At 51.4% G+C, this 46259-nt stretch carries 47 protein-coding genes, 1 tRNA gene, 2 rRNA genes and 1 pseudogene (1 of these 51 only partly in view); 20 read left to right on the top strand and 31 right to left on the bottom strand.

Annotation, left to right across the window (positions count from 1 at the left end; genetic code table 11):
- The 4 genes in view from BM091_RS11290 to fabD are tightly spaced (at most 10 nt apart) and all read right to left on the bottom strand, a layout consistent with a single transcriptional unit that may run on beyond the window.
- On the bottom strand, nt 1-217 hold the 5' end (the start) of the coding sequence (locus tag BM091_RS11290; protein WP_093395872.1) for an ABC transporter ATP-binding protein. 575 nt of this gene lie to the left of the window's left edge; only the first 217 of its 792 coding nucleotides appear in the window; its start codon is at nt 215-217; its stop codon lies off the left edge, out of view.
- A complete protein-coding gene (radC, locus tag BM091_RS11295; RefSeq protein WP_093395873.1) occupies nt 214-921 on the bottom strand; it encodes a RadC family protein in 708 nt (235 codons plus the stop codon). Before radC ends, BM091_RS11290 begins: the two co-directional genes overlap by 4 nt.
- The gene (locus BM091_RS11300; protein WP_093395875.1) at nt 918-1535 is read right to left on the bottom strand and encodes an MlaC/ttg2D family ABC transporter substrate-binding protein; all 618 of its coding nucleotides are present in this window, start codon (nt 1533-1535) and stop codon (nt 918-920) included. Before BM091_RS11300 ends, radC begins: the two co-directional genes overlap by 4 nt.
- 10 nt (nt 1536-1545) lie before the next feature.
- The gene (gene fabD, locus BM091_RS11305) at nt 1546-2475 is read right to left on the bottom strand and encodes an ACP S-malonyltransferase (protein ID WP_093395876.1); all 930 of its coding nucleotides are present in this window, start codon (nt 2473-2475) and stop codon (nt 1546-1548) included.
- A gap of 801 nt (nt 2476-3276) precedes the next feature.
- Here fabD and BM091_RS11310 point away from each other — a divergent pair.
- The 7 genes from BM091_RS11310 to BM091_RS11335 all read left to right on the top strand — a co-directional run bounded on the left by BM091_RS11310 (nt 3277) and on the right by BM091_RS11335 (nt 7588).
- Nucleotides 3277-3792 carry a nucleotidyltransferase domain-containing protein gene (locus BM091_RS11310; RefSeq protein WP_093395878.1) on the top strand — a complete coding sequence of 172 codons (516 nt, stop codon included), beginning with the start codon at nt 3277-3279 and terminating at the stop codon, nt 3790-3792.
- Complete coding sequence (locus tag BM091_RS11315) at nt 3789-4097, top strand: HEPN domain-containing protein (protein WP_218148889.1); 309 nt, start codon at nt 3789-3791, stop codon at nt 4095-4097. The genes BM091_RS11310 and BM091_RS11315 overlap by 4 nt, the downstream gene beginning before the upstream one ends.
- Before the next feature lie 115 nt (nt 4098-4212).
- Nucleotides 4213-4971 carry a ThiF family adenylyltransferase gene (locus BM091_RS11320; RefSeq protein ID WP_093395879.1) on the top strand — a complete coding sequence of 253 codons (759 nt, stop codon included), beginning with the start codon at nt 4213-4215 and terminating at the stop codon, nt 4969-4971.
- A 49-nt stretch (nt 4972-5020) separates the two neighbouring features.
- Nucleotides 5021-5512 (top strand): hypothetical protein, encoded by a 492-nt coding sequence (locus tag BM091_RS11325; RefSeq protein ID WP_093395881.1) that lies wholly within the window; start codon nt 5021-5023, stop codon nt 5510-5512.
- Between the two features lie 80 nt (nt 5513-5592).
- Complete coding sequence (locus BM091_RS13980; protein ID WP_177193631.1) at nt 5593-6585, top strand: hypothetical protein; 993 nt, start codon at nt 5593-5595, stop codon at nt 6583-6585.
- 22 nt (nt 6586-6607) lie between these two features.
- Nucleotides 6608-7330: an MBL fold metallo-hydrolase gene (locus BM091_RS11330; protein WP_177193632.1), complete on the top strand. Its 723-nt coding sequence runs from the start codon at nt 6608-6610 to the stop codon at nt 7328-7330.
- 15 nt (nt 7331-7345) lie between these two features.
- A complete protein-coding gene (locus tag BM091_RS11335) occupies nt 7346-7588 on the top strand; it encodes a hypothetical protein (protein ID WP_093395884.1) in 243 nt (80 codons plus the stop codon).
- A gap of 191 nt (nt 7589-7779) precedes the next feature.
- Here the strand turns inward: BM091_RS11335 and BM091_RS13985 are convergent, their stop codons facing one another.
- Nucleotides 7780-7953 (bottom strand): hypothetical protein, encoded by a 174-nt coding sequence (locus tag BM091_RS13985; RefSeq protein WP_177193633.1) that lies wholly within the window; start codon nt 7951-7953, stop codon nt 7780-7782.
- A gap of 223 nt (nt 7954-8176) precedes the next feature.
- Here BM091_RS13985 and BM091_RS11345 point away from each other — a divergent pair, with 223 nt between their 5' ends.
- Together BM091_RS11345 and BM091_RS11350 are read left to right on the top strand one after the other, a co-directional pair.
- Nucleotides 8177-9061, top strand: a complete 885-nt coding sequence (locus BM091_RS11345; RefSeq protein WP_093395887.1) for a hypothetical protein — start codon at nt 8177-8179, stop codon at nt 9059-9061.
- 117 nt (nt 9062-9178) lie between these two features.
- Complete coding sequence (locus BM091_RS11350; protein WP_143083142.1) at nt 9179-9379, top strand: hypothetical protein; 201 nt, start codon at nt 9179-9181, stop codon at nt 9377-9379.
- Nucleotides 9380-10319: 940 nt separating this feature from the next.
- On the opposite strand, the gene BM091_RS11355 is transcribed toward BM091_RS11350, so the two are convergent.
- The 6 genes and pseudogenes from BM091_RS11355 to BM091_RS14150 all read right to left on the bottom strand — a co-directional run bounded on the left by BM091_RS11355 (nt 10320) and on the right by BM091_RS14150 (nt 18457).
- Nucleotides 10320-13436 (bottom strand): efflux RND transporter permease subunit, encoded by a 3117-nt coding sequence (locus BM091_RS11355; protein ID WP_093395890.1) that lies wholly within the window; start codon nt 13434-13436, stop codon nt 10320-10322.
- Nucleotides 13433-14638: an efflux RND transporter periplasmic adaptor subunit gene (locus BM091_RS11360; RefSeq protein WP_093395892.1), complete on the bottom strand. Its 1206-nt coding sequence runs from the start codon at nt 14636-14638 to the stop codon at nt 13433-13435. The genes BM091_RS11355 and BM091_RS11360 overlap by 4 nt, the downstream gene beginning before the upstream one ends.
- 48 nt (nt 14639-14686) lie before the next feature.
- The gene (locus BM091_RS11365) at nt 14687-16045 is read right to left on the bottom strand and encodes a TolC family protein (protein ID WP_177193634.1); all 1359 of its coding nucleotides are present in this window, start codon (nt 16043-16045) and stop codon (nt 14687-14689) included.
- Between the two features lie 367 nt (nt 16046-16412).
- Complete coding sequence (locus BM091_RS11370) at nt 16413-17117, bottom strand: cytochrome c biogenesis CcdA family protein (protein WP_093395895.1); 705 nt, start codon at nt 17115-17117, stop codon at nt 16413-16415.
- Between the two features lie 19 nt (nt 17118-17136).
- Entirely contained in the window at nt 17137-17517 is a 381-nt protein-coding gene (locus tag BM091_RS11375; protein ID WP_093395896.1) for a thioredoxin family protein, read from the bottom strand.
- A gap of 166 nt (nt 17518-17683) precedes the next feature.
- Nucleotides 17684-18457: pseudogene (locus BM091_RS14150) on the bottom strand (IS5 family transposase).
- Between the two features lie 93 nt (nt 18458-18550).
- On the opposite strand from BM091_RS14150, the gene BM091_RS11385 reads away from it, so the two are divergent.
- On the top strand, nt 18551-18886 hold the full coding sequence (locus BM091_RS11385; RefSeq protein ID WP_143083143.1) for a hypothetical protein: 336 nt from the start codon (nt 18551-18553) through the stop codon (nt 18884-18886).
- A 186-nt stretch (nt 18887-19072) separates the two neighbouring features.
- Here BM091_RS11385 and BM091_RS11390 read toward each other — a convergent pair.
- The 15 genes from BM091_RS11390 to ftsH form a co-directional block, all read right to left on the bottom strand.
- Nucleotides 19073-19148: transfer RNA gene (locus BM091_RS11390), tRNA-Lys, on the bottom strand.
- A gap of 52 nt (nt 19149-19200) precedes the next feature.
- Nucleotides 19201-19803: a helix-turn-helix domain-containing protein gene (locus BM091_RS11395; protein WP_093395899.1), complete on the bottom strand. Its 603-nt coding sequence runs from the start codon at nt 19801-19803 to the stop codon at nt 19201-19203.
- Between the two features lie 131 nt (nt 19804-19934).
- The gene (gene mdh, locus BM091_RS11400) at nt 19935-20864 is read right to left on the bottom strand and encodes a malate dehydrogenase (RefSeq protein ID WP_218148892.1); all 930 of its coding nucleotides are present in this window, start codon (nt 20862-20864) and stop codon (nt 19935-19937) included.
- Nucleotides 20865-20887: 23 nt separating this feature from the next.
- On the bottom strand, nt 20888-22879 hold the full coding sequence (locus BM091_RS11405) for a pyruvate carboxylase subunit B (RefSeq protein WP_093395903.1): 1992 nt from the start codon (nt 22877-22879) through the stop codon (nt 20888-20890).
- Nucleotides 22880-22918: 39 nt separating this feature from the next.
- Nucleotides 22919-23134, bottom strand: a complete 216-nt coding sequence (locus BM091_RS11410) for a hypothetical protein (protein WP_093395904.1) — start codon at nt 23132-23134, stop codon at nt 22919-22921.
- Between the two features lie 12 nt (nt 23135-23146).
- The gene (locus BM091_RS11415) at nt 23147-23701 is read right to left on the bottom strand and encodes an HD domain-containing protein (protein WP_093395906.1); all 555 of its coding nucleotides are present in this window, start codon (nt 23699-23701) and stop codon (nt 23147-23149) included.
- 15 nt (nt 23702-23716) lie between these two features.
- On the bottom strand, nt 23717-24046 hold the full coding sequence (locus tag BM091_RS11420) for a Rho termination protein (RefSeq protein ID WP_093395907.1): 330 nt from the start codon (nt 24044-24046) through the stop codon (nt 23717-23719).
- A gap of 45 nt (nt 24047-24091) precedes the next feature.
- A complete protein-coding gene (locus BM091_RS11425) occupies nt 24092-24853 on the bottom strand; it encodes a slipin family protein (protein ID WP_093395909.1) in 762 nt (253 codons plus the stop codon).
- 51 nt (nt 24854-24904) lie between these two features.
- Nucleotides 24905-26203, bottom strand: coding sequence for an NfeD family protein (locus BM091_RS11430; RefSeq protein WP_093395910.1), 1299 nt, complete (start codon nt 26201-26203; stop codon nt 24905-24907).
- Nucleotides 26200-26928 carry a uracil-DNA glycosylase gene (locus BM091_RS11435; RefSeq protein WP_245735358.1) on the bottom strand — a complete coding sequence of 243 codons (729 nt, stop codon included), beginning with the start codon at nt 26926-26928 and terminating at the stop codon, nt 26200-26202. The genes BM091_RS11430 and BM091_RS11435 overlap by 4 nt, the downstream gene beginning before the upstream one ends.
- Nucleotides 26915-28135: a bifunctional phosphopantothenoylcysteine decarboxylase/phosphopantothenate--cysteine ligase CoaBC gene (gene coaBC / locus BM091_RS11440; RefSeq protein ID WP_093395912.1), complete on the bottom strand. Its 1221-nt coding sequence runs from the start codon at nt 28133-28135 to the stop codon at nt 26915-26917. Before coaBC ends, BM091_RS11435 begins: the two co-directional genes overlap by 14 nt.
- 26 nt (nt 28136-28161) lie before the next feature.
- Nucleotides 28162-28641, bottom strand: coding sequence for a hypothetical protein (locus BM091_RS11445; RefSeq protein ID WP_093395913.1), 480 nt, complete (start codon nt 28639-28641; stop codon nt 28162-28164).
- Between the two features lie 16 nt (nt 28642-28657).
- A complete protein-coding gene (locus tag BM091_RS11450; protein WP_093395915.1) occupies nt 28658-29287 on the bottom strand; it encodes an MBL fold metallo-hydrolase in 630 nt (209 codons plus the stop codon).
- A gap of 14 nt (nt 29288-29301) precedes the next feature.
- Nucleotides 29302-29814, bottom strand: coding sequence for a nitroreductase family protein (locus BM091_RS11455; RefSeq protein ID WP_093395916.1), 513 nt, complete (start codon nt 29812-29814; stop codon nt 29302-29304).
- The gene (ftsH, locus tag BM091_RS11460) at nt 29814-31649 is read right to left on the bottom strand and encodes an ATP-dependent zinc metalloprotease FtsH (protein WP_143083144.1); all 1836 of its coding nucleotides are present in this window, start codon (nt 31647-31649) and stop codon (nt 29814-29816) included. The genes BM091_RS11455 and ftsH overlap by 1 nt, the downstream gene beginning before the upstream one ends.
- Nucleotides 31650-31840: 191 nt before the next feature.
- On the opposite strand from ftsH, the gene BM091_RS11465 reads away from it, so the two are divergent.
- The 6 genes from BM091_RS11465 to BM091_RS11490 all read left to right on the top strand — a co-directional run bounded on the left by BM091_RS11465 (nt 31841) and on the right by BM091_RS11490 (nt 38404).
- Nucleotides 31841-32590, top strand: a complete 750-nt coding sequence (locus tag BM091_RS11465; protein ID WP_093395919.1) for an MlaA family lipoprotein — start codon at nt 31841-31843, stop codon at nt 32588-32590.
- Between the two features lie 17 nt (nt 32591-32607).
- Nucleotides 32608-33669, top strand: coding sequence for a nicotinate-nucleotide--dimethylbenzimidazole phosphoribosyltransferase (gene cobT / locus BM091_RS11470; RefSeq protein WP_093395920.1), 1062 nt, complete (start codon nt 32608-32610; stop codon nt 33667-33669).
- A gap of 339 nt (nt 33670-34008) precedes the next feature.
- The gene (locus tag BM091_RS11475) at nt 34009-35295 is read left to right on the top strand and encodes a hypothetical protein (RefSeq protein ID WP_093395922.1); all 1287 of its coding nucleotides are present in this window, start codon (nt 34009-34011) and stop codon (nt 35293-35295) included.
- Nucleotides 35296-35314: 19 nt separating this feature from the next.
- The gene (locus BM091_RS11480) at nt 35315-37078 is read left to right on the top strand and encodes an AMP-binding protein (RefSeq protein WP_093395923.1); all 1764 of its coding nucleotides are present in this window, start codon (nt 35315-35317) and stop codon (nt 37076-37078) included.
- A gap of 151 nt (nt 37079-37229) precedes the next feature.
- Nucleotides 37230-37835, top strand: a complete 606-nt coding sequence (locus BM091_RS11485; protein ID WP_093395925.1) for a tetratricopeptide repeat protein — start codon at nt 37230-37232, stop codon at nt 37833-37835.
- Nucleotides 37836-37939: 104 nt separating this feature from the next.
- Nucleotides 37940-38404 (top strand): cytochrome c3 family protein, encoded by a 465-nt coding sequence (locus BM091_RS11490; protein ID WP_093395926.1) that lies wholly within the window; start codon nt 37940-37942, stop codon nt 38402-38404.
- 177 nt (nt 38405-38581) lie between these two features.
- Here BM091_RS11490 and BM091_RS11495 read toward each other — a convergent pair whose 3' ends face one another.
- Nucleotides 38582-39502, bottom strand: coding sequence for a CheR family methyltransferase (locus tag BM091_RS11495; RefSeq protein WP_093395928.1), 921 nt, complete (start codon nt 39500-39502; stop codon nt 38582-38584).
- 134 nt (nt 39503-39636) lie between these two features.
- Here BM091_RS11495 and BM091_RS11500 point away from each other — a divergent pair, with 134 nt between their 5' ends.
- From BM091_RS11500 to BM091_RS11515, 4 genes are read left to right on the top strand one after another with little or no spacing between them, the layout of a single operon-like run.
- The gene (locus BM091_RS11500; RefSeq protein WP_093395929.1) at nt 39637-40401 is read left to right on the top strand and encodes a hypothetical protein; all 765 of its coding nucleotides are present in this window, start codon (nt 39637-39639) and stop codon (nt 40399-40401) included.
- Nucleotides 40388-40840, top strand: coding sequence for a hypothetical protein (locus BM091_RS11505; RefSeq protein WP_093395931.1), 453 nt, complete (start codon nt 40388-40390; stop codon nt 40838-40840). The genes BM091_RS11500 and BM091_RS11505 overlap by 14 nt, the downstream gene beginning before the upstream one ends.
- A gap of 9 nt (nt 40841-40849) precedes the next feature.
- Nucleotides 40850-42583, top strand: coding sequence for a peptidoglycan D,D-transpeptidase FtsI family protein (locus BM091_RS11510; protein WP_093395932.1), 1734 nt, complete (start codon nt 40850-40852; stop codon nt 42581-42583).
- The gene (locus tag BM091_RS11515; RefSeq protein WP_093395934.1) at nt 42567-44219 is read left to right on the top strand and encodes a UDP-N-acetylmuramoyl-L-alanyl-D-glutamate--2,6-diaminopimelate ligase; all 1653 of its coding nucleotides are present in this window, start codon (nt 42567-42569) and stop codon (nt 44217-44219) included. Before BM091_RS11510 ends, BM091_RS11515 begins: the two co-directional genes overlap by 17 nt.
- Here BM091_RS11515 and BM091_RS11520 read toward each other — a convergent pair.
- The 4 genes from BM091_RS11520 to BM091_RS11535 form a co-directional block, all read right to left on the bottom strand.
- Nucleotides 44107-45249, bottom strand: coding sequence for an AI-2E family transporter (locus BM091_RS11520; RefSeq protein WP_093395935.1), 1143 nt, complete (start codon nt 45247-45249; stop codon nt 44107-44109). The two genes, BM091_RS11515 and BM091_RS11520, sit on opposite strands and share 113 nt — an antisense overlap.
- 12 nt (nt 45250-45261) lie before the next feature.
- Nucleotides 45262-45831 carry a tetratricopeptide repeat protein gene (locus BM091_RS11525; RefSeq protein WP_093395937.1) on the bottom strand — a complete coding sequence of 190 codons (570 nt, stop codon included), beginning with the start codon at nt 45829-45831 and terminating at the stop codon, nt 45262-45264.
- Nucleotides 45832-45881: 50 nt separating this feature from the next.
- A 5S ribosomal RNA gene (gene rrf / locus BM091_RS11530) occupies nt 45882-45998 on the bottom strand.
- 69 nt (nt 45999-46067) lie between these two features.
- A 23S ribosomal RNA gene (locus BM091_RS11535) occupies nt 46068-46259 on the bottom strand; the annotation flags it as partial.

A 46259-nucleotide genomic window follows, 5' to 3' on the forward strand; every position in this document is an offset into this window, starting at 1 on the left:
GGCGAAGATCCACCGTGCCAAAGCGTTTCCCAAGGACTTCCACGGTTCCTGATGTAGGCCAAATGTAACCGGAGATAAGCTTGAGAAGTGTTGTTTTACCCGAGCCGTTCGGGCCCAAAATAACCCACCTATCACCCTGCTGAACTTCCCATGTGATGTGAGACAGAATCTTCTGCCCCGACCTTACAAAACATACATCCCGAAGAATCACGCTCACTTTTTTAGCATCCCCCTTTCGGCAAAAGAAAAGTATCCCGAATGAGTGATAATTAAGTGGTCCAGGAGTGCAATGTCCAGATTATGGAGCACATCAAAAAGCACCTTCGTAAGGTTTATGTCAGCCTGAGAAGGTTCAACCACGCCTCCGGGATGATTGTGCGCAAGGATTATTCCCGTTGCCTTGTGTTTTATGGCCGACTCCACAACCATTCTGGGAATGACGCTGACTCTGTTGACACTACCCTTCTGAACCAGCTCGATCGCAATGACCTCGTTACGGCTGTTCAGAGCCACAATCCAGAAGGACTCGTAGGGTCTGTCAACCCGGGGTCTCAGGAATTCTACCGCTTCCTGAACCGATGTAAGCCTGGGGCGCTCCCCTTTTTTGCTTTCTCCATAACGGGAGATAACCTCGGGTATCAGGGATAGAAACAGGGCCGCTTCGGGCCCAATTCCCTCAACAGACTGTAATAACTCCCTTGGAGCATCGAAAACCGCCGACAGACTACCGAACTCCCGGATAAGGCGCTTCGCCGTGCCCTTAACGTCTTTCCGGGGTATTACGTAAGTGAGCAACAGTTCCAGAACTTCATAATCCTGAAAACCGTCAAGACCCGATTTTTTAAAGCGCTCACGCAACCGCCTGCGATGACCCGCTACATCATTCGGATCAACGTTTAGGTTTCTTTCACTTCCCTTCATCCTTTATTTACTTTCTGTCGAAGCCTTTGCAACAATTGCTCGCTACTTTCTCTGACGAGAATATCGTTAAACTGGCTCCGATAATTCTGGATTAAGCTGACACCCTCAACTACAACATCATAAACCTTCCAGCCCTCAGGTTTCTTTTTAAGCCGGTATTCAACCACTACATCAGTATCCTTGTAACCTCTTACTACAGTCTTAACCAATGCATAAGGCTCCCTGATAACCTCGCCTTCGTATATGACCTCCTCGTTCCCGCCGCACGTGTAGGTCTCATATCTGTCTATGTAAGTCTCGAAAAGAAGCTCCCGAAAGAGATCTCTAAACTCCGAACGCTGTTCCGGAGTGAAAGATCTGACATGCCTTCCGAGAACCCTGATGGACATTTCATCAAAGTCGAAGTACTCGTCCACTATCTTCTCCAGCTCTGCGCGATACTCTGCGACTGTTAGAGTTTCACCGGGCTTGCAGGTGTTCAATATATTAAGAACTCTCTGAGTCCCGGACTTAATTACATCCATGGGGCCGGTTTCTCCGTGAACAGATGAAACTGCCGAAAACAGACCGATTAAAATCAGTGCCCCAAAGGTTCTTATTCTGTTGTAGAGCATAATGCACTCCTTAGCTTCGGTTATTGTTCCTTTGCAAAAACCTGAGCAAAGTTTCACTATCTTCAACACCTGCCACCACACAGGATTTATCTATTTTCTTCGCAATTCCCCCGAGAACCTGCTTTGGACCTACTTCAACGAAATGACTGTAACCATTACCTATAAACCATTCCATGCTTTGCCGCCACATAACGGAAGAGCTTATCTGCTTCCCGAGTTTATATCGCGCATCCTCACCATTACTGACAGGACGTCCGTCCAGATTTGCCACTATAGGTATGCGGGGATCTCTAAAATCGCACTTGTTCAAAAAATCCAGAAATTTTTCCTGAGCACCTTTCATGTACTTACTGTGCCAGGGGCCACTCACGTTAAGACGAATGCACCGCCTGACCTTGAGTTCCTTACACAGGCGTTCGGCGGCCTTTATCTCATCATAAGAGCCCGTGAGAATTATCTGGTCATAGGAATTAATGTTAGCAATCTCGGCACCTGACTCTATACATATTCTGGCAACCGTATCATCATCGGCGCCTATTACCGCCAGCATACCACCGGGGTTTTTCTGTGCTGCCTCATCCATGTATTCACCGCGAGCCTTAACCAGCTTAAGAACGTCATGCAGGGATAGCACACCGGCAGCGTACAATGCACTGTATTCCCCGAGGCTGTGTCCTGCCGCGGCTACCGGATATATACCGTGCATCTCAAGAACTCTGTAACAGGCTATATTAACAACGGTGATGGCCGGCTGGACATTTCTCGTTTTAACAAGCTCCTCCTCCGGGCCATCAAAACATAGCTTTACCAAATCCATTTTCAAAAGATCGCCGGCCTCCTCAAATAAACTTCGAATTTCTCTGTACTCTTCATAAAATATTTTTCCCATGCCAACATACTGAGATCCCTGACCCGGAAACAGAAACACCCACTTCATCATTTAAGAATCCTCCCTGCCATAACGAACCTGAATGTTGATGGCTGCATTTATCATGAGATATACCGTTGTCAAGAGCAAAGCCGAGCCTGTTCGAAAAAACGGATTTCAGGGGTGGCGGTAGTTGTATTTCAGGCGCAGTTGAGACGAGCATAACGGATTTGGTATCTTTGCAAGGGTAAGAAACATAAAGAAGAAAAGGAGGAAGAGGAGGAAGCAGAAGTTGAACAGGATTGCTTTCCCTATTACGTGCCCTGCTGCCCTTTCATAGGACCTGGCATTTTCTCTATTGCCATAACTGTTCTTTATTTGTGCCACGAGATGAGAGATGTGCCCATGTGAGATGTGAGATGTAAGATGTGAGATGTAAGATGTGAGCGTTTGGTAACACCTTTGGTGGTTCGGAACCACATCTCGCACCTCACGTCTCACGTCTCACATCTCATATCTTCAAGTTGTTCGATGCGATACCTCTTGACCCCTTTCTAAATAAGTTTAAGAATATCATCCCGATTAAAAGTCATGGGCTTTCCTCCTTTTTTCCTTAAGGGTTAACACTATTTACGGGAGGCAAGCCTCTTTTCCCCCTCATGTCAACCGGACACAATTAACGAAGCATTACCCAAGAAGCTGGTGCTCACTTGTCCTAAACTCACGGGGTTGAAATTGAGATACCTGCTCAACTTTGGGGGCGGTGTTGATGAAAGAAGGGATTTTTCGCATTATCCAGGGCTAACTGGATAATCGCACGGAGCCACGGGGAACAGGGAATAATAAATGTGAGATGAATGACGGAGGAACTCAATGTCTGCAACACAGGATGTTCGACAACTCAATGCCCATCTCCTGGCATTGGCACGGCAATATGCTGAGCAAATCCATGATACCCTAGGTGAGAACCTGGTCTCGGTGGTGCTCTTCGGATCGGTGGTTCGTGGTGAGACCGGTCCCTATTCTGACATCGACCTCTTCATTGTGCTGGAGGACGCGCCCCATGGCATGATCCGTCGCCGCGCCTTGCTGGAACCCGCGCGCGAGGCTCTCACCCCTGTGCTGGAGGAACTCTGGGATCAGGATATCTACACCGACTTTGTGGAGATTATCCGCACGCGCCATGAAGCTCAACATTTCCATCCCGTTTATCTGGACATGACCCAGGAATCTGTCCTGCTCTACGACAAAGAAGGCTTCATGGCAGGTGTACTGGAGCAACTCCGGAAGCGCCTTCAGTCTCTCGGCGCCCGGCGCAAACGTGTCGGCAGGGTGCATTATTGGGACCTCAAACCTGACCTTCAACCGGGCGAGGTAATTGAGCTATGAACAACCACGAAATGGCCCAAGCCATGTTGAAACGGGCCGCAGCCATCATGGAAGAAGCGCATTTTCTTTACGAAAGGGCTTATTGGAATCTGGTAGTCCGCCGTTGCCAGGAAACGGTGGAATCGGCCTTGAAGGCTGCGCTTATATGGGCTGGCATAGAAGTCCCGCGCAGTCATGATGTCGGTCCATGGCTTCGCCGAGAAGTCCATCGGTTTCCGGAGTTTTTTTCAAAAGGAGATACCAAGGTTGGCTTCCATTTCACGAGCCTTACGAGCAGAACAAGAGTTGAGTTTTTACGGAGATGAGGCCTCCGGCGTTTCCGCCGAGGAACTCTACTCCCAACAGGACGCGAAAATCAAACTGAAAGAAGCCGGAGAAGTGCTTTCGACCTGTCAGAGCCTGATTGTAGAAGGATGACAGGTGTCCCTATCCCCTCACTCGGTCTGGAGCACCGACCACCTGGACTCGAACGACCCGCTTCAGCAACGTTGGAACATCCGCCAGGTGCCGTTTCACGACCGCCCGGAGGATATCCACACCCTGGACCTCAAAGAAGTGGCCGGGTTGCCGGACGAAAAGGTACTACCCGTCCCGGTGTATAGGCTGTGGAACACGTTTTCGACCAGGAAAAGTTATCTCACGACTGTAGGCTACCCAATGAGTAACCTGCAAGACCTGAAAAAGCGGGAACTTGTCCTTATTGATCCGGACGTTATTGAGCCCCACAATCTCAACCGGATGCCCTACACGGTTGCTCAGGTAGGGATGCTCAAGGTTGAAGCCTTAGCAGAGCTTGTTGCCGAGCGGCGCCCGGCGTGCGTGCTGCATCTTTTTCCGTACATCTACCAGGAGGTGGAAGGACTGCTGCCGCCGAGGATCGATTGGTTTGTGGACTGCACCGATAACCTGCTGGTAAAAGAACGCGCGACAAAGGAGAAACTGTGGTGGTATCTGAAGCTCGGCTACGACGGCTTTTACATCACCTGGGACCGCACGGGCGAACTGCCCTGGGAGGACGGGGAAGTCCGGGGCTATGGCACGGTGCCGAGCTTTGTCGGCACGCCACAGTTCTTGGCCGCCCTGGCGGTGATCGTGATTACTGCGCGCCTTGACCTCGGCACCTACCTATATTCCGGTGACCTGCGGGAGGCGATCCGCCGTGTTTTTCAGCAGGCATAGACCAAGACCAGGCACGATGTGTAGCTCAGGCTAAGGAGGAGAGGACGAGATGATACCCTGCCCCTGGCCACAAAACCCTCTCAGAAAGCTACCCGCGCAGGTGGTAAGTGGAGATTTGCGGCTCACAGTCAATTCAGAGGCATCGGTATCCATCTCTCATCTCGGCACGGAGATGTCGGTTCCAGTCCGCTGTCGGCTGTGCCCTTTCCTCTTTGAGAGTGAGTGTTCCTACCCCCATTCGCCCGTCCTGCCTTCCGGTCGCACCCCAAAGCTTGCATCCTGGGCGTTGGGCGTTGGAGAGGGCCCCGAAGCGGCGGTCGAGGCCGCTTTTGGCAAACTACAGGCCTGGCTCGGGAAAGCCACTCCCGCTTACGTGATACTCGTTATGCTTTGCCCATGCCGGATCACCATCGCCGAGATAGAAGAAGCGCTGGAGAAGCTCGAGAACAGTCTGCCGGAGGAGACCAATCTCTGCTGGCACCTTGAACGGGCTGAAGGTGCGGCAAGCCTGGCCCTCCTCTGTGCCTGGACGGTGGGCTAACCGGGAGAGCAGTCTTTTGTCCATCGTCAGCGGCAAAAGATTGTGAGGTTCGTAGTAAATAAAAGGAGGAAAGGAAGACAATGGCTGCGGCGTATCCCCGGGCTACGAGTTATGCCCTGCAGTACCTTGAAGACTTAAAACACTTGATCAAAGCGGGAACGCCCCGCTTTGTCCAGGATTTTCTGAACCTCGCCCGCACGGCAGGACTGGAAGTCCGAACGATAGTGGTAGAAACCGCCGTTAATGAAGCAAAGATGCAGGAGATACTGGCTACTTGCCTTCAGTCCCACGCCTGCGGCTTACAGCGTGCCTTCGCCCGCGAGATGGAGCGGCTGTCCCGTCGGTCTGAAGAGGTGTCGCCGGAGAGCTGGGATCGGATTTTAACCCTGCTGCGCACCTGTCTTGCCGCCGGTTTTACAGTCACAGGGGTAGAGGGCGACCGGCTGGTATTGGGCAACTGCGACCGCCGTCGAATAAACACTTTCTGGAAGGAAGGGCGCCTTTACCGCTATGGCGACCGGCGCAGGGCGCTTCTCGTGCGGAAGATCCTTCTGGTGGTAGGCTCTCCGGTAAGAGGAGGCTTCACCGATTGGGAGTGCCTGGTTGACTGCGACCGTCACCCGAATGTGGGAAAAGACGGAAGGCTTTGCGCCGGGGAGCTACGGGGCCGTGACCTCCTGGCGGAAGACACGGTTAGGGCCATCGTAACTGCGGTGGAGGTACCGAGCCTGGACTCGGCCTACTGGCGACCGGGGGACGGTGAGCTTGAGCCGGCCTCTGACCCTGACGTGGTGGAGCCGCCCAATTGCCCGCGCTGCGGCCGTCCCGCCGAGATGGCTCTCGAGGAACGGCGCGTGGATGTGGAGACTTTCCGCACGGCCCATGGCCGCTCTGTAGCGGTGAAAATATGGCGCTGTGCCGGGTGCGGCTGGGCCGAACTCACGCCAGAATCGCAGAGGCTGCTCGAGGCCGAGCGCAGGGCCCTGCTTGAGGGCTACATCCCCCATAGTCATTGTGAGTGCTGCGGCTGTTGCACCGATACCTGTTACTGTTCCTGCTGCTGCAGCCCCTGAACACTTTCGGGAGGAAGTGCAATTGCCTTTAGAATACCCGAGGGTGAAGGTAATAAAGATCGGCACCCTGCGCCTGGAGCCTCACGAGCGGCCCGGGCCCACCCTTTTCGGTCTAAAGGGGGAGCTGGGCATAGGCGGCGGGTCTACCGTCACGCTGGTGGAAAGCGACCGGGTGGTTCTGGTGGATACAGGCTTTGACTTCGAGGAATGTGGAGACGAGACCAATCGGAAGCGAAACGCTGAGATACTGGAGTTCGCCCTGCGGTCTTCTGGTGTTGCGCCGGAAACGGTGGACGCAGTTTTTATCACCCACTGGCATCGCGACCACTTCGGCAACCTGAGCCTCTTCCCCCGGGCCGAGCACCTGGTTTCTGTTCCTCTTTGGGAAAAACTGGGACGGCCGGGATTTAGGCCGGTAAAAGACGGCGAAGAGATTGCAGACGGCGTTAAGGTTATTTACACCCCCGGCCACACCGACCATCACGCTTCGGTGCTCGTCGCCGGACGTCTGGCCGGGCTGCGGGCCCGTATTGCCGTGGCAGGTGATGCGGTCATCTCTTACAGTTACTTCGCCCAGGGAAAGATATGGCGCCATAACGCAGACTTTTACGATCACCGTCAAGCTCTGGAGAGCCAAACCAGGTTAGCCGAGCTCTCCGATATTATCATACCGGGTCACGGCGTCCCGTTTGCGACTGCTCCCCGGCCGAAGAAGCCTTTAGTCCTGAAACATCCATCCTGTTAAGGAGGACATTGTGCAATGATCAAAAAAGTCTTTTTAAAGTATCTTGACCGGGCCTTGGCCGCCCTTGTCTGCCTGCCGCCGGAAGTAGCGGAAGCGGTGGGCTTCAAGTTCAAAGGCTTAGGATGGCTTTTCGAGCTGGTGCGTCCCCTTCCCTATACCTTGCATGCCCCTCTTGCGGCTGCCAGAAGAAGCAAGAAAGACCTGACTACGTATTACGCAGGAGACATTTTATTCGCTCAAGTTTTCCATTTTTTGTAAACGCCTACTGGAAGTTCTAGGGTTTTCAAAGGTTTATTGTTCCACATAGTGTAACTGTATATTTAAATCCGTTTTATTCTTGACACATATGGAGGTGATCTGTGAAATGTAATTGTTATGGAGACAAAAGGAACCGGAACAATAATAGCAAGAAAACGGGGCAACAGGAAATATTACTATTACTCCCGGTCTTACCGTGTAAAGGTCGATCCCAATGCTACGGGAAAGACCAGTGAAAAAATCAGGAATTCCCGCACCCATCGCACCAGGTGCGGTTGGTGTTTGGACAGCGCCAGTCGTCGTCTCCGCAGAAAATCAGCATAACCATTAAGCTTCCGCTCAAGTTCTCTCTCGACTCGATTCATAATTACAATCCTAATTATACACAATCTCCATAACATCAAAATATCCATGCTATGGTAATCGGCAACCTGATGCCGGTCAGGTGATTTTTCCTTGGATTTTCCCTTGACAATGGGCGAGCAGCAGTTAAGACAATAAAAGTTAGTTCCGTGGAGTTGTAAGGAGTCGTCGCCGAATAAACGGAGATTGTGTAGAATAAGAGGTTAGCCTAATGGAGAAAATTTGATGAAATTATGGCGTGTTCATTTACGTCCAGATGCAGATGGAGTTGATCCGGTTGACGTTTGTATTCAGCAAGAAGTAATTGGTATTGGATGGCGTGTATCGAAAAGACCTTCCAACAGAGATGAATACTGGGCTCTAGGTGAAAAAGAATATGGGGATATAGGATGGTCTCGCGCAGCTAATGCTATAGGTTGGAGGATGGAGATTGGTGATCTCGTATGGGTAAGAGATTTCTTTGGAATATATTATGTTGGTAAAATAACAGGTGAATGGGAGTACGGTGATAATCCAGACAACCTGAAAGCTGATATTATTAACATTCGACCTTGTAAGCTTTATCGGGTGGGAACTAATGTAGCTGTCAAAATCATAAACTCTTTCAGACCATCTGCGACAGTCCAACGAATTCATGACGAAACAGCCGAGCTATTTTCGGTTTTTGTCTATAATAAAGTAGCAAACGATAGTCTTCCTCTTCCTCCAATTAAAAAAATTGATATTTACAGCCTGTTATCTGATGTTGATCTGGAAGATATTGTGAGTCTTTATCTCCAGAAAGAAAAAGGCTTGCTATTTATACCCAGTTCCCGATCAAGAAGAAACGACACAATTTCGTACGAATATCAACTTGTTGATCCTCAAAATGCACAGCCAGTATTCGTCCAGGTAAAAAGTGGTGACATTGTCCTTAATCCAAGCAAGTATTATAAATTTCCACACAAGTTTTACCTATTTAGCCCTGCTGGTTATACAGAGACATCTCAACGAGAGCATATTATTTGCATTGACAAAAAGGACATTGATATATTTTTGGAGTCAACGCGTAATCTTTTACCACTGAATATTTCTGCCTGGTTTGATTTGAGAGATATGCTAGAAAAATAAATATGAGAAAGGGCTAACAAAGCACTGCACTGGATGGCTATTCCGCTGCGCTCCATAGCGGCAGGTGAAATTCGTCGTTAGCCCGCCATCCACCAAAGTGAGTGTGGGTAACAAATCATGAAGGAGGTTGAAATGGCAGAACCCACAGATGGCTGTGTCAAGCCGGCGCGCGGGCCAATCGTACCGGCCATTGAATCCTCGGTTTCCTCCGAGGACAGTATACCTGCAAAGGAGGTCAAGATGATAGCACGAGTTGGTCAAGAGGCCATTGATTTTGAGGCCAATGCCTACATTGAAGCTCAAGTTTTCCATAATTAACAATTCAAGCATCTAAATGCCAGTAATTGTTATCAAAAATGTGTAATGGTATGCAAAAAACAAGAAGATTCCTTTTATATTCCTGGATTGATAAGTATGCTACAAAGCCAGGGTTTCAGCTAACATATTGAAATCACACGCTTTCTTCAATGGCATTACACCATATCTATAATAATTTCCAGTGGTTATGTCATTGTATGGAAAACTTCAGTTCTTATTGCCCTTAAAGTAACCTCTGTCCGCTCTTCGTGATCAGGCATCACTAACCGGGCGAAGGGGTCATCTCTTCTTAATGGCTTCCCGCCTGGCGCTTAAAATAAAATTCAGTCCTTTCTAAACACATTCTTTTCACGGAGATTTTTGGCAATCTACTCATACAGCAATCGGCATTGCTTCGAATTTCTCTTGAAGCCTGATGAAGCATTATACCAGGCCAGCCGGCCCTGTCGCAGCACTTACGATTCTTTCCTCTTCCCGGCGTCTTCGTCCGGCCGTCTCGCTCATACCACGAATAAAAATGCTTACACAATATTTTTCACAGGTGCCTGAGTCGCATGGCGTCCCCTCCTGCACGGGGAGGGGCATGTTCGGAAAGACGCTTCCCGGACGGGGACAAATCCTGCTCCCGCAGTCTACAGGAAATATGAAACATGGGGATCTTTCTTTTCGTTCCCGAGCCGTTGGGGCGAAGAATCCTTCGCCCCCACAATGCAGTGCCTCCGGGGAAACGTTTCATCCTCTATCGTCACGGATGATCTCCTTGCTCATAGCGCAGCCCTTAGGGCTGCGGAGAAATCCCCGGTCGTCGGATAGGCCTCGAAGACGCCCTGCCACTTCAAGGGGTTACGATGGCCCTTTCCGCTGGGCTGAATCCCCGCGGCAACGAGGTGATTGGAAATTCCCGGCCTCTTGAGCCTCAAAACCATTCTGGGGCAGGGGCTTACCTCCACAGGCGGGCGGCCAGCCGTCCCAGGTCGTCCAGGAGCGTATAGGTCACCGGCGTGATCACCAGGGTCATGACCGTTCCCACCAGCAGACCGAAGCCGGCCGCCGTGGCCAGTGGCGACATGCGCTCGAGACCCACCGCGGTTTCCAGGATCATGGGCAGCATGCCCACGAAGGTGGAGACGGTGGTCATGAGCACGGGCCGAAGCCGAAGGCGCACCGCCTGCTCTAGGGCCTCGTTGCGATCCATCCCTTCCGCCAGGGCCTGGCGGATGAAATCGATGAGGAAGATGGAGTTGTTGATGACCACGCCCGCCAGCAGCAGGATCCCCATCACGGCGGGCATGCACATGGGCTTTCCCAAGAGCAGCAGGCCCCACATGGATCCGATGACGGCCAGCGGAATGGCCACCAGAATCGGAAGCGGCAGGCTGAAGGAGCGAAAGGTTCCCACGAGAAGCACCACGAGGAGGACCAGTCCCAGCAGCACCGCCTTCATGACCCGCTGCATGCTCTCCCTCATGTCCGCCGCCGTCCCGCTCACCTTGATGTGCAGGTTGCCCGGAAGCTTCACCTCTTTCAGCCGCGCACCGATCTCACCCAAAACCTGGTTGATCCTCCGGGTGCGGTTGTAGGCCGTGATGTCGATGGTGTTCTGAAGGTCCTCGCGCGTGATGAGCGTCTGCGTGGTGCTCCGCCGGATCTCCGCCAGAGTTCGAAGGGGCACGGGCCCCTTGGGCGTGGCGATCGGAATCTCTCCCAGCCGTTTGGGCGATCGAACCCACACATCGTCGTAGGCCACGCGTATGGGAATGTCCAGAAACCCCTTCAAGCGGAGCCCGGAAACGGGCACGCCCCCCACCGCGGCGCGGAGCGCCGAAGCCACGTCCGCCGGACTGACATCGTAAAGGCGCGCCGTTCGGGGATCCACGCGCACGTGGACCTCCTCCTTGTCCAGCCACCAGCCGGGCACCACGTCCACCAAACCCGGTACGCCCTCAAGCTTTTCCATGATCCGGGCCGCGGCTCGGCTCAGATCCTCCGCCCGATGCCCTCCCATCACCACCAGATCGATGGGCGCCCGGGACGTGGCCATGGGCGTCGCTCCGTACTCGTAGATCTGAAGCGATCGGATGCCGGGAAGAGCGGAAATCTTCTCGCGCCACTCGTCTTCGATCTCCCAGATGGTGCGGTCCCGCTGATCGCGGGTGGTGAGCGTGACGATGAGAAAGGCCTTCTGAGCCGTCTGGCCGCCCGCTCCGAAGGAAATCTCCCCCGGTTCCGACCCCACCACGGACGAGATCATGCGCACACTGGGTTCTTCCCGGAGGATCCTTTCCACCTGCGTGAGGGTCTTTTCCACCTGAGCCACCGACGCCGACGGGGGAAGCTCGAAGAGGATGTTCATGATGCCCGTGTCCATGGGCGGCATGAGTTCCCGGCCGATGAGCGGCGGAACGATCTTCATGGTGAGGACGAAGCAGACGACGGCCGCCGCCATGGCAAGCCAGCGTCTTCCAAGGGCCGCGCGAAGCACCCTGACGTAGAAGTCCGCCAGGGCGTCCACCGCCGCGTTGAAGGGGAGAACCGAACGCTCCAAGAAGTTTCGTCGGCGTCCGCTGCGGTCCGCCCCTCCGATGAGCTTCAGGGCCAGAGGAGGCACCACGAAGACGGCCACCAGCAGGGATCCCACCAGGGCGTAGGCCAGAGTGAGCGTGAAGCGGCGAAGCACCTGCTGTACGTACCCGCCCGAAAACATGATGGGGATGAGCATCACCACCGTGGTGAGCATCCCCGCCGTAATGGAAAGAAGTATCTCCCCCACGGCCCCTTCCACGCACTGCCGGGCGTCGTGGGGGCAGATCTTCTGGTGGCGATGGATGTTTTCCACCACCACGACCGTGGCATCCACCACCATCCCCGTGGCGATGATGAGGCCCGAAAGGGTCACGATGTTCAGCGTATGCCCCGTAAGACCCAATATGGCAACGGCGAAAAGAAACGACAGGGGAATGCTCACCAGCGCAATGGTGGATGAGCGTACATCCGCCAGGAACAGAAAGATGATGAGGACGGTGAGGGCGATGGACATGTAAAGGGAGGCGCGCATGCCGGTGGTGTTCCGGTCGATGAGAGGCTGCTGGTCGTTGGTGATTTCGAACCGAATATCCGGCCAGCGCTCCTGCATTCGGGGAAGCGCCGCCTTCACCGTTCGGATGACCGCCATGACGTTGCCCCCGTCCGCCCGGAGCACATTGACGGCGATGGCCGGTTCCCCGTTTCCATGATAGAGGCTCCGAAGGTCCTCGATGCCCAGCTCCACGCGCGCCACATCCCGCACGCGCACATGGGCGTCCCGGCTCCTTTTGACGACGCAGTCGCGGATGTCCCGAAGATCCCGAAACTCCCCGATGGTCTTGACCAGAGCCTCGCCGTCCTCGTTTTCCATGAGTCCCGCCGGTGTGGTGATGTTTTGCGCCCGGATGGCGTCCATCACATCTTTGGCCGTCAGACCGTAGGCTTCCAGGCGATCCCGGTCGAGCCAAACGTTCACCTGCATGCGGTGGCCACCGAAGGTGTCCACATCCGCCACACCCGGCAGATTCAAGAGGAAGTCCTTGATGTCGTTGTCGGCCAGAAGCCGGATATGGGGGAGGTCCAAGGAAGAGCCGGGCTTGGGGCGAAGGGCCAGGGTGAGCACCGGTCGGGTGGCGTCCGTCACGGGATAGATGCGCGGTTCCAGGATGTCGGCCGGCAGTTGCGCCCGGATGCGGCTCAGGGCGTTTTGGATGTCCACCACCGCCTGGCCCACGGGCTTCCCGTAGCCGAACTGGGCGTTGATGGAGGCCACCTCATCGCGTGATGTGGACGAAAGTTTGGTGAGCCCCGAGATGCTCGCCAGTTCCTTTTTCACCACTTCCGTGATGCGCCGGCTCACATCCACGGCGGCGGCGCCCGGTTCCACGATGATGACCGCCGCCTGGGGCGGGTTGGTGTCGGGAAAGTATTCCGTGGGCAGGGTGAAGAAGGCCCGAAGTCCCACCACGGCCGTGAGAAGCGCTCCCACCAGCACGGCCCACGGGTTTCGCAGGGCCCATCCGTGCGGACTCATGCCCCCACCTCCTCCGTCACCGCCATGCCTTCATGCCAACGAATCCACTGCAGGTATTCACCCACGGCCACCGATTCGTCTTCCCGCAGGTCCCCCTCCACCAGCGCCCGGTCTTCCGTCATGAAGACCACACGCACCGGGATCTTCTGCAATCGTCCGGAGCGAACGGCAAAAACGAAGGACCTTCCGTCCGTTTCCACCACCGCCCGGCGAGGGACCGTCACGCCTGTGCCTTCCCGTACCGCCACATCCAGGCCGAAATAGGACCCCGGCCGCACGGGCTGCGAACAGTTCCAGGGGATGTCCGCCTCCACCCGCACCGACTTGCTCCCTTCCAGGGCGGGAAACACCCGGCTGATGAAAGCCTCCTCGGGCAAAGGGGACATGCCTTCCGGCCGGTGAATCAGGACCTTCAGGCCCGGGCGCATTAGCCCCAGGTCTTCCTGTACCGCCTCAAAAACGATCTTGGCCGACGAACAGTCCATGAGCTCCAGGAGCGGCTGGCCGGGCTTGGCCAGGTCCCCCGCGTCCACCAGACGCCGTGTCACCACTCCGGAAACGGGGGCGACGATGCGAGTGTAGGAAAGCCTGGTCAGGGCCTCGTCCCGTTGCGCCTCAGCGGCTTCCCTCTCCCGGCCAACGCTCCGTAGCTCCGCCAGCATGGAATTCAGCGCTCCCACCGCCGTGTCCAGCCGGTTTCGGGAGGCATCCAGGGCCGAAGCGCTGATCCCCTTTTTTTCGTAAAGTTTTCGATCCCGTTCAAATTCGGTGCGCAGAAAGGCCACGTTTTGACGAGCCGCCGCGATGGACGCTTCCAGGGACGCCTGCTTGGCTTCCAGGGATTCCACCCGAGCCGTGAGGGCGCGCACTTCCGCCCGGATGTCCCGATCGTCCAGTTCCACGAGCAGGTCCCCTTCCCGGACCGTATCTCCTTCATCCACCCGCACATTCACCACGGACGCCGTGATGCGGGGTGCCACTTTCACCGTCGCGACCGTTTCCAGGTGCCCCAGATAGTGCACCGTGTCGCGCAGGGTTTCGGCAACGGCCCGGCCCACTTGGACGGGAACGGGCCTCGGCTTCCATCGGGGCGCAGACGCCAGCCTTCTTCGCGCCTTTTTCACGCCCATGGCCAGTCCCACCACCACGAGAAGACAAATCCCCACAACCATAAGCCTTTTGGCGATGCGCTTGGTTCCCATTTTCTCCTCTCACTTTTCACTTTCACCCCGGGTCACGGCCGGGCTTCGTCACTTTCCGCTGGCGAGGCGGGTGAGATCCTCTCCCACGGCCCGACGCCATTCCAGAAGGGCCAGTTGAGCGTCCACCTGGGCCTGGCTGTATTCCACCTGAGCCTGCAGCAAGGCCGCCTGAGCGTCCAGGACGTCGTTTATCGTGTTCTTACCCGCCTGGTATTTATCCTGTTCGATACGAAGGGTCTCCTCGGCCACCGCCACAGCGGACCGGGTGACCTGAAGGCGATCCACGCTGTCCCTCAATCGCGCGTGAGCCCGCTCCACCTCTTCCCGGATCTTAAGATCCACGGCCCGAAGGCGCTCCTGCGCCTGCTTTTCCCGGAGACGGGCCTGGCGAATTGACGCCTGAACGGCACCTCCTCGAAAGAGCGGCAGGGTGGCCTGGATTCCGGCCGCCCAGGTGTCTTCATGATCGATGGCACCGGCAGGGCCGTCCTGATCGTAGGGAAGACCGCTTCGCAGCCCGTAGCGGCCGAAGGCCTGGATCCGCGGAAAGACATCGGCCAGGGCCACTCGAACCGCCTGGCGCGCCTGCTCCAGGTTGAGCACCGCCGTTTTGTGTTCGGGACGTGCCTGCAGGGCCTCCGCCAGGCCCTCTTCAAGGGAGGGAATCCTCACCTCCGGTGTCTCCAGGGTTCCGGCGATGTCGAAGTCGGGGCGACTGTTGAGATCCAGGCCCATCAACCGCCCGAGAAAGACCAGAAGAACCCGGCGGTCCGCTTCCAGAGAGGAGATCTTCTGGTCCAGACTGGCCAGACGCACCCGGATTTTCATGTGATCCACGGGGGCCGCCCGGCCCACTTCCAGCTGATGCCTCACCAGCTCTTCCTGGGCGGCCAGGGCACGGCGCGATCCCCGAGTGGCTTCCAGCACGCGATCCAGCTGGAGGATCTTATAGTAGGCGGACGCCACGTTCAGGACCAAATCCTGGCGGCCGGCGTCAAAGCGCGAAACCGCCGCGTCCTTTCCCAGTTCCGCGATCCGCACCTGAGCCCACCGTCTTCCGCCTTCGAAGAGCGGCAAACGAGCCGTTATGGCCGTATCGAACAGGTCCCGGTCGAAAACGCCCGGTTCGTTGTTGGCATGGGCCGCCACCACCCTTTGGGGCTCCCCGTAGCGGGTGTAGGAAGATTCCAGGTCGAGGGACGGGAAAAAGGCGGCACGGCTTTTCGTGATCTCCTCATCGGCCGCTCGAATCCCCAGTTCCAGCTCCCGAACCTCGGGGTTCTTGGCCAGGGCCTTCGCCACACAGGCGGCCAGATCGAAAGTCTCGGAGCCGGCGCCTGCCGGGCTCGTAAGGCCCAGAACGAGCACCAGGCATAGAGCTAGGGCGGAAACACGGAAGATGATCATGGCTGGTCTGTCCTCCATCTTGAGCGCCTTTCCCACGGGGTCGGCGGCCCCCAGCGATCCTTGGCACCTCTTGCTCTCTCGGTTACCGTCCATCCCGGGGCTTCATGGAGCAAAGTCCTGAAGCCACAGGAGAGGCTCTCCAAAAAACGCAAGGGTGACCGGTTTTCCCCTCTCGCAACCCCTGGGGCTACGGAGGAGCGCCGGACATCCGATGGGTCATCGCGCACCGCTTGCCGCATCCAGGGGTTGTGGTGGCTTCTTCCTGCCGCTCCGAAAGGAACGGATACTTCTTGATATCTTGAGCCGAAAAGCTCATCTCACATAGTCTCCTACGCAAAGACCGCTGCTCCCGGTCGACGTCGCCGAGCTAGCTGGAAAGAAAGGGCCGAACGATGAAATAGATTCCCAGCACAGCGATGGCCCCTCCGGCCGCCCGACGAAACCATTGGCTCCTCTCCTGAAAAACGCCGTTTTCCATGACCTTCCGGATGAGGGCGGTGAAGCTTCCCGCCACCGCGATGGGCAGGCAGTGTCCGATGCCGAAAGAGAGGATGTATCCCAGGCCGGTGAGGATCTTCTGCTGGATGGTGATGACGGCCAGGATGGGGGCGATGAAACCGAAGGTGCACGAACCCGAAAGCACGCCGTAGGAAAGCCCCAGAACCAGCGCGCCCGGAAGACCCCGCAATGGGAAACGGCCCAGATTGGCACCGGGCAGCCGACAGATCGGGACTCCCATCATGTCGCAGGCCACCCAAAGCAGCACCAGGCCCACCAGGATGGTCCAGTAGGGACTCACGTCCCCCAGCATCCGGCCCAGCAAGGCGCAGACGGCTCCGATGACGGCAATGGTGATGAAGAGCCCCAGGGTAAAAACGACGGCATACCGAGCCGCCTCCCGGGGTTCGAGAAGCCGGTTTTGGCCGGCCACGTAGCTCACCACCAAGGGAATGGACGCCATGTGACAGGGACTCAGGGCCACCGAAATCATCCCCCACAGAAAGCACCCCAGAAAGGCCAGGGCCCCCTGCCCGCTCATCCATTGATTGACGGCGATAAAGAATTGATCCATCCCGTCCCTTTCTCCAGGCTCATTCCACTCCCAACTTACGGAACACGCGGACGATGCTCTCTTTGTCCATAAACCCCACGTGCCGGAACACCTCCCGGCCTTCCTTGTCGTAGAAGATCTGCGTGGGGATGGCGCGGATCCCGAACCGTCGGGCCGCCTCCCGGTTTTCCCATACATCGATGAAAAGTACGGCGGCCCTTCCATCATATTCCTTCCTGAGCTCGTCCAGGATGGGAGCCATCATCTTGCAAGGGATGCACTTGTGCGCCCCCAGATCCACCAGCGTGACCATCCCGGGAACGGGTATCTCGGTTCTGGAATCATCCTGGGCCCGGGCCCAGGGGCCAATAACGCCCGCCAGAACGAGAACCGCCAACACCCACATCGCCGTTCGCTTCATCATCAGCCTCCGTCTTGGACGTTGAAATCATGTATGCCCATATAGGCATATAATTGTAAAAGGTCAACCACTAAATCCAGGGTATGATAGTAGCCTTATACATAGTACAGTTTTACACATGTGAATGTATTCAAATCATAGGGTGGTCATCTCATTAGAACCCAACTCATAAATAGTACCTCAACAAGACGATGATACAGGCGGGTTGCACGAAGCCCGGGTAGTTCACCCTATAGCGCTCGTAACGAACCATCAGCCGTCGAAAGTTGCCCAGCCAGGCAAACAGGCGCTCGATCTTCCGGCGCCGCCTGTACCGTCGCAGTTTGCGCCCATCCTGGGTGCGTATCTTGCTCGGTTTTTCCGGTGGGGCGCGATCATCTCGATCCCGCATTTCGCCAGACGGGCATCCGGCGGGTCACTGTCGTACGCCCGATCGCCGATCAGCCTCCTGGACAGTTCGGAGACGAAGCATGCCACCAGCGCCGGCTCAACCAGCGTCACTTCATGTGGGCCAGCACCTGTGACGCATACCGCGATAGGAAGACCGGCGCCGTCTGCCATTGCCATGAGCTTCGTACCCCTGCCCCGTTTGGTCTTTCCCACCCCATCGCCCCCTTTTTCGCTACCACAAAGGTACCATCGATGAAGCACTCCTCGAGATTGAGCCCTCCGCGTGCCTTCAGGTCTTCAGCCAGGGCACGCAGAATCGCCTCCATCACCCCAATCCTCACCCGGCGCTGAAAGCGACGATGGCAGGTCTGATATGGGGGATATCGCTCGGGCAGGTCTTTCCACGGCGCACCGGTGCGCAGCACCCACAAGATGCCGTTCAGTACCTCCCGGGGATCCTCCAGGGACGCCCCCGCCTGCGGCTCAGATTGCGCTCTTCCTCGGGTATGAGCGGCTCCAGCACCGCCCACTGTTCGTCTGTCAGGTCCATCGCTCACCTTCATCATCGTTGTGGGCATATATACACCAGTTTCGTGGATTTATGAGATGGGTTCTAAACACTATGGAAGTAGAGGACGTGGAGATGGCGGAGAACAACCTTTCTGGCCTGACAGAGGCGATAAAGACCGCTCGTATCCACGAAGAGGAGGTTGCCTGGCAGGTGAGCTGCCCCACCATGGGAAAAGAACCCATGTGCCTTTTTTACGAAAAGGACAGCGTGCTTGCTCCGGAAGAGGAAGCCCGGGGCTACCTGGTCCACGGCAGGGGCGTGGCTTGGACTCAGTTCCTGGCAAAGGGACGTGAGATAAAGCGTCAACCTGCTTCCAGGCCTATCATGTCCTCGAAAATTGCGCCGAACCGGGCCATAAAGCCTTACCCTACAGGGGCAGGATTCGGAACTGCTATTGTGCCCCGGTAGGGATTCGCAGGTGAGAGGTTCTGACCGCCGGGGTTTTTTGCTTTATCTCCCTGGAGGGAAAGAACCTTCCTTTGGTAAGCCCCGCAAACCCAAACTTCAGCTCCGGCCTTCCTCTTTTGGGTGGGGAATAGATGGGGAAATTCCGGTTTTTTCGATTTTCCCAATTTTGTAAGTCATTGATTTCACTGGTGGGCCGTGCTGGATTCGAACCAGCGACTCTCTGCTTAAAAGGCAGATACTCTACCTGCTGAGTTAACGGCCCAACCAAAAGCAGGCTTCACTTAACACAGTAGCTCTCATCCGTCAAGGCCAAATCACGGACCCGTCCATATAACGGCTATAGCCTTCGCGGGTTTGTCGCCAACGCACCTGAATCCGTGGCTGATAGACGAGTCAAAATAAATACTATCTCCTTCTTCCAGAATTTCAACCCTATCCACCGTTCGGAACTCCACCTTTCCTTCCAGAACATAGAGAAATTCTTCACCCTCATGGGTGGTGAAATTCATTTCCTCTACACTTATAGGGGGAAACTCCACAAAGAAGGGCTCCATGTGTTTGTCCTGTTTTCGCGTCTCCAGAGACTCATAGATGTAAGATACGTCCTCTTTCCCGTGGTGAGGTCTCCTCTTAACACGAATTCTTTCGTGCTTCCTGGTTATGGACACCTTTTCCGTTGTGGTCTCATCCTGAAAGAAATATCCCAGACCCACGTTCAGAGCCCTGGCAAGCTTGAGCAGTGTTGCTACAGGGGGAATTACATGATTATTCTCTATCTGAGACAGAAAGGGTTTGGAAAGGCCCGTTTTATTGGCCAGATCCTGCAAGGTATAACGGTGTTTCATCCGAAGCTCTTTAACCTTTGTTCCTATTTTCAACGCCTTGACGGCGACTGAAACATCATGATCATCAGGCATCGAATACCTCTCTTCTCCATTCGTTTTTTTAAGGTTCCGGATTTCCTAAACGTCAGGACAAAGGAAACACAGAGATATCAAACTTTTAAATCCACCCTTATCCTTTCGGATAAGGGCGGTTGATCATGCCTTTATAGCTGCAGCTTCTTGACCAGAGATTTTACGGCCTCAACAGACTTTTGAAAAGCGGCTTTTTCTTCAGGAGTAAGCTTAATTTCTATAACCTTTTCTACACCGTTTCCACCCAGAAGAACCGGCACGCCAACAAAATAACCACCTACATCGTATTCTTTGTCGCAGTAAGCCGCACAGGGCAGAATTCTTTTTTTGTCCTTGAGAATTGATTCTGCCATCTTGATTGCGGATGCCGAGGGCGCAAAAAAGGCGCTACCGGTTTTCAGCAGATTTACGATCTCGGCTCCACCGTTTCTGGTCCGCTCCACCAGTGCTTCTATCCTCTCCGGAGGAAGTAACTCAGGCAGAGGAATACCCGCAACGGTGCTGTACCTGGGAAGCGGCACCATCGTATCTCCGTGACCGCCCAGGACAAAAGCGGTAACGTCTTCGACCGATACCCCCAGTTCCATTGCTATGAAGGTTCTGAACCTTGCGGCATCAAGCACTCCTGCCATGCCCATAACCCTATTGACAGGGAAACCGCTGACCTTATGGGCCACATAAACCATTGCGTCAAGGGGATTGGAGACAACAATAAGGAAGGCATTAGGCGAATATTTTGCAATTTGCTCGGTTACGTTCTTTACTATCTCGGCGTTTTTGAAGAGAAGATCATCACGGCTCATACCGGGTTTCCTGGGAAGTCCCGCCGTGATTATAACGAGATCAGAATCCGCAGTGTCGGCATAATCATTGGTGCCTATGATCCTTGCATCGAAACCTTCGACGGGAGAGGCCTCCAGAAGATCAAGTGCTTTCCCCTGTGGCATTCCCTCAATGATGTCAACAAGACAAATATCTCCGAGTTCTTTTATGGCCGCCCAGTGGGCAGCGGTGGCGCCGACGAAACCGGCTCCCACAATGGTAATTTTCTTTCGCTTTATGCTCATGTCAGACCCTCCGCTCCTTATTCAATAACCGCCAGAACATCACCTTTCTGAACGCTATCGCCGGCTTTAAAGTTGATTTTCCTGACGGTACCCGAAACAGGCGTCGTTATGGTATTTTCCATCTTCATGGCCTCAAGAACCAGAATCGTATCACCTTCCTTAACCTGATCTCCTTCCTTCACCTCGTACCTTATGATCATACCCGGCATGGGAGCTTCAATGGGAGTACCCTCGCCGACAGACACGGCTGAAGGCTTTGGCGGAGGCGGAGCCGGTGCAGCAGCCGGCTGTGGTGGTGGAGGAGGCGGTGGAGCCGGAGAAACCTGAGAAGCAGGCTGCACCTGGGGTTGAGGGGTTACCGTTGTCACAACAGGCACGCCGCCAACTTCTTCCACTTCTACTTCAAAGTACTCACCGTCCACAAAAACGTTAAAAGTTCTGATTCCGGGCCCCTTGGGCGGGGCTTCTTTCTTTTGCTTTTCCACAAGCAACCCTGCCTTCGCCTTTTTGATAAGTTCTTCTTCTTTTTTAACATCTTCCAGCGTCCTGGGTTTAACCTCATCAGGGATGGGCTCCAGCCCGTATTTCCACCTTAGAAACCTCTTTCCCGTAGTGGGGAAAAGCGCATAAATCAATACATCATCGATATCTTTGGCAAGGCCTTCAACATCCTTCTTCGCCTTTTCAAGCTCCGGTTCCAGAATATCGGCCGGCCGGCAATCAATGGGCTTTTCGCCTCGAGGATATCCCTTAAGAGCCTTCTTTTGAACTTCGGGATCAATGGGCGCAGGAGTTCGTCCGTAGAGGCCAAAACAGAGATCCTTGACCTGGGCAGTTATCATTTTATAGCGCTCTTCCGGAGTGTCGAACAACACGTTGTTTACCGTCTGAATTCCTACAATCTGACTGGTTGGCGTTACAAGAGGTACCTGACCCAGTTCGCGGCGGACTATAGGAAGCTGACGAAATACCTCATCCAGTTTGTCCAGAGCATCCATTTCGCGAAGCTGATTAACAAGGTTGGAAAGCATTCCACCAGGCGTCTGATGTAGCAGAACATTTATGTCAATAATGGAAATTCGATCATCCATGAGATGCCTGTATTTGGGCGAGATTTTCTCAAGATACTCACTGCACCTGGCTATAAGCTTAAGATCAAAGCCGGTATCACGATTCGTCCCCCGGAGGGCCACAACCAGGGGTTCAATAGCAGGATGAGATGTCCGGTATGCCCAGGGAGAAAGACAGGTGTCCACTATATCAACACCCGCTTCTATGGCCTTTAGAAGAGTCATATCGGCCATGCCCGAAGTGAAATGGCTGTGAAGGTGAATGGGTACCTTAACGGTTTCCTTTAGGGCTTTAATCAGTTCATAGGCATCGTAAGGCGCCAGAAGACCTGCCATGTCCTTTATACAGATCGTATCGGCGCCCATGTCTTCCAGTTCTTTCGCTTTCTGCAAGTAATACTCCAGGTTGTAAACAGGCCCTCCCATGCGGGGCTCCGTAAGAGAATAGCAAATGGCACCCTGGAAGTGTTTGTTGTTCTTCTTTATGACCTTTACGACCGTCTGGAAATTACGAAAATCGTTCAGGGCATCGAAAACCCTGAATATGTCTATTCCGTTGACGCAGGCTCGTTCTACAAACGCTTCGGCTACATCATCGGGATAGTTCCTGTAGCCGACAAGATTCTGTCCCCGGAGCAACATGGAAAAGGGGGTATTCTTGATATACTTTTTGAGCGTTCTGATACGCTCCCAGGGATCCTCCGCCAAGAAGCGATGCATAGTGTCAAAGGTGGCCCCACCCCAGACTTCCATGGAGTAAAAGCCGATTTTATCCATATCCTCTGCTATGGGTATAAAATCCTCGGTGCGCCCTCTGGTTGCAAAAAGAGATTGATGACCGTCTCTAAAGGTCAAATCCTGCACCTTAACAGGGTTGGTTACCTCAACATGATCTCTGTCAAGCAAACCTGCTACCAGAACCCCGTGCTCCTGCGCCATATTTCCCTCTCCTGAATTTTTAAGATTTCGAAGACCGGATCACCGGACCAGTCTCATCTGCCAAAGACGTCGCATTTCCATGGCCGCCTGTCGCCCGGCAATAACCCACGGACTAGAGCCGCAGACTACCCTTTCAGCCACAGCCCTGATTTCGGGCTCCGGGCGTCTTTCCTCGACGACCCCAGCCCTTTCAGCCTGAAGATATAAGTTTATTGCCCCCATTATGGCGGCAACTACTTTGGGTTCCACCTTCATCTGAGTTGCTCCCTAGAGCCCGAGGTCAGCGCGGATACTTCTCATGGCCTCAAGGCTCAACTCTATAAATTCCATCAACTCCATTCCCAGCTTTTCACACATCATTATGTTTTCCCTGCTCACATTTCTTGCAAAGTCTTTGCTCTTCATGCGTTTCCTGACGGATTTGGCCTGCAAGCTTGCAAGGCTCTTGTCGGGGTGTACCAGAGCCGCTGCCACAATCAAACCCGTGATAGTCTCGGCCGCCGTAAGTGCATAATCAAGGGTGGTTTCCCTGGTCAAACCGAGCATTTCGGCGTTATGCCTCAGTATAGCCTGAAGCACCTCCTCAGGAAGATCCGTGTCCTTTAGTATATCAACGGCCTTTTTGGCGTGTTCCTCGGGTTTGTCTTTGGTGTACTCAAAGTCAAGATCATGAAGAAGGCCGGCAATGCCCCACAAATCGGGGTCACCGCCAAACCTTTCGGCCAGTTTCCTCATTATGGCTTCGGTGGCGAGACAATGTTTCCTGAGATTGTCACTCTTAACATGCCTGGTCAGAAGTTCAAGCGCCTCTTCCCTCGTCACTTATTCTCTCCTCCATCAGGCCGCAGCTCTGCGGGTCTTCTTCTTAAGGCGACTGATACGACGCCTCAGTATATCCACCATCTTCCAGTCCCTGGCCGCTCTGGCTTCTTCACGCTTTTTCTTAAGCTCCTTAATTTTTGCCTTCAGTGCCCGAACATCCACACTGGTGTCTTTCTTCTTCTCGTCGACAATCCCTCTGGCTTCTTTGATCACCCTGATAAGCTCGGCTTTATTCATGGCATGTACACCGGTTACACCTTCAATACCCAGAGCAATTTCACGGAGTTCTTTTGCGGTCATCTTCTCAAGAGGTTTCTCTTTTTCGGCCTTTTTTTTCTTTCCCATACCCTTTCGCCTCCGCTGAACTTAAGAGTTGAACAGGTACACGGTTTAATCTTCCGACTCACTCTTATCCAATGAAGTTAAAAAGGGCTTTATGATCTCAATGGGAATAGGAAACAGGGTTGTCGAATTGTTCTCCGTTGCTATCTCTCTCAGGGTCTGGAGATAGCGTAACTGCAGGGCTATAGGCTGTTCGGAAATGATCCTGGCAGCTTCGGCAAGCTTTTCTGCCGCCTGATATTCACCCTCTGCAGATATTATCTTCGCCCTCCGCTCACGCTCGGCCTCTGCCTGTCTTGCCATAGCCCTCTGCATCTCCTGAGGCAGATCTATATGCTTAAGCTCCACCACCGTAACCTTCACACCCCAGGGATCAGTATGTTTATCCAGAATTTCCTGAAGATGGGCATTTATCTTTTCACGCTCCGAAAGAAGCTCATCCAACTCAGCCTGACCGCAAACACTCCTCAGAGTGGTCTGAGCCAGCTGGCTTGTAGCAAAAAGATAATTCTCCACAGAAACAACGGCCTTCACCGGATCCACAACACGGAAATAAACCACCGCATTAACCTTTACCGATACGTTATCACGGGTAATAACATCCTGAGGCGCCACGTCCATGGTAATCAGCCTCAGGCTTACCTTCTGCATTCGATCAATTACAGGAATCAGAATAATAAGACCGGGGCCTTTCGCACCTATAACCCTTCCAAGGCGAAAGATGACACCCCTTTCGTACTCCTTCAGCACCTTCAAAGCGCTCGAAAGGAACAAAATCAGCAACACAACCAAAACTATTAAACCGTACATGACCCTCTCCCTGATCAAAACAGGGTTAATATTTAAGAAAAAAGGTTAGTGTTATTTAACATCGATTTTTTGCACACGCAACTTCAAATTCCTGACCTCAACGACCTTGACGGGCGTGCCTTTAGGCAAGGGCTCTTCACTTTCCGCGTTCCAGAGCTCACCGTGGACGAAGACGGTTCCCGAGGGATCTAAATCCTTCTCCACCACGCCTACCTCACCTATCAGAGCTTCCATACCAATCCGGGGTTTCATCTTCTGAGCTCTAAAGGCCAGTGCCGCAACAACCACAAAAAACAGACCTACTCCCAGGACCGTTGGAATAAGAACGGAATAGGCCACAGGATGAGTGGTTTCGGGGGTTCGAAACAGCATGATCGAACCAAGCACAAGGCTTGTAAGACCTGCAATGCTGAGCATCCCGTAAGACGCTATTTTGATCTCGAGAATGAAAAATATCACCGCAAGGATTATGAAAAGTATGCCGGCATAGTTGACGGGTAAAGCCTGAAGGGCGTAGAAAGCCAGTACAAGACATATAGCCCCAATCACACCGGGCAAAACTGCTCCCGGCTGGGAAAGCTCAAAATAAAGCCCCGCAAGACCGATCATGAGAAGCAGATAGGCAATCGTAGGATTGCTGATAGTTCTAAGGATGTTGTGTGAAAGAGAGGGTTTTATCTCCTTCAACTCCACACCAGTGGTATGCAGAACCTTTCTGTAGCCCTTGCGCTCGACTTCCCATCCGTCAAGCTTTTTCATGAGATCATCCACATCCCGAGCAACAAGATCTATTACATTCAGCTTGTATGCTTCCATAGCAGTTGCCGAAACGCTTTCTCGCACCGCTTTTTCCAGCCATTCTGCGTTTCGCATTCTTTCCTCGGCAATACTCTTCGCAAAAGCCACCATATCATTTACGACCTTTTCGTTCATCGTCTTGGGCACATCCTCGCCACTTGCCGTAACCGGATGAGCGGCGCCGATGTTGGTCCCCGGAGCCATAGCCGCTATATCGGCGGCAACGGTTATCAACACACCGGCGGATGCAGCCTGGGCACCAGGAGGGTACACAAAGACAACCACGGGAAAAGGTGCGGACATGATTGCCTGAACCATCTTTCTCATGGACGTCATGAGCCCGCCCGGGGTATCAAGAAGAATAAGCAGAAATTGAGCCCCATCCCTGGTTGATTGCTCTATAGCATGCTCGAGATAATCCTGCACCCCCGGATTTATCGTATCGTTAATCTTTATAACGTTGACGTGACCTCCCGATGCTGCAAAGTTACCTGCAGGCATCAGAAAAACTGTGAATGAGAAAAGGATTGCAAAGAGAATTCTGGACATCATGCTTCGGTAACTCCGTTGGGTTTTCCGCCAACCCTCCAGGTATCGTAAAGTCGTAAAAAATCTTCCCAGGCCCTTCTCTTCTCGGCAGGATTTCTCAGCAAATAAGCCGGATGGAAGGTGGCCACAACGGGAATACCACGCCAGGCATTTATTTTCCCCCGCAAACGTGAAATGGGAAGCTTTGTAGAAAGAAGAGTCTGGGCAGCACAGCTACCGAGAGCGCATATTACACGAGGGCGGATTATTTCAAGCTGTTCAAAAAGAAAAGGGCTACAGATTTCTATTTCATCGGCGCGAGGCGTTCTGTTTTTGGGAGGTCTACACTTGACGACGTTGCAAATGTAAACATCTTCACGTCTCCAACCCAGAGCTTCGATCATTCTTGTGAGGAGCCTTCCGGCCTGACCGACAAAAGGCTTTCCCTGCAGATCCTCGTCGTGACCGGGGCCTTCTCCTACAAAAACGACTTCGGCACAGGGATTTCCGTCTCCGAACACCAGATTTTTTCTGCCCTCATGAAGGCGGCACCGAGTACATCCGTCGATTCTCCCGGCCAGCGCCATCAACCGTTCAGGTCTCTCTTCACGGCCCGATGAATAACCATCGCCACTATTATTACTTTCTTCTGCCAAAACACCCACGGGCACGGCCGTTATGCCGGCCTTATACCACCCTTTACAGTAGGCCTTAAGCTCCCTGAGTATCTCCTCGCTAAAACCCTTCACGCCTTTTCACCAGTTCTTCTACGTAGTCGAAAATCTTCAAAGCCACTTCATCCTTGCTCATGGGCGGCAAATCTACAACATCGCCCGAACCGAAAATCAGCTTAACCCTGTTGGTATCAACAGCAAAGCCCGACCTCGGGTCCCTGACGTCGTTGGCTACAATCATATCAAGATTCTTCTTTAAAAGCTTTAACCTGGCATTTTCAACAATGTCGTCCGTTTCGGCAGCAAATCCGACAAGTACCTGCCCTTCTCTCTTTTGCCGACCCAATTCGGCTAGGATGTCCGGATTGGGAACGACTCTAATGGTTATCTCTTTATCGCCTTTCTTTATCTTGCTCTCGCTTTGCACATCAGGGCGGTAATCCCCTACGGCTGCAGCCATAATAACGACATCACACCGGGGCGCCCTTTCCACTACGGCGGAGTGCATCTCCAGGGCAGAAACCACCGGGATAAGGCTCACCCCCGGCGGGGCTTCAATATGCGTGGGGCCGGAAACCAGACACACCTCGGCGCCTTTCAGAGATGCAACCCTTGCCAGGGCATAACCCATTTTTCCACTGGACGGATTCGATATGAACCTCACCGGATCGAAAAACTCCCTTGTAGGACCTGCGGTAACCAGAACATTCAGGCACTTAAGGCTTTTTTCAGTAAGCGCCGACGCAATTTCATGGAGCATCCTTGCAACAGAGGGAAGCCTCCCCGGCCCTTCCTCTCCGCAGGCGACTACTCCTGGGTCGGGTTCAACCACACTAAACCCACGCTCTCGAAGGGTTGAAACATTTGCCTGCGTTGTCTGATGAGCGTACATGGCAGGATTCATTGCAGGGCAGAAGACCACAGGACACCTGGCCGCAAGAAGCAGGGTGCTGAGATAATCGTCGGCAATTCCGTGAGCAGCCTTGGCAAGGATATTGGCCGTTGCCGGGGCAACAACTATGACATCTGCTTTACGGGCAAGTTCAATATGACCGAAAACATCATCTGATAATCCGCCAAAGAGATCTATCATCACGGGGTTTTGAGTAAGTGCTCTGAAGCTCAAGGGTCCCACAAACTCACAGGCATTTTTCGTCATTACAACGTGGACATCACATCCTTCATCTCTAAGCTTCCTTACCAGATCACAGGCTTTATACGCAGCAATGCTACCGGTTACACCCAGTACCACCGTCTTTCCTCTAAGGACCGGAAAAGGCATCGCCATCCGTCTCCGTCATCGGGTATTTAAGGCTGTCCGGGTAGAACATATATCTCAACGTAAGTATACCACATTTTTGGATAAACATTGATAACACATATCCTGTTGGCCTTTTCGAAAACCATTATGGATCGCTCATACCGGGAGCTTCCCTTGAGTTTCCACTGTTCTCTGGGCATGGCGGACATAAAAAAATCGGAAACGGAAAGATAATCCACCCTTCCCCGGAAAACCAGAACTCCGGTTTTTACGGAACTCGTCTGGAATACACTTGAAGCGTCCCTTACCATCTGCAACTCCGGCGGAACCGGCACATCAGGAAAATCGTAAAAGACCGGTGTTACCGGTGCTACAGAAAGAGATTGGGCTGACGTAGCCGGACCGGCAGATTCCTGTCCGGGTCCAGCCTGTGAACCCTGAGCAGAAACACCCGACATCGTAGTGCACCCCGTTAAAGCAAATACAATTGCAAATAACAGCGACGATACAATTGAAAAGCCCCTCATCGTCTTCCCCCTCTTTTCAGAAAAAAGGATTTGTTGCTCTCTCTCTTCCCACCGTCGTTTTCGGCCCGTGTCCCGGGTAGACGACGACATCATCCCCTAACGGGAAAATTTTGTTCCTTACAGATTTTATAAGCTCTTCGTAAGAGCCTCCGGGAAAATCCGTTCGGCCAATGGACCCGGCAAAAAGAGTATCTCCTACAAAAATGATCCGGCGATCTTTCAAATAAAAAGACACATGGCCCGGGGTATGCCCCGGGGTTTCAAGAACTTCAAGCGAAATATCCCCAACGGAAATACACTGACCCTCTGCAAGCTCTACGTCAACAGGTCCACCCAAACCCGTAATGCGACCACTCAGGAGTGCACCGAGACCGACCATTCGATCCTTCAACAAAGGTTTATCCGCCGGGTGGAGGTATATTAAACCTCCTGCAAGTTCTTTCAGCTTCCAGGCGTCCAGAACATGGTCAAAATGACCGTGAGTAAGCAGAATGGCCTCAAGCTTGAGTTTATTTTTGTTCAGGAACGAAGCGATCCTTTTTGCTTCGCCGCCCGGATCAATCACTGCCGCAACACACTTGCCGGAATCTCCCAGAACGTAGCAGTTGGTCTGTAGCATTCCCACAACAAAATGCTCAAGAATCATCGACTCTGCTCCTTTTACCATTTTTCCAGTATTATCAATTCATCCAGAGGGCGTCTGTCGGATCGCTGGTCACGCCTTGCGGGATGTCCCACGGCAACGACGGCCATAAGTTCCAGAGAGTCCCTAAGCCCCAGTATGTCTCTCACCTGATCCCTGTTTTTCAGAATCTCTCCAATCCAGACTGCCCCCAGCCCCATGTCATGTACTGCAAGAAGCATGTTCTGTATGCACGCCCCTACCGCCTGACAGTCTTTAACGTAGTCATAGGAAGCTTCCCGATCCAGAAAAACACAAATAATCACGGGTGCATTGCGAATGATCTTTCCGTAACGGGTTAGCTCGGCAATTCGGTTACGGAGTTCCTCAGAACCTATGACGGCAAACCTCCATGGCTGGTTGTTAAGGCCGGACGGAGCCCAGGAACCGGCTTTGATTATTTCCCTAATTGCTTCCGGCGATACGGGTTCATCGGTATAATGGCGGATACTTCTCCTTTCGTAAATGGCCTTAAGCACAGCCGAACTCATTATTCCCCTCCCTCATTTTGATCCCCAGAACGATGCTTTTTGAACTCGGTTACAAATCTTTCTAAATCTTCTCCTTCCAGCACCTCTTTTTCCAGCAACTCCTCGGCAAGTCTATCCAGCCATGCTCTGTTTTTTTCAAGAATATTTCTTACCCTACGATGAGCACTTTCCACTATTTCCCTCGTTTCTTCATCAATGGCCTCCGCAGTTTTTTCGCTGAACTCCCGAGACAGCGCCCAGCCTGCAGCCGTGTCGGTATGCAAAAACATTGCTTTTGGTTCACTTCTGAAGGTAATAGGCCCAAGTCGCTCACTCATTCCATACTCAGTTATCATGCTTCTTGCAATCAACGTAGCCCTCTGCAAATCGTTCTGAGCACCTGTGGAAACATCTCCGAAAACCACCTCTTCAGCTACCCGTCCCCCGAGAAGCACACAGAGGCGGTCAAGAAGTTCCTGCTTGGTCATCAGGTAACGGTCTTCCGTGGGAAGCTGCTGAGTAAATCCCAGTACGCCTATACCACGGGGAATGATGGAAATCTTATTTACCGGATCAGCGTGTTCAACACTCATAGCGACCAGAGCATGCCCCGCCTCATGGTAGGCCACTATTTTCTTTTCTCTCGGATTTATGGCACGATTCTTTTTTTCAAGACCTCCGATTATTCGATCCAGTGCCTCCTGAAAATCCTTCATTTCCACGTATTCTGCATTACGGCGGGCTGCAAGAAGGGCCGCTTCATTCACAAGGTTGGCAAGATCGGCTCCCACAAACCCCGGAGTAAGGGCGGCGATTTTTCTCAAATCGACGTCGGGGCCGAGCTTCACGTTACGCACGTGAATCCTGAGAATTTCTTCCCGCCCTTTAATGTCCGGCTTATCGACTGCTATATGGCGATCAAAACGGCCGGGTCTTAAAAGAGCCGGATCAAGGATCTCCGGGCGGTTAGTTGCAGCCATGATGATTACGCCGGTCGTGGAATCAAACCCGTCCATTTCAACCAGTAACTGGTTCAGGGTTTGCTCACGTTCGTCGTGGCCGGCCATCGGGTTTATACCCCTGGCCTTTCCAAGTGCGTCAAGCTCATCAATAAAGATAATGCAGGGAGCATTCTGCTTTGCCTGGGCAAAAAGATCCCTGACTCTCGCCGCTCCAACCCCTACGAACATTTCCACGAAATCGGAACCGCTCATGCTGAAAAAAGGCACCCCTGCTTCACCGGCTACTGCTCTGGCCAGGAGAGTCTTTCCAGTCCCGGGAGGCCCAACCAACAGCACTCCTTTGGGAATCTTTGCTCCAAGCCGTTTAAATTTTTCCGGATTTCTAAGATATTCAACGATCTCCTGAAGCTCTCTTTTAGCTTCATCAATCCCGGCAACATCATCAAAGGTTACTCCGACATCTTTTTCCGCATAAATCTTTGCTCTGGCCTTTCCCAGGGATAAAACCCCATGAGGTCCCGCCCCCATACGCCTGAGAATGTAACCCCAGAAAAGAGCGAAAAGGGCAAGGGGAACAATCCAGGACAGGATCGTCATGAGAAGTTTGTTCTGTTTTTCCGCCGTGTATCTTACGTTATGCTTCTCGAGAAAGGCTACCAGGCCCGGATCATTAACCGCAACCGTCCGAAAATACATCTTTTCGTTAACCGGCTTGAGAAATTTACCCTTTATCGTATCCTCGCCGATGATCACGCTCTCTACGTTACCCTGCCGAACATAGGACTTGAAGTCAGAATAAGGCAGACTCAAGACATTTTGGCTGAAAAGAAGTGTCTCGTGAAGCCAGGAAAGTAACATCAAAACCAGGATAAAATACCATATTGAGAAATGCATCTTCCTGGCCGTGTCTTTCTTATCGTCGGGATGTGGAGAGGATCCACCACCGCCAAACCTGTCCTTCCATGAAGCCGGCTCAGGCATAACCTACCTCCTGTAATTTTTTTATTTGAACCCTTAACCCAAAATCGATTATTCTTCTCGCCGGGGCTTTAACATCCATCCGACCACCAGGGGAGAAAGATAAGATGGCACAAAGACAGAAGATCATGGTATGGGTGCTCCTCTTCTTATCGACTCTGTTACTTATAGGTTTGCCGATTAAATATGCCGCATCAGAAACAATCGGCAGGGCTCAAACAGCACTGGAACCTGCGGAGTATCAAGAGCCCATAGTTGCCGACCCCCTTGAACCTATAAACAGGTTTTTCTTTGAGTTCAACGATAAGATGTATTTCTGGCTGGTAAAACCGGTATGTACCGTCTACAAAACCTTTCTGCCCCCGGGGCTCCGTCAGGCCATAAAAAATGCCTTTGAAAATCTGCGGGCTCCTATTAGATTCGTAAACTGCATCTTGCAGAGGAAAGGTCAGGCCGCATCAACGGAGCTGAAGCGCTTTGTTGTTAATTCCACTTTGGGTTTAGGAGGGTTTTTCGATATTGCAAAAACCCATTTCAATATAGAAGCAGCCGACGAAGACTTCGGTCAAACCCTGGGAGTTTACGAGGTTTCTGAAGGTATCTACATAAACTGGCCCTTTCTCGGCCCATCAACGGTAAGGGATTCTGTAGGACTTGTTGTTGATTTTTTCCTGGATCCATTAACTTACATGCCCGTCGATTATTTGATCCAGGGAGGCATACGTGCCGGTTCGCACACCAACAACACATCACTGCGTCTTGGAGAATATGAAGACCTGAAGGAATCGGCAATAGATCCTTATGTTGCTTTGAAGGATGCCTACATACAGCATCGACGGGAACTTATCAGAAGATAAAAGGAGAAGGTACGTTCATGAGGGATCTGAAAGAACTCATATTCTCTATTGAGCCTGCAGATGCATCCTGGGAAGAAAAAGCCTGGAACAGGCTGAAATCCCAGATTCGACCGAGAGGATCCCTGGGGCTTCTCGAAAACATAGCAGCTCGTCTTGCGGCGATAAAACGAAGCCTTGATATAGAACTGAGCAAGAAACTTATCTTCACAATGGCAGGTGACCACGGAGTTGCCGAGGAAGGTGTAAGCGCCTATCCTCAGGAGGTGACATCTCAGATGGTCTTTGCCTTTATTCAGGGATGGGCATCCATAAACGTCCTTGCCCGGCATGGAGGAATTGATGTTCGCGTAGTGGACATGGGCGTTGCCTCGGACCTCCCTGAAGATTGGAACATAGTGAGAAAAAAAATCCGGTACGGGACGGCCAATTTTACAAAAGGACCGGCAATGACCCGGGAAGAAGCCGAAAAGGGCCTTCTGGCCGGGGCAGAACTCGTTGTGAAGGCCGTTAAGGAAGAAGGTTATCAACTTATAGGCACCGGTGATATGGGCATTGCCAACACAACGCCTTCTTCTGCAATTCTTGCGGTGTTCAGTGGCCGTCCGGTGGCAGAAATAACCGGAAGAGGCACGGGCATAGACGATCAAGCCTTTCAAAAGAAGGTTCAGGCAATCGAAAGGGCACTCAGTGTAAATAGCCCCAGCCCCGAAGATCCCATTGATGTACTCGCTAAAGTAGGCGGTTGCGAAATTGCAGGTCTTGCAGGAGCCGTACTGGGAGCGGCTGCATCAAAGGTTCCCGTGGTTTGCGACGGTTTTATCGCTACTGCGGGCGCCCTGATAGCAGTAAAACTCGCACCGGCCGCAAAAGATTATCTCTTTATTTCCCACAGAAGCGGCGAACCGGGTCATAAAGTTATGTCAGACATTCTGGAACTTCCGCCAATATTGGATCTGGGAATGAGGCTCGGAGAAGGAACAGGAGCAGCCCTTGCCATGCCAATCGTTGAAGCCGCGGCAAAAGTCCTCAAGGAAATAAAAACCTTTGAAGAAGCAGGAGTAACGGATACGGGGCATTAATTTTACATCCTGAACAATTTTTTTCTTGACCGAAACATACACCTTTCGATATAAGCAAACTCGTCCCTGCACGGTGGGCTACTCATTGTTAACCTCAATCATTTTCTGATCAGGCGGAAGCACCAGGAGGAGTTGCCGCATCCTTTCTCTGATCTCATTTCGATTTCCAGCAGGGAGTCATAGCATCTACCGGATGAGACAACCTTTCACGATAGACATGTCTGTATTTCACAGGAGGGGGTGATAAGTGTAAGTGCAGGTTAAGGCAAAAAAATCCCGATCAGTTTAGAGTAGATTGTCCGGAAAGTGCCAACCCTTTGTTCATCCCTGGAGGTCATTATGGCAGAGCAATTGCGTCCACGATGGGGTCAGCCCTTAACGGGAATAGTATCACTTCTTTGCTTTACTTTAATTGCATGGATTACCTGGTATATATTTAGCGATCCCAGAGGACCGGTCAAGGCATTTCCCTACCCCTTTGTTCTATATCTGGCTATGATGATCCTTGTAGGTCTATGGCAACACATGTTTTTTGGAGATTGGCCCTTTCATAATCTTCCTCAGCCCTGGCGAGGGATTGTGGAAACAATTGTTAACCTTATTCTTGTTTGGTTCGTTATTCATGTCGTCTTTTATAGAATTCTGGGACTGGGTTTTAATTTCCTGAGCCAAAGCAACCTCAACGCTCTTGCAGCGGCCGGAAAGGCAATCCTTCCCAACGGCCAGGCCTTAACGCTGGAAGCCATGAAACAGAAACATTTTGCCGAAAGTGCAGTAGTTTGCTTCGTCCTGATCGGTTTTTTCAGTTATCCCTTTGTAACCATTCTGTTTGGTAAGTGGCCCATTCGTCCGAGCAATCTTACCCAGCCTCAGGCGGGCTTTGCAGAACTTGGGTGGTGTTCACTTCTTACACTGTTTTTCTACACCGTTTTGATCGTCCCCTTCTGGGGATTGGTTTACGGAAAGCTTCTGGGCAATTCATTCGCTCTGAACTTTCCCTGGTGGGAAAATATAGCAGGCACAAATCACGTACACTGGGTTTTCGGCTGGTGGGAATGGATGATTATAGTGCTGTTTATGACCCCTAATGTGTGGCGAATGAAGCCGTGGAGCGTAATAAACCTGCCTCAACCATGGAAAGGACTCATATCCTTTATCTGTGTAGTGATACTCGGCTACATACTGGCTCTGATTTGCACCAAAATTGCCCCGGCCTGGCTACCTCACGAAACCATTGAACATCTCAAAGAAGCCAAGCCCAACGACGCCGAGTTAATCCGTTTCCTCTGGTATCATGCCGCCGAGATTGCGGGCTTTACTCTGATTCCTTTCCTGATCTGGCATCACTACTTCGATGATATGTGCCCCATGGCGGACAAGGACTCCTGGGGCGCTTTCTGGTTCCGCACGGTGGGTGTTATCGTTTTTGCCGCCATTAATTACGTTTTTTACTACTACCTGAACTGGGGACATTGGGGCCTTGGAAACCACCATATGACGGAACTTTCTCACCGTTTCCCGCACGGGGAATCACTGGTCTGGAATTTCTGGTGGATAATACCGCTTCTGTGGAACGAATGGTTCTTCCACAAATGGCCTTTTTACGTTCACGACCACAAACACTAAATAAGGAGGGAGTAAAACTATGAGCCTTGCCCAGTTTTATCGAGAGCTTATGACCATTAATTCCATGCCCGATGACGAAAAAAAAGCGGAGGCATCAAAAGAATTATTTGAAAGATTGAACAAAACTCCTCTTCCGGAATATTTCAACTGGGCAGAAGAAGTTTTTGAAGGGATTCACGTGAAAGAACGACCCGATCAGCTGGCTTTGATATGGGCCGATCTGGATACGGATGAGGAGAAAAGGTTTACCTATAAGGAAATGGCCGAAAAGAGTAATCAGCTTCTGAATTTTCTGAGAAAGAACGGTATCTCCAAAGGCGACGTTCTTTATGTGATGATACCGGCCGTTCCTGAAATCTGGTTTGCAAGCCTTGCAAGTGTCAAAGGCGGTATAATCCTGGTCCCAACGGCAATGACCATGACTGCAAAAGAACTGGAATATCGTTTTGATACCTACCCACCTGCGGCCATAATCGCCAGTGCTGCATCGGCAGAAATAATTGACGAAGCCCTGGGTAACCTGGGGATGACCCCCAAAGTAAAAATATGCATCGACGGAAAGGACGGTTGGGTTCCTTACTCAGAAGTGGATAAAGAAGCAAAAGAAGCAGCGCCGGAAAAAACCAGGTCCGACGATATAATTTTGTGCTTCTTCACCTCCGGAACCACAGGTATGCCCAAAAGGGTTGTTCACACGGCAACCTCCTACCCTCTGGGACACCTCTCCACCGCTAACATAATAGGAATAAGACCCGGAGACATACACAACAACCTCAGCCAGCCCGGCTGGGCAAAGTATGCCTGGAGTTGCTTCTTTGCACCTTTCAATGTTGGGGCAACCGTTACGGGGTTTAATTATTCAGGTCGCCTTAACGTCGAAAAGTATCTCGGTGCCGTGGATAAATACAGGGTAAACGTTTTCTGTGCTCCTCCGACGGCGTGGCGGGCTTTTATAATTGCAGATCTTTCCAAGTTTAAGTTCGAAGCCCTCAGAGAGTCCGTGAGTGCCGGTGAACCCCTCAATCCCGAAATAATCCAGACCTGGCAGAAGCATACCGGCACGGTCATAAGAGACTTTTACGGCCAGACAGAAAGCACTGCCATGATCGGAAACCCGCCCTGGTACAAAGACAAAGTGATACCCGGCTCTTTCGGCAGGCCCCACTTCATGTACGATATTGTACTTGTTGATGACGAAGGAAATGAAATCACGAAACCCGATGATATCGGCCACATCACCGTGAGGCTTTCCAACTGGCGGCCCATCGGTCTTTTCCGCGAATACCTTGGTTCACCTGACAAAATGGCCGAGGCATTCAGAGGAAACTACTATTACACGGGAGACCGGGCTTACTTCGACGAGAAAGGCTATTGGTGGTTTGTGGGGCGTGCTGATGATGTTATCAAATCTTCCGACTACCGGATAGGCCCCTTCGAGGTAGAAAGTGCTCTTGTCGAACATCCTGCTGTTGCGGAAGCTGCAGTTGTGGGAAGCCCCGATCCCAAACGATGGCAACTGGTTAAGGCCTTTGTGATTCTCAAACCGGGTTACGAACCATCAAGAGAGCTGGCCCTTGATCTCTTTAAACACTGCATGAAAATCCTCGCCAAATTCAAGATTCCTAGAATAATCGAGTTCGTACCTGAAGTTCCGAAAACCATAAGCGGTAAGATCAGGCGAGTAGAACTCCGAGAAATGGAGATAAAAGCGAAGGAGAAGGGCGTTCGTGGTGAACACGAGTACTTCTACCATGAATTCCCTGAACTGAAGTCATCTTCCTGATCAATCCGAAAAAATTAAATTAAAGCCGTATCTCGGGAAACGAGATACGGCTTTATTTTTTGCCTTTCCCGGGCTATCCTATTGTCGGCAGTAATGCAGATGTGTCGTTAAGTTCACATCCGGGAGTCTAGAATATTGGAAGGGCTTTACCATGGAAATGGATGCCGTTATAGACCTCGTTGACTGGTATCGGGAAATATATAGAGAGGATCCCGGTTCTCACATTGCCGTTGAGTACATGAACCTTTTGTACGAAGACGGCGATTGGGAAGCGCTATTAGAAATTGCGGAAAACCGCCTGAAGTGCAATCCAAATTGCAGCGCGGCCAAAGCCTATCACGGTCTTGCAGCATGGAGGTTAGGAAGGCTCGAGGTTGCGCGCCGCAGACTTCTCGAAATGCATAAAAGTCTAACCTTCCTCAAAGACGCGTACGAAGTTCTGGCTTCCCTGGAAAAGTCTCAGGGCAATCTGGAAAACGCCGAACACTTTGAAAAAATAGCCCGCACAATGAGCGGCAGAGCATCCTTAACGGAAGCTCCCGATCTACCGGCAGTCCCACAGATTGAGTCTCAGGAGGAAATAGTCGAAGAAAAGAAGCCGGATCAGAAACATGCATCCAGGTTATTCCTTTTCTGTGATAAGGCGATCTCCAAGGTTAGTGATAAATTATTGACTCTGGAGACACCGAAAGACCGGGCCAGGATTTTCGATGGTGATTGCAGGCAATTGATAAAACAGTTCCTTGCTCAGGGGTAAGCGATTAGAGAATCTCTTGACTTCTAATGAAAAATTTCACTAGTATTGCAGTCGGGGATTGTAACAAAGCTATCCGAGTGAACAGGTCAGAAGGAGGATGATTTATGAAGATCGGATTTGCAAGGATTGCAATGGTTGCGGTTTTTATCGGAGCTTTCGTGGCTCTGGGAGCGCTGGTATCGGCGGAAGAACAGGCGGCACCCGATGTTATCGTCATAAAACCCGGCATTTACGAACAACTTACCAAAGCCCCCGTTGAATTTACCCACAAGAAACATGCCGAAGATTACGGTATCGCCTGTGCAGACTGTCATCATGTTTACGAAAACGGTCAGAATGTGTGGAAGGAAGGCGATCCCGTCCAGAAATGCGAGGAATGTCATACCGATGCAACTGTCAAGGGCGAGAAAAAGCTCCCTCCCGAACAGCAAAAGCTCAATCTCAAATTGGCCTTTCACAACAATTGTATCAACTGCCACAGAGATCTGAAAAAGGAAAATCCCGAAACCAAAGCGCCCACAACCTGTAAAGGTTGCCATCCAAAACCGGAAGGAGCCGCCAAGCAATAAATCGACAAACCTGGTACGGTAAACAAGGAGCGACATTAATACCTCTTCCGGGTTTGTCGCTCCTTTTTTGCTTTCTATAACCTGTGTTAACCCTAAATCCGTTAACTTTCGGTAATTTTTAATGAAAGAAATTTTTTCGGATCGAATGGGAAAACTTCTATTTACGATATCCTCCAATCAATACCAGGGTGAAAAAATACGACCGGACAGGGCGGTGGAAGATGCACGTGGCTTTTTCCTCAAAAAGGTTGCCCCAGGAAGTACTACTCTTTCCCATGTGTCTCTGTCGGCAAAATGTAGCTCCGGCGCAGCAACCACAAGCCACCCACCCGGTACAAGACACCTGTAGAAGCGCCTGAGAATTTCTTTAATTGCCTCAATCCGCAGGTACAGGAAAACATTTCGGCAGAAGATACAATCGAGATTTTCGGTCTCGGTCTCTCTGGATGGATAAACAGGGTCCATCAGGTTGAGCACCTCAAACTTCACCATTTCACGGATCTCCGGAGATATGACTCTTACGTTGTTTCCGACCATCGAGAAGTACGAGAGATAATGAGGAGGCATGGTGCCACGAAAAGACCATGAATAATAGACTCCTTCACGGGCCTGGGCTATCCTATCGGGGCTTATGTCCGTTCCTTTCAGGTAAATTACCCATTCGTCTTTGCTCATAAAACCGCTTTTAAAGGCCTGATCAAAGATCATTGCAAGAGAATAAGCCTCTTCGCCGGTACTGCAACCGGCACACCACAGACGGATTTCATTATTCCCTAGAACTCTCTTTTGCTCTATCAGTTCGGGCAGAAGGTAATAACGAAAAGCGGTAAATACGCCGAAATCCCGAAAAAAATAAGTTTCACTAACGGTCACATATCTGGCGAGGAAAAATACCCGTTCATCATCGTTTAGTTCCCTTACAAACCACCTGGAAAATGCCGAGATGTCATCACAAAAGTCTTTTCTTATAGCCTGGATCAAGCGCTCACAGAGCTGCTTTTTTTTATCTTCGCCGATCTCGACCCCAAGGCGCTCTCTGGCAAACTCCACGATAAAATTCAATACATCCTTCTGCAAAGAACGCATTTCATCCGTCATAGGATCCGACCTTCCAGAAGTTCATAAGCCCACCTGAATCAGCTCAAACAAAGGGCTCCGTGTTTTTTTACTTTTGACATCTGCACTCCCTGAGTGTATGCCTTGAAAAGGGAGCAGGAGGTTTGGCTGGGACAATGAACTTCGATAAAAGTACAGCGCTGGTCACAGTTCTGGTCCTCTTCACGATAGAGCTTGCTATATTCCTGGCCGCTGCAAGCCAGTCAGGAATAAAATATCGCACAATTATAGAAGACGATAAAGGAAGAATATTATACGAAACCCCGGGAAAGGGATTGTCTTATTATGAGGAAATGAGTTTGCGTGATACTATTGGCCCCATTGAGAACTATCGCGTTCGAGTGATATCCCATTACGTTAACTTTCCCTTTACTGCATGGCTTTCCGCTTCCATTGGGGTTCCGGTCGGCCTGATGCTTGTCTATGCACTAATTATGCGAATCCACAAAGCGGTTACGGAAACCCAATCCATATCGCGCGATTTAGACGAAATCAAAAGCCCCGGAAAAGGGCTGAAAGGTCTTCTTTCTTTTTTCCACTCCCTTTCGGTTTTCCACATTGCGGTTATAGTTTTTTTATCGGCACTCTTCCTGTGGTTTGTACCGTACATAACCGTACGCACCGTAACCGGCGTGGTGCATTTTGTAAAAGAAAACATGGTAATTTTTATTTTGCTCCTGGTGTCCTTCCTTGTCCTGATCGGATGGGCTATTTACCTGATGTACCGGCTGGCAAGGGAGATGCTCCGGTATCGGTACGAAATTATAAAATTACAGCTTGAAAAAGCCTCGGAATACGGAGACGATTACGGTAAGCTACTACCGGGATTTTCAGAGAAACAACTGGAAAACAAAAAGGATAGATCTCATGAGGTGGTTTAGAAAATCTTCTCAGAGGCAAGGAGCCGACGCTTCTTCTGCGGAAAAATCCCAAATCAATCAGGGTATAGGCTATATGTACGCAATTATGGGGCTTCAGGTAGTCTTTGCCCTTGCTATGGTTGTAATCATGCTCTTCATCGGTAAAGTGATCGCCACACCCTGGTGGGTGTTTGCCGCAATGTTTGTCGGAGTATGCTCGGTCTGTGTTTATGTTTATCGGAAGATAAAGAAAAAAATAATCGCCTTTAAGACGGCACTTCAGGGTCTTGACCTTTCCGACAAAAATTACGAGATCAGCGTTATGGGCGGCATGCTCACAATGAGGATTGAACACAACCCTCGAAGACTTCTTGAAGCTTCTTCCGTGGAAGTCCGTCCTGCACTACCCGGCTCTTCGGAAGAAGCCTCCAGTGAGAGACCAGGTCAGAGAGTATCCTGAAAAAACGGCATGGGAAGGAAGCTGAAAAAAGATAATCCGAAACGATACAGTCTGGTTCTGGCCGTCCTGCTGATTTCTTCCCTGACGGGCATGATGGCTCTCCTCATTTCCGCCCTAAAAATTCAGGTCTTTGAACATTCAAAATGGTTAGAACGATACGATGCACAGGTTTTCGCATCATCCAAAGATCCTTCATCAAGACGAGACATAGTGGATAGATATGGTCGCCCATTGGCCGTCACGGTCATGCAGCCATCCGTGTTTGCCGATCCTGCTTTCGTGTCAGACCCCGATGAGACGGCCAGAATTGTTTCCTCCGTATTGGGTCTGAAGTCTGAAAAAATCAGAAAAAAACTGAAAGCAAAAAAAAGATTCCTCTGGATTAGACGCAACATATCAGACCTTCAGGCACGGGCCTTAATCGCAAGGAAACTTCCCGGAATATATGTAGTTTACGAGCACCGGCGATTTTATCCCATGAGAAGCCTTGCCGGACAGCTAATCGGTTTCGTCGGAACGGATGGGCACGGACTTGAAGGCATCGAAAAAGAGTTTGACAGTCTCATGATTATTAAAGGGAACAAGAAAAGGTTTGTGCGGGACGCACTGGGGCGTCAGGTTGTGGAAGAGGAGGTCCCTTCCACAGAGACCAACGAGCCGCTAAAACTGACAATTGATTCTTATATCCAGCGGGTTGCGGAAGCGGCAACTGAAAAAATTGCTCAAAAATACAACCCGGAGTCAGCCCAGGTCGTGATAATTGATCCCAGAACCTTTGAAATTCTGGCCGTGGTTAACTGGCCCTTTTTTGACCCCAATGCCTTCCATGCCTATCCCCCGGAAATACGCAGAAACAGGGCCTTTTTGGACCTGTTTGAACCAGGATCATCTGTAAAGCCAATTCTAGTTGCCGGAGCTCTGGAAGAAAACCTTGCAAGCACCAATGATATAGTATTTTGCGAGAACGGTTCATTTCATGTCCCCGGCCATACTATAAAAGACGTTCACCCCTATGGATGGCTGACCCTCACCCAGGTCGTGAAATATTCGAGTAACATCGGGGCGGCAAAGCTGGCGTTTCAGTTAGGTGCCGAAAAATATTATCAATACCTGCTCAAATTCGGTTTTGGTCAGCCCACCGGTGTTGAGTTTCCCGGCGAGGCGGCCGGCATAATTCGGGACTGGAAGCTCTGGCGGCCCCTTGATCTTGCAACCTCCGCCTTTGGGCAGGGAATAGCTGTAACGGCCTTGCAGCTCTGTTCCGCCTTTGCCACCATAGCAAACGGCGGAATTAAAAAAACCCCTTATCTCCTGAAGTCCGGTCACAACCACGCAGACGAGAAGGCCCTGCGGGTGATTTCAAGTCAAACCTCCAGAATCCTTACAACAATGCTCATTGAAGTAACTCTTGAAGGAGGTACCGGAGCGAGGGCATCTGTGCCGGGCTATAGGGTTGCCGGAAAAACCGGAACCGCCCAGCGTATCGACCCGTCAACCGGTAAATACTCGGACAAACAATTTTCTTCCATTTTTGTCGGCTTTGCACCGGCCGAAGATCCCAGGATCACTGTGGCTGTTGTGGTACACTCACCTCAGGGAGCAAGTTACGGGGGTATTGTAGCTGCACCCGTATTTAGAGAGATAGTGGCTAATGTCCTTCCTTACCTGGGAATTCCCGCAAAAAACGAAGCTGTACAGGCATCGGATATTCAAGTGAGGTACAAACATGACCGAAAGACATGAAGGGGGTTCGAAAAATCGGGCACTTCGGGAATTGCTTTCCCTCTTAAACCCGGTACATGTGCTGGGAGATACCTCTATATCCCCGGGAAGCCCATGCACAGACAGCCGCAAGCTTCGCCAGGGCGACATCTTCGTGGCCCTAAAAGGAAGCAGGACAGACGGGCATAAGTTCATTGGTGAAGCCGTCCGCAAAGGCGCTTCTGTAATTGTGTACGATAATGAGAAAGCTTTGAAAGAACAGCTGGCGATGTTTGAAGGCACCGCAAAGGATGCCCTTCCGGTTTTGGTCAGAGTAGAAGATACCGCAAAAATATTGCCTCTCCTCACCGCAGCATATTACCAACATCCCTCATCTTCTCTCAAGCTTATAGGAATTACGGGAACCAACGGAAAAACCACTACAAGTATATTGATTCAATCAATCTTATCTGAAGCCGGATTTTCCGTCGGAAGGATTGGAACGCTGGGTTACTGCTGGGGTTCAAATCATATTGAAGCTCACCTTACCACTCCAGACCCATGTGCACTTCATGGAATACTGCAACAAATGTATAAAGACGGTGTTAACATTGCGGTGATGGAGGTTTCCTCCCACGCTCTGCATCAGCACCGAGTGGCGGGATGTCTTTACGACGTAGCCGTCTTTACCAACCTCTCTCAAGACCACCTGGACTATCACCGCACAATGGAAGAATATTTCCGTTCAAAATTAAGACTTTTTACCGAATATCTCAAAGCCAATGGAATCGCGGTCGTTAACATCGATGATCAGTGGGGAAGAAAAATACTCGAGCATCTTGAGTCAAAAGGCAGAAACGAAAAAATAGTTACCTACGGTATTGAAAGTTACGATGCCGAAATCAGTGCGGAAGACGTGTGCTATTCTCCAGACGGTTTGGAATTCCGCATAAAATCATCGCTCAGCACAGATCACGACGAAATCAACTACAAAGTATCATCAGGGCTTTTGGGTAAGCTTAACGTTTACAACATCCTTTCAGCTGTGGCCGCCACACTGGCATTTAACGTACCCCTGGAGTCCGTCCTGAAGGGGATAGAAAAGGTTCGTTCGGTTGACGGAAGGCTCCAGCGCATTGCAACGCCCAACGGTTTTTCGGTAATCGTAGACTATGCACACACACCCGATGCAATGGAAAAGGCCTTATCCTGCGTCCGGGAATGGACTAAAGGAAGACTTATCGTGGTATTCGGTTGTGGAGGAGACCGGGACAGGACAAAAAGACCCTTAATGGCACAGGTTGCCTCGAAATTTGCAGACCTAATAGTGATTACCAGCGACAACCCACGAACTGAGGCACCAGAACGGATAATAGAAGACATTATTGCGGGTATGCCCGTGACATGGCAAAAATTCTCAGCGGATGAATCTCATTTTTCAGCCCCTAAATCGAAAAGTTACACAATCGAAGTAGACAGGCGACAGGCAATTCATATTGCCATCAATGTCGCCAGACCCGGCGATACCGTATTCATAGGAGGTAAAGGTCACGAAACCTACCAGATTATAGGTCAGGAGAAAATCCCCTTCGACGATCGTCTTGTTGTAAAGGAGTATCTGGATCGTTGTTGTCACTTAACCAGTGCTGATATTCGGTTTCATAAATGTAAAGAATAACCATAAGGAATCCCAAAATCAGGGGGCCGTAAATAATCCCAAGAAGTCCGAAGTAATTCATGCCCCCCATTATTGCTATAAAAACTAGAAAAGTGGACGAGCCGTTTTTTCCTCGCATGAAAATCGGCCTGACGAAATTATCTATAAGCCCGACCAACAAAGCACACCACAAAACAAGAAACAGTGCGGACTTCCATTTACCCAGAAGTAAGAGATATGCCGATGCAGGAATCCATACCATGGCAGTACCCATAACGGGAATAAGAGAGGCAAGACCCATCATTGTGCCCCAGAACAGGGCAGGAATCCCAACAATAGCGAGACCTATGCCGCCGGCAAGCCCCTGTGCTCCGGCAGTTGCAAGAGTCCCGATAAATGCCGACCTTGTAACCTCTCTCACACGCTCTATAATGCGATCTTCCTGATCTTCTCTCAAAGGGGACAGATCCTTCAAGCGACGAATAATTCTTTCATAGTCCCTTATTATGTAAAACGCAAACATCGTCATAATGATAAACTGAAGAGACAATTCCACGGCATTCCCGATAAAAGCAGTTCCCTGAGAAACGACAAATTGAGCTATGTACTGGGTAAGTTTAACGGCATATTGGGTTACTTCATCGCTCCGAAAATGAAGAGACTCAAGACCAAATCTTTCGGTTAAGGGTTTTATTTTCTGGAGCAATTCGCTAACAAAAGGGCTTTCCAGAAGTTGTTGCACTCCGCCTGACCTCACCCACCCGTTTATCTTCACGATAACATCAAGAGCCTGAGTTATCAGTGCAGAGACGAAGAACATAACGGGAACGAGGATTACAATAACGACAGAGGCAACAATAATCGCAGTGGCAAGAGTTCTTCGACGGCCCAAACGAGATTCAATACGAATCCTAAGTGGAGCAAGTAAGGCGCCTATAAGAAAAGCAATCACTATAGAATGGATAAAAGGTTTAATTATGAGATAAGTGAGATACAAAATAAGCGAAAGAAGCAGAAGAATAAAAACCCTTGAGCCAGTGGAGCTTTTCATGGGAATTTTCCGTTATTCGGATTGGGCCATGGACCTAAGACGGTGAGCCTCTTCCGTTCTTCCAAGCCTCATCAAAATCTCGGACTTCAAAAGATAAGCCTTTTTAAGCCTCTCAGGCCGCCCTTCAAAAATCAAAATAGCCCTATCTACAAAAGTCAGAGCTCTGTTATGATTGCCTTTAAGTTCCCAGCATCTTGCCATTTCATAGAAGGCTTCACCGTTGTATGCGTCGATCTCGATGGCCCGTTCCAGCAAGCCAAGAGCCTCATCAACCTGACCTGATAGGGCAAGATTTCTGGCTCGATCCACCAACTCGGCAGAAGCAATTCGTTGAGGAGATTTTTCTTCGGGAACACGAGGTCCCCCCGCGGTTGAGGACGGTTGAGAATAAGTTTCTACCGGTCCTGCGGACTGAACTTCAGGTCCCTTCGTGGCCGGCCTCGTGGAAGGATAAGATGGAACTGAGGCCTGTTTCTTAGGTGGTGGAGGGTAAGGAGGAAGGGTATAATAGGCAGGGGAGCAGGCTGTAAAGCAAACCAGCGAAAGCATTAGTAGAAAACGCTTTAAACCTACAAAAAACACAGGAGTCCTCCGGAAAATCCGAAAAAGGCAAGACCTTAACAATAAAAAAGGATCGGCGGCGACCTACTTTCCCACGGGGTTTCCCCCGCAGTATCATCGGCGCTGAGGGGCTTAACTTCCGTGTTCGGGATGGGAACGGGTGTTTCCCCCTCGCTATTGCCACCGATCCTCTTCTTTATTTCTTCCCGGAATAGGGGTTTCTTTCTGCGCTCAGCGGACAGTCCTGACTTTTTGAGATGGCCAAGCCGATCGGCCCATTAGTACCGGTTCGCTCCACGTGTTACCACGCTTCCACGCCCGGCCTATCAACCTCGTAGTCTTCAAGGGGCCTTCAGGATGTCTTGCGACATCCAGGGAGCTCTTATCTTGGGGTGGGCTTCCCGCTTAGATGCTTTCAGCGGTTATCCCTTCCGGACATAGCTACCCAG

The sequence above is a fragment of the Thermodesulforhabdus norvegica genome (genome assembly GCF_900114975.1).
GTDB lineage: Bacteria > Desulfobacterota > Syntrophobacteria > Syntrophobacterales > Thermodesulforhabdaceae > Thermodesulforhabdus > Thermodesulforhabdus norvegica.

Bases quoted from the DNA above. Each gene is read 5' to 3' on its own strand.
- BM091_RS11505 (WP_093395931.1), top strand. From the start codon at position 40,388: ATGAGGTGGTTTAGAAAATCTTCTCAGAGGCAAGGAGCCGACGCTTCT.
- BM091_RS11405 (WP_093395903.1), bottom strand. From the start codon at position 22,879: ATGGCGCAGGAGCACGGGGTTCTGGTAGCAGGTTTGCTTGACAGAGAT.
- BM091_RS11480 (WP_093395923.1), top strand. From the start codon at position 35,315: ATGAGCCTTGCCCAGTTTTATCGAGAGCTTATGACCATTAATTCCATG.
- BM091_RS11365 (WP_177193634.1), bottom strand. From the start codon at position 16,045: ATGATCATCTTCCGTGTTTCCGCCCTAGCTCTATGCCTGGTGCTCGTT.
- BM091_RS11300 (WP_093395875.1), bottom strand. From the start codon at position 1,535: ATGCTCTACAACAGAATAAGAACCTTTGGGGCACTGATTTTAATCGGT.
- BM091_RS11520 (WP_093395935.1), bottom strand. From the start codon at position 45,249: ATGAAAAGCTCCACTGGCTCAAGGGTTTTTATTCTTCTGCTTCTTTCG.
- BM091_RS11495 (WP_093395928.1), bottom strand. From the start codon at position 39,502: ATGACGGATGAAATGCGTTCTTTGCAGAAGGATGTATTGAATTTTATC.
- BM091_RS11375 (WP_093395896.1), bottom strand. From the start codon at position 17,517: ATGAAGCGAACGGCGATGTGGGTGTTGGCGGTTCTCGTTCTGGCGGGC.
- BM091_RS11360 (WP_093395892.1), bottom strand. From the start codon at position 14,638: ATGGGAACCAAGCGCATCGCCAAAAGGCTTATGGTTGTGGGGATTTGT.
- BM091_RS11515 (WP_093395934.1), top strand. From the start codon at position 42,567: ATGACCGAAAGACATGAAGGGGGTTCGAAAAATCGGGCACTTCGGGAA.
- BM091_RS11500 (WP_093395929.1), top strand. From the start codon at position 39,637: ATGAACTTCGATAAAAGTACAGCGCTGGTCACAGTTCTGGTCCTCTTC.
- BM091_RS11425 (WP_093395909.1), bottom strand. From the start codon at position 24,853: ATGTACGGTTTAATAGTTTTGGTTGTGTTGCTGATTTTGTTCCTTTCG.
- BM091_RS11465 (WP_093395919.1), top strand. From the start codon at position 31,841: ATGGCACAAAGACAGAAGATCATGGTATGGGTGCTCCTCTTCTTATCG.
- BM091_RS11450 (WP_093395915.1), bottom strand. From the start codon at position 29,287: ATGATTCTTGAGCATTTTGTTGTGGGAATGCTACAGACCAACTGCTAC.
- ftsH (WP_143083144.1), bottom strand. From the start codon at position 31,649: ATGCATTTCTCAATATGGTATTTTATCCTGGTTTTGATGTTACTTTCC.
- BM091_RS11475 (WP_093395922.1), top strand. From the start codon at position 34,009: ATGGCAGAGCAATTGCGTCCACGATGGGGTCAGCCCTTAACGGGAATA.
- BM091_RS11430 (WP_093395910.1), bottom strand. From the start codon at position 26,203: ATGATGTCCAGAATTCTCTTTGCAATCCTTTTCTCATTCACAGTTTTT.
- cobT (WP_093395920.1), top strand. From the start codon at position 32,608: ATGAGGGATCTGAAAGAACTCATATTCTCTATTGAGCCTGCAGATGCA.
- BM091_RS11445 (WP_093395913.1), bottom strand. From the start codon at position 28,641: ATGAGGGGCTTTTCAATTGTATCGTCGCTGTTATTTGCAATTGTATTT.
- radC (WP_093395873.1), bottom strand. From the start codon at position 921: ATGAAGGGAAGTGAAAGAAACCTAAACGTTGATCCGAATGATGTAGCG.
- BM091_RS11455 (WP_093395916.1), bottom strand. From the start codon at position 29,814: ATGAGTTCGGCTGTGCTTAAGGCCATTTACGAAAGGAGAAGTATCCGC.
- BM091_RS11355 (WP_093395890.1), bottom strand. From the start codon at position 13,436: ATGAGTCCGCACGGATGGGCCCTGCGAAACCCGTGGGCCGTGCTGGTG.
- BM091_RS13985 (WP_177193633.1), bottom strand. From the start codon at position 7,953: ATGAATCGAGTCGAGAGAGAACTTGAGCGGAAGCTTAATGGTTATGCT.
- BM091_RS11310 (WP_093395878.1), top strand. From the start codon at position 3,277: ATGTCTGCAACACAGGATGTTCGACAACTCAATGCCCATCTCCTGGCA.
- BM091_RS11395 (WP_093395899.1), bottom strand. From the start codon at position 19,803: ATGCCTGATGATCATGATGTTTCAGTCGCCGTCAAGGCGTTGAAAATA.
- BM091_RS11385 (WP_143083143.1), top strand. From the start codon at position 18,551: ATGGCGGAGAACAACCTTTCTGGCCTGACAGAGGCGATAAAGACCGCT.
- fabD (WP_093395876.1), bottom strand. From the start codon at position 2,475: ATGATGAAGTGGGTGTTTCTGTTTCCGGGTCAGGGATCTCAGTATGTT.
- BM091_RS11350 (WP_143083142.1), top strand. From the start codon at position 9,179: ATGAAGGAGGTTGAAATGGCAGAACCCACAGATGGCTGTGTCAAGCCG.
- BM091_RS11420 (WP_093395907.1), bottom strand. From the start codon at position 24,046: ATGGGAAAGAAAAAAAAGGCCGAAAAAGAGAAACCTCTTGAGAAGATG.
- BM091_RS11510 (WP_093395932.1), top strand. From the start codon at position 40,850: ATGGGAAGGAAGCTGAAAAAAGATAATCCGAAACGATACAGTCTGGTT.
- BM091_RS13980 (WP_177193631.1), top strand. From the start codon at position 5,593: ATGGCTGCGGCGTATCCCCGGGCTACGAGTTATGCCCTGCAGTACCTT.
- BM091_RS11315 (WP_218148889.1), top strand. From the start codon at position 3,789: ATGAACAACCACGAAATGGCCCAAGCCATGTTGAAACGGGCCGCAGCC.
- BM091_RS11345 (WP_093395887.1), top strand. From the start codon at position 8,177: ATGAAATTATGGCGTGTTCATTTACGTCCAGATGCAGATGGAGTTGAT.
- BM091_RS11325 (WP_093395881.1), top strand. From the start codon at position 5,021: ATGATACCCTGCCCCTGGCCACAAAACCCTCTCAGAAAGCTACCCGCG.
- BM091_RS11410 (WP_093395904.1), bottom strand. From the start codon at position 23,134: ATGAAGGTGGAACCCAAAGTAGTTGCCGCCATAATGGGGGCAATAAAC.
- BM091_RS11490 (WP_093395926.1), top strand. From the start codon at position 37,940: ATGAAGATCGGATTTGCAAGGATTGCAATGGTTGCGGTTTTTATCGGA.
- coaBC (WP_093395912.1), bottom strand. From the start codon at position 28,135: ATGCCTTTTCCGGTCCTTAGAGGAAAGACGGTGGTACTGGGTGTAACC.
- BM091_RS11370 (WP_093395895.1), bottom strand. From the start codon at position 17,117: ATGGATCAATTCTTTATCGCCGTCAATCAATGGATGAGCGGGCAGGGG.
- BM091_RS11335 (WP_093395884.1), top strand. From the start codon at position 7,346: ATGATCAAAAAAGTCTTTTTAAAGTATCTTGACCGGGCCTTGGCCGCC.
- BM091_RS11485 (WP_093395925.1), top strand. From the start codon at position 37,230: ATGGAAATGGATGCCGTTATAGACCTCGTTGACTGGTATCGGGAAATA.